This is a genomic window from Gemmatimonadales bacterium (assembly GCA_019637315.1).
Taxonomy (GTDB): Bacteria; Gemmatimonadota; Gemmatimonadetes; order Gemmatimonadales; family GWC2-71-9; genus SHZU01.
Genome location: JAHBVU010000004.1, coordinates 115,344 through 173,014, shown reverse-complemented (window position 1 = coordinate 173,014; position 57,671 = coordinate 115,344). Strand labels below are relative to the sequence as shown.

Below are 57,671 nucleotides of genomic sequence, written 5' to 3'. Positions count from 1 at the left end.
GGTCCGCCGCTGCTCCTGCTGCACGGATATCCGCAAACCCACGCCATGTGGCACAAGGTAGCGACCCAGCTCGCGGAGCATTTCACCGTGGTGGCGACCGACCTGCGCGGGTATGGCGCCAGCGGGAAGCCGGACGGTGGCGGGTCGCCGCCGCATTGGGCCTACTCCAAACGGGAAATGGCCGCCGACCAGATCCGGGTCATGGGGTCACTCGGTTACGAGAGGTTCGACGTGGTGGGGCATGATCGCGGCGCCCGGGTGGCCCACCGCATGCTGCTCGATCACGAGAGCCGGATCCGCCGCTGGGCGGTGCTCGATGTGGTGCCGACGCTGACGATGTACCGCAAGACGGATCGTCGCTTTGCCGAGGCCTATTACCACTGGTTTTTCCTGATTCAGCCGGCGCCTTTGCCGGAACGGCTGATCGGCGCCGATCCGGACTTCTTCCTGACCCGCCACCTCGGCAGCCGGCACGGCGGGCTGGCCGCATTCGATCCTGAAGCGCTCTCGCAGTATCTCCGCGCCTTCCGCAACCCCGCCACGATCCACGCCAGCTGCGAAGACTATCGTGCGGCGGCCACCATCGATCTCGAACACGATGAAGCCGACCTCGGTCGCCGGATTCGTGCGCCGCTGCTGGTGCTCTGGGGCAAACATGGTGTGGTGGAAACCTGCTTCGAGCCGCTGGATGACTGGCGGGAGCATGCCACGTCAGTGACGGGACGGGCACTTGAGTGCGGGCACTACCTTGCCGAGGAGCTGCCGGGGGCAACCGCAGCCGAACTGCTGGCGTTTCTCAAGTAGCCGCGATCCGGAGCTGCCGTTCTGCTCCGAATCGCGGTACCCGCGAGCTGCAACAGAACTACCGCTTCTGCGCAGCTGATGACCGTGCCTCGGCCACCAGATCCTTCACCTCGCGCATCAGCCGCGGGCCGTGGTACGGAATGCCGTCCTTGACGGTCCACTCGATTCCGCCGGAACGGACTTCCTTGCCGTCGACGACCGCGGTCGTTCCCGTCGGATAGAGCACCTTCATGTCTTCGAGCGGGTTGCCGTTGACGACGATCAGGTCGGCCAGGTAACCCACGCGGACCCGGCCGAGTTCCGACTCGCGGCCGAGTATCCTGGCGTTGTTCGCTGTGGCATGCTGAATCACCTTGAGCGGGTGGAACCCTGCCTCCTGGTGCAGCTCGAGCTCTCGAATCAGCCCGAATCCGTACATCTGGTAGATGAACCCGGCGTCCTCGCCGGCGCCGATCAGACCGCCGCGCCGGCTGAAATCGCGGAGCGCGTCCATCCAGATCCGGTAGTTCTCCCGCCAGTAGGTCTCATCGGTCGATGACCACCCGATGAAGTACGACCCATGGTTGGCCGGGTTGGGTCTGAAGAACTCCTCCAGAGTCGGATGCAGGTAGTCCTTGAACCAGGGTTGGGTCTGAGCCCGCTGCAGGTCTCGGCTGGCTTCGTAGATTACCAGGGTCGGATTCCAGGACACGTTGCTGTCGACCATGGCCTGAAGGATCTTGCCCAGCTTGACCTGATCTGCTTCGCGCCAGATTCTGCCTGCATAGCGGAACCGGTGGGTTTCGTCGTTGTAGTTGAAGTTTGAGGGAAACGACTGAACCCCTTCGGGGAAGGCGGCATCGGGCACGCCGTACCAGTGCTCGATGCTTCGGGTGCCCATATTGACGTCATCCCACGCCGTCGTCTCTTCGACGCCGACGTGATGGGCAACCGGAAGGCCAACCTTGCGCGCTTCGTCCTGCATTGCTGCCATCAGATCGCGTTCCATGCCGCCGATCTTGATGCCGTCGACGCCCAGCGCTTTGACCTCCCGAACCCGAGCCCGGGCCTGTTCCGCTGTGCGGATGGCGGGGCCGCGCGTGTAGCCGCTGTAGAGGAAGAGGCGAGGAGCCTCGAGCGTGCCGGCTGCGCTGCGCGTCTTGAGATCGATGAACTTGCGAGCATCGCCGCCGGAGCTGACATCACGCACGGTCGTGATACCGGAGGCAAGCCAGAGCTTGAACTGATACTCGAATGGTTGCGGCCGGCCGGCGCGCTCGTCCTGGAGGTGACCATGCAGATTGATCAGACCCGGCAGCACGTACTTGCCCGAGGCGTCGATCTCGTGGTCGGCACTCGGGCGCCTGGCGGTACCGTAGCTCAGCGCAACCGGGTCGAGCGCCACCATGTCGACGATCCGATTGCCCTCGACCACGATGTCGTAAGGGCCCTCTGCGGGGGTGCCATTGCCCTGAACCACCAGGGCATTCCGAATGGCCAGGCGTCCTGTTGGGCGCACGCCGTGTTCGGCGTCGCGGGCCTGGGCAACGGTCAGGGACGGGAGGAGCAGCATCAGCAGAACGCAGAGACGAGTCATGGATCGCAGGGTGAGGGTGGCGGGCTAGCGTGGGCGCCGGAGCGCAGCGATGAGCGGCCGGCCGTCGAGTGGCTCGGCAGGTGATACGCCGAGCACACGGGCCAAGGTCGGCGCGATGTCGACGGTGCGGACGGTCTGATCGTACCGGCCCGGGGCAAAGGGCGGTCCGTAGAAGACCATCGGAACGTGAGAGTCCTGCAGGTGCGGCGACCCATGGGTGGCGGCCACGCCATAGTCATACATGTTGCCATCGCCGAGCGTCACGACGGCAACCGGTTCCATGTCCGGGGGAAACATCTGCAGCCAGCGTCGAGCCACGTAGTCGCGAGCGAGGTTGAGGCGTCGAAGGTCGCGGAACCGATCGACTCGCTGGACGCCCGGGATACTGCGTGCCGCGGCCGCAAAGGCGGCGACGATCGAGTCTACCGTGATCGCGTTCGTTCCAAGCCGAGTCGAATCGACGAAAAAGGCGCCGCTTTCGATCTCGAGCGCCGTAGTATCGCCACCGGCCTGGCTCACGACTGCGCGGGCCGCAGTCATGGCGGGCCGTATCCTGACCCGCAGCCGACCATGCAGCTCGGGAATAGGACTTCCGCCGTGATCGGCGCTGAGCGCGACAATGATGCGACTCGAGTCCCGGAGCTGGTATAAGGTGTCGAGGAAGGCGCCCAGTACCCGATCGAGCCGGATGATCTGATCGCGCTGCTCCACCGATTCCGGTCCGAACCGATGCCCTACGTAGTCGGTTGCCGAGAAGGAGACGGCCAGGATGTCGGTTGCCGGCCCGCTGCCCAGCTCGATCCTGCGCATTCCTTCGAGCGCAAACGCCGCAGTGAGTTCGTCCATGAACGGCGAGTAACGGTATCGATTCATGGCCAGGATGGTATCGTGCGCAGGAATCCGATGGGGAAAGGCGGATTCTCTCGTGGCAGGGAACTCGAACAGGACCGTATCGGGTTCCGGATAGGCCGAACGGTCCAGCAGCGGCGTCCAGGCTTTGCCGAGATAACTCTGGGGAATCCGTCGAGCGTTGAAGGCCTGGACCCAGGTGGGCAGGGTGTCGCGATACCAGGTGCTGGTCGTGAAAGTGCCATTGTCGGCAAACCAGTAGACCTCCTGCCGTGCGCGCCCGACGGTAAGGATGGCGCCGCGGTCCTTGGCAGAGACCGACAGCACCCGTGAGGCGGGCTCGGCGGCTGCCAGCCAGTCGACCAGCGTGGTGCCCCGGAACCGGAAAGGCGATGCCGGCAGGTCACTGCTGCCGATCAGGCGAACACTGGTATCGCTGACCCCGCGCAGGTTGCGGGTAATGCCGGTGCTGCGCGGGAAGCGACCGGAAAGGAGGCTGGCATGTCCTGGCGCTGTTTCGGTGATGCCGTGGTCGTGATGGGCGTTGGTAAACACGGCGCCGCCGTCGAGCAGCCGGGCAAATCCGCCCTGCAGCTGGCCGGCATAACGGGTGAAGTACTCGGGCCGCATCTGATCGACGGTAATGAACACGACGAGGCTTGGTCGCAACGCCGGATCGGGGACCGACTTCGCGGGGGTACAGGCCTGCACCGTCGCGCCGGCAAGCGTCAACAGAGCCAGACGAGCGATCAGGCGCAGAGGGTCCATGACATCCGGGGACGGAGACCTTCCAATGATAGGCCACGGACCCCGGAATCGGAACCAAAAGCGGGCCGGTCACCTGACTGTGACCGGCCCGCCACGTTTCCGCAGTATTGCTTACTTGGCGGGGCTCAGGTACCGGGTTTTCAGAATCTCGAGGTGGTGTGCGAGATGGCCGTAGATGATATAGGCCAGCGCCCGGACCGAGACTTCGTGGCCGCTGGCGGTACCGCGACGGGTTGGCGCATCGTCGGGAAGCCCGGCGAGCAGCGCAATGGTCGCGTTTCGCACCAGCAGCCACTCGTCGACGAGAGTCACGAAGAGGCGTTCGTTGAACCGGGCCGGCGGTACCCAGGCGTTTTCGTCGAACGCTGGCAACGGGTTCTGGTCGAGCCGGGCAAACGTGAGAGCACGATAGCTGAAGACCCGTTCGGCGTCGATCAGGTGGCCGACCACTTCCTTGATGGTCCACTTGTCCGGCGCGTAGGCTGTGGCTGCCCGCTCGTCGGTGACCGTCTGCAGCAGCGCGTTGACCGCCGTCGTCTGGCTGGCCAGGAGAGACAACAGGTCTCCGCTGCCGACCTTGGCGACGTAGCGCTCGTAGTACGGCGCGTACTCGTCCGCCGCCGGGCGATCATACCGCGGAGCTGTCATGAGGTCCTCTTGATGAACTTGAGATTCTGTACCCGACCAGCCGACATCACGAAGCCATCGACTCGGCCGTTCCTGCCCTTGGTAAAGCGAAGCGAGCCCGTCCCACTGCGCGCAAACGAATCATCAGACGACCGGGTCAACCTCGCCTTCGGGCCACCCCGGACCTGCACAGCAAGTACCGAATCGTCCACGCTGACGACGTAGGTCACGTCGAGCTCATCGCTGTAGTATGAGCCGGCAAACGCGGCGAGCGGCGTGGTGAAACGTGCTTCGGACGTCGCGGCACCTCTGCCCTGACCAGGACCACCCCCCTGCTGCGCCTGGGCGGTTCCCTCGGGAAGCCGGAGCAACAATCCGGCCACCTGCCGACCGAGCCCGACAGGGTTGGCGTTGGCAACATTGCAGAGTACCGCGACCGACAGGCCTCGGTCGGGGTAGCGCGCCAGGAAGGTCCGATACCCGCCAGTTGCCCCGCTATGCTGGACTTCCCGCTGACCGCGATGGGTGCCGATCATGATGCCCGAGGCGTAGTCGATTTCCGCGCCGGTGGTCAGCCGCTGCTTCGCATGCATCGCTTCGATCCACCGTGGCCCGGCAAGGCTGCCGCGATCGAGTTCGCGATTCCAGATCAGCAGATCGCCGACCGTGGTCAGCAGACCGCCGGCTCCGTACACGTGCATGAACGGCGCGGCGATGGCGAACCCGTCACTGCTCGGTTCGTACGCTCCAGCCCGGCCGGCAACGACTCGATTCCAGTCGCTGCGCCAACGGGTGCGTGTCATGCCCAGGGGCTGGAAGATCTCCTTGGTCGAGTACTCATCCAAGCTTCGCCCGGTGACCCGCTCGACCAGCTCGGCCAGCAGGAGATAGCCGGAGTTGCTGTAGAGGAACTGGGAGTTCGGCGGGAAGTTGAGCTCACGCTGGCGGTAGACCATCGCCAGCGAACGATCCATCGTGAACAGGTTCTCACCAACTGTTTCGCCCGACAGGTTGAACAGAGTCCACATGTCGCGGATCCCGCTGGTGTGATGTATCAGCATGCGCACCGTGACCGGTGCGCCGTAATCCGGCAGTTCGGGAATGTACTTTCGGACCGGATCGTCGAGGTCGAGTTTGCCCTCGACGGCGAGCTTTACGATCACGGCGGCAGTAAACTGCTTCGCGACCGAGCCGGATTCGAGAACCGACAACGGCGTGAGGGGCGCCCCCAATTCGATACTCGCCATGCCGTAGCCCTTGCGGTAGAGCTCGCGCCCATCGCGATCGACACCGAGGACGCACCCGGGCGTGTCGGTCCGATTCATCGCGGTAAAGATGCGATCGACCTGTGTGACGGTGTCGGCTGGCAGCTGAGCCATGGAGGCTGTGGCAACCGTCAGCAGCAACAGTGCAGCAATTCCAAGCGATTTCGAGGCCACGGTGACTCCAGGACAACAGGCGAAGGTTGAGGTAAGACAGGATACGAGGGCTTGCCGCTGATGCAAGATATCATCCTGGGCGGCCAGCGTTAGGGTGGCGGCCCCGCTGCGGCGCACGTTTCAGTTGGTCAGTCGGATGTCCCGGTCCACCGTGGCCGACGCACCGCCAGCCTGGACCTCGAGGACGATGTGATAGCGGCCGGGAGCGAGTCGCTCGAGGTCGAGTTCGAAGGCACGTCCCGTGGCGGCAGCACGGGAGGTTGTGACGGTCCACTCGAGCGTGATGGGCGCATCCCTCCGGACCACGCTGAGCCCTCGGGCGAGCCGGCCGAGCAGGCCGCGTCGGGCCGGCGCCACGGAGACGGCCACGACGGTCGAGTCGCCGGCGCCGCCCGTCGTCTCCCAGTAGATCCCGACCGGCGTCCCGCGCGAGATACGATTACTGGGCAGCGCGAGGGCTGCCGCATCATGCAGGGTCGACGGCAGACCATCACCCGGCACAAAAAGCAGCAGATCAGACAGCACGATCGGCGCCTCGCGATCGATCGGGGCATAGTACTCGCGACCCCTGAGAAACTGGCGCCCGCCGACGGCGGAGAGTTCGACGCTGGCGGCGAGCACCTCACCCGCGACCGCAACCTGGAGACCGGCCAGCCGGGCCGTCGAGTCATGGCGCTCTACCGCGACGTTTTCGGGGCCGGCGCCGGCCGCCAGCGCAACGTCGTACCGACTGTCCCGGCCGAAACGGCTCCCGGGGTCGATGGCGCCGACGACGATGGATGAATCGCCTCGCGGAAACCGCGCCAGCTGAAAGGCGTCGGTTGATTCGAATCGGTCGATATACCCAGGGCTGAAGCGCGCCCGCGGTCGATCCGCCCCCAGGAGGTCGACCCAGGGAGCGCCATCGTCGGGGTGCGCCAGGTCCGGAAGGAACGGGTACGCCGGTGCCCGCTGGTGTCCCACCACCGACGGGCCCTCGAGCGACCAGGAGCGATGGTCGACCACCGAGAACCGGCGCGACCAGCCATAACGAAGGACCAGCTCCTCCATGTCGCGGCCCCAGGATATCGCGTACGGCGACCGGCTGACGTTGCCTAACGCGGCAACGACCCGCCGAGACAGGAGTTCCGAGCGGATCACATTGCCGGGACGGCTCAGCAGCGGTTTGGCCAGCCAGAGGACAGTGTCGCTGAGTTCGAGGCGGGCAGCACAGTCGAGCGCCCCGTAGCGGTTGGCCAGCCCGGGCTCGAGGATCCGGGTCCAGTCGGTCCAGGCGCAGCGGAGCGAGTCGGGCATGGCGCGGGTGGCCCGGCGGAAGGCGGTGTCGGCCTCCTCGTCGCGCTCGTCGGCATGAAGCGCGAAGCCGAGGACGGCTTCACACCACCAGATGCTGGCACCGCAACGCGATGCCGCCACCACGGCGGAATCACGCTCTCCGTGCTCGACGAGATACCGCACTAGTTGACCCGTCAGCCAGGCGCTCTCCGGCTCCTCGGCAGCGGCCTCACGCAGTGTGCCCAACAACCGCATGCGGAGGTCGAGCAAGGAGAGCGGTTCGGAAGGGAGGGTGGTGTCACGGTCGTCGTACCAGTAGCAGAATCGACCGATCCGCTCGTCGCAGCGTCCGCCGCCGCCACCCGTAGCCGGCAAACGAAACCGTCGCTCGCGCTCGAAGGACGCCTGAGCTGCTACCCCTCGTCGCTCGGCAGCCGTCGGGCCAGGCTCCACGACCCGGCGAAGGTCGATCGGCTCCTGCCACAGAAACAGTACGGCAACCCAGGTAAACCCCACCCGCGCTCCTCCTTCAGTTGCGTCGTTCCGGTCCGTCCGTCAGGACCGGAAGAGGTGGCCGAAGCGGCGCTTGAACTCCGCTTTGCGGCTGCCCGGCTGCCGTCCAGTGAGACCACGGCAGCGCGTCGCAGCGTGGCCGTCCCATCCTTCCGGCCATGACTTGAAGACGAGCTGGCGGCAGGCCGGACAGCGTACCTGCCGGCCAACGACCTGATCGGCGCGCAGCTCGTCGGCATTGAGGACGACTCCGCCCTCGTCGGCGCGCGGCAGCAGCGACCCCTGCGGTACCACTGGCTCGATCGGCACGGTGCCGACCAGGAGCTCGAGCCCAAGGGCGCAGGCGGCCGCCAGCAGGTCGAGCGGCAACTGGCGATAGCGTTCGTGGAACGCTTCCAGGGTTCCGCCCCGGTCGAGGTGGTCGATCAACTGCTGAATCGGGATCCTGGTGCCCGCAAACACGGGCGCGCCTCGGCGAACGTCAGGCGCGCGGCTCACCACCTGGTGGACGGCGCGCATGGCGGGCTGCCGTCAGTGGCTCCGCAGCGACCGGGCAATCAGCCCGAGGCCCGCTGCGAGTGCTCCGAGCATCAGGAGCGTGTTGAAGAGAGAGGTCGGCTGAAAGAAGATGCGCAGGTTGACGATGATGCCGAGCAGGATGATCAGCGCGCCGCCGGCCGTCAGCAGCCAGCCCCCGGGCGACCGGCCGTTGAAGAAGAGGATACCGATTCCGGCGAGGAGCGGAATCAGCGACAGGCCGAAGCCGCTGTAGCCCCAGATCTGCCAGACCCCCGTGTGCACAGTGACTTGATTGAGCACCAAGTAGCCGCCCCCGACGACGAGGGCCAGACCCAGGAAGAACTCACCCAATCCACCGGATGTACCGCCAGGCCCGGCGTGCTTCCCTGCGTCCTCAGTCATGCCGCCTCCAATGGCCGGAATCGGAACTGCGCACCAGCGCTCCCCGCATCACCACGCTCAAGACAATGCTAACGCGGTGTCGCGCAGTGGTCGAGATCATCGGCTCGAACCGATGATCGCCCGGCCATCGGTGGTATCTTAGTTCCTCACCCCTCCCGTGCCGGTATCCATGCTCTTTCGCGCCCTCGCTTTCGTGGCGTTGCCCTTCGTCATTGCGCTGCCGCTCGTGGCTCAGGCAGCAGCCCCCCGAGACTCGACGCCCAAAGTTCTCGTCGTGCCGGGGCTGCGTCACGGCCCGAGCATCTTTCCGCTGACCCACTATCCCGAGGTCAGGCCGCTGGTCGAGGGACAGATGGATTTCCAACACTACCACACCTCGGCTGAGGTGGAGTGGTGGATGCACCAATGGGCCAAACGGTATCCGGATCTCGTCGACCTCTACGAGGTGGGCAAGAGCTTCGGCGGCCGGACCCTCTGGCAACTCACCCTGACAAACAAGAAGACCGGCAAGCATACCGACAAGCCTGCCGCATTGTTCGATGCTGGCCGGCACTCGGGTGAGATCTCGAGCACCGAGTCGGCGCTCTACCTTGCCTGGTACCTGCTCGAGAACTACGGCAAGGATGCCGAGATTACGACCTTGCTCGATCAGAAGGCCATCTATGTTCGGCCACTCAACAACCCGGATGGATCGGATCTCTACCGGCTCACCGCGCAGACCAACCGCAGCAGTGTGCGGCCGCATGACACCGACGGAGACGGCCTGCTCGATGAAGATCCGGGTGAGGATCTCGACGGTGACGGCTACATCCGCCAGATGCGCCAGCAGGTCGGGACGGGGAAGGGCGACCACATCCAGGATCCGAAAGATCCCAGCGGTCGCAGCATGAAGCGAGTGCGCGACGGGACAGGCGACTGGAAGGTCTGGAGCGAGGGCATCGACAACGACGGCGACGGCCGTTACAACGAAGATGGCATCGGCGGGCTCGACCTCCATCGCAATTATCCGCAGAACTGGCGGCCGGAGCCGGGCGGCGACCTGACCGGCCGCGGCTGGACCCAGTTCGGTGCAGGCGAGCATCCGCTGTCCGAGCCCGAGACGCGCTCACTCGTGCTCTGGTTGCTGCGCCACCCGCACGTTGGTGTGGTCAACTCGATGGACACGGCGGTGCCGATGCACCTGCGCGGGCCGTCGGTCTGCGAAGAAACCGAATGCATCATGCCGGCCGATCTCGCCATCTATCACCATATGGACTCCGCCGGCCTCACCTTTACGGGCTACCCGTGGGCCGGTGACGTCTACCGGACCTACGCCACTCGTCGTGCCGTCAACCCAGTGACGGGCGACTCGACTCGTCCCACGCCGCTGTTCGGCCACGGCCCGGACTGGGGTTATGCCGGCTACGGAGCCGTCTGGTATGGCGACGAGATCTGGCATGGCGGCCGCGAGAAGGATTACGACGGCGACGGTGAGATCGACGAGTGGGAGGTGCTCCGCTGGTGCGACGAGCGCTTCAGCGGAAGCTGCTTCAAGCCCTGGACGCCGTTCGATCATCCCCAGCTGGGCAAGGTCGAGATCGGCGGCTTCAATCCCAAGTTCTTCTCGCAGAACGGTCCGCCGGAAGTGCTGGAGGAATGGGCCCGCAAGCAGGCGATGTTCAATCTTTACATGGCCAAGTCGCTACCGCAGCTCTCGATAGCTTCGGTCAAGGCCGCCCGCCTGACCCGTGCCGCCGCCGACTCGGCGACCCACGAACTGACCGTGACCGTTCGCAACTCCGGTCGATTGCCGACGGCTCTCGAGCAGGCCAAGAAGGTCAAGATCGTGCGGCCGGATCGGATCGTCGCCGAGTTTGCCAAGGGGAGCACGAGCCGAGCGGTGGGCACGGGGCCGGAGTTCTGGCTGGGCGGCAACGAGACCAGGACGATCAGGCTCCGGATCAAAGCCGGCGCCGAGTCCGCGGATCGGTCGCTGGTCGTGCGGTTGCTCAGCACGCGCGGCGGGGTGGTTGAGTCCAAGGTCGAACTGCCCTGATACGCGGAGTTCGGGGTCCGGGGAGGGACGAGGAGCCTCGGGCGGAGGCGCCTGGCGCTGCAGTCGCACTCGACCGGTAAGATCACAGACCGGGTACCGTGCGACTGACGCGCTGGCAGCGCCTCCGCCCGAGGCTCCTCGTCCCTCCCCCGACAGCAGCCCAACCTCTGCCGGTCAGTCCTCGATGGTAATCCCGGCCACGCGCAGGTAACGCTCGGTCAGGGTCTCGGCGCGGTCGTCGCGGCGTTCGATGGCTTCCAGGCGCAGCTGGCGGAACTCGTCGACCAGGCGCGGGTCGCCCCAGAGGTACCCGGTGGCGGCCTCTGCGCTGCCCGTATCGCCGGCGTTGGCGCCGGCCAGCAGCGCGCGGGCAGCCGCGATCGGGTAGGTCGGGTCGTCAGGGGCCGGCAGCGAGTAACGTGGGGCGGCCCCATCGTTGTCTTCTTTGACAAAGGCTCGTGACATCAGATCGCCGTTCCCGTTGCTGCGGAGCTACTGGCCCGGGCGGTAGCGCCGGACCGCCTGCTTCTCGACATCCGCCCGGGTGTACGCAATCGGCTTGAACTCGCCGCGTGCAAACATCGGAGCCTGATCGCCGTAGTAGGGAGACGACGGGTCGTTGCTCTGGCCGTACGCCAGCACCGAGTAGGCCCGCGGCGTGTTCCCGAACTCGACCGCGATGATCCAGCCGTCGCCGCCGGATACCCGGCGCTTGCCGTCAGGGTCGTCCTGGAAGGCCAGCGTCCGGAAACAGCCCATTGCGCCAAGACAACCGCCGACCGGGACGTCGTGACCGGCAATCCGGACCCGGTGGACCTCCCCCCACGGCACGTCGATTCGGCCCCAGCGCGCCGTGACGGAGTCGATGGCCAGCACCAGCGCCTCGACCGCGCCGGTCGGGTTGGCCAGGCCGCGCGGTGTCGTCGTCGGTTCGGTAATGGCCCACGGGGTGGCAAACGGCTGGCGATTGGCCCGCGAGTAGAGCCGCCACCACATCTCGAACAAGACGCCGCCTCGGGTTTCGGGTCCGGTGGTGTTGTCCCACTGCTCCAGTAGCGTCGTGGCTTCACGCACCTTGCCGTTCGAAGCCGACGCCGCGGCGCGCAGCAGATCGGGCTTGATCCGCTCGGCGAGCAGCATCCGGTAGCTGTTCTTGAGGTCGAGAACCCCTTCCAGCGTCAGCTTTCGGCCGGGTTTCCCGATCAGGTCGGCACCGAGCTGGCTCCGCAGGCTCAGGCTGGGCGCCTCGATGTTGGGCGGATAGTGGGCCGGATCGAGCGGCGCCAGCAGATTGGTGAAATGCGGCGACGAGTTCTCCTGATGCACGTATCCACCCGGCGGATTCTTGACCCGGGGCAGCGAATCGTACGGCACGATGCGGGACCAGATCTCTTTCGTCGATTGAACCCGAACCACCGTCGAGTCGCCGCCGGATGGATGGGGCAGGGCCGGGAGTGAGCCGTTCCAGACGTAGAGAATGTTGCCCGCTCGGTCCGCATACGTAAAGTTTGAGTTGGCGCGAGCCCGCATTGCGAGTGCCGCCTCCCATTCCGCCACGGTCCGGGCGTGCATCATCCGAAGGAACTGCTCACCGCCACGATGTTCGCCGGCGCCAGACGACTTGAGAATGAAGGCCTGACCGTCCGCCCGCTCCACCACCGGCCCGAACGGCGAGAGCCAGGTCTGTCGGGTTTCGGAGGAATAACTCGGCCCGTTACGGTACTCGACGGTGACCGCGACCGGCTCGAGTGGCATGGGGCGGCCGTCGATCAGAATGTGATCGACCAGATCCGGCGCGAGCGGGACGGCGTAGACTTCATCGGTGTCGACGTTGTTGTTGGTGGTCGACCAGCCCAGGTTGCGGTTGAAGCCGCCGACCACGCCGAACGGGCTGCCGATCCGAAAGTCGCCGTAGAAGTCGAATCGACCTGGCACCACGACGTGGGCCTCGTAGTAGCCCGCCGTCCAGGCCAGGTGCGGATTGCGCATCAGAATAGCCCGCCCGGATGCGGTCCGGCTTGGCGCCACGGCCCAGGCGTTTGAGCCGTCCGTCGGGCCCTCCCAGTCGCCCGGGGGGGCATCTGGCGCGGCACTCACGGCCGGTCTGCCAAGGGCTCGCTGCGCCAGGCGCCGGGCGGGGGCCAGGTTGACCGGGCTCATCTCCCGCGCCAGAACGTCCCAGCCGACGAAGTTCGGAGCAATGTCCGGATGAAACCGGCCCTGGTTTGCGCGGATGAAGTCGTTGATGGCGGCGGCAAAGCCGTCATATACGTCGCGGGTGTCGACTTCGAGGCTGGCCCAGCGCCGCTGTGCCTCCGCATAGACGGTTCGACGCGAGAAGTCCCCCTCCATGCTGTCGCGCCCGAAGACTCGGCCCATCTGACCCCGGCCGCTTACCAGACCGTGAATGACCCGGGCGCCGTAGTCTTCGGCCTGGACCCAGCCGAGTCCGTAGCCGGCGGCCCAGAGATTGTCGGCGTAGATGTGAGGGACGCCGTACCCGGTGCGAATAATCTCCGGCTTGGGCGCCGACGTCTGCGCGGCGATCGTGGCGGCATCTACTCCGCACCAGGCGGCAAGTGCGAGAGCAACGAACTTCAGACGGCGCATGCCGGCCTCCCCTGAGGGTGTGCGATCGGATCAGGCCGTCCCGTCACCCTTGGTATGGCGAGGACAGGCAGGACGAATCCCTTACGGTGATTGAAAATACGCCACAAGTGTGGCCGGGTTATGTCGAGTCCGAATCAATGCTAGCATTGGATCCGGTCGGCATCCATGCCGCGCGGCCTCCCCGAATCTCCGAGACGACCCGTTACGGACGAAAGGTGGACCTTCGATGACGAAACACCATCACTCCTTCGGCGGCGAGAGCCTGATCACCGGCCTCCTGGGCGCCGGTGCGGTTGCGCTCTGGTTTCTGGTGGTCGATACCCTGGCGGGTCGGCCTTTCGTGACGCCGAGCATTCTGGGTCAGGTCATTCTGTTCGGGCAGACCACGCCGGTGATCGAGACGGTCCAGTGGTCGGCCGTGGCTGCATATTCCGCGCTCCACGTTGCCGCCTTTCTGGTCATTGGTGCGGTTGCCACGCAACTCGTCTTCCTGGCGGACCGGCACGGCATCTTCCGGTTCGTGCTGCTGATGGGGTTCATTGCCTTCGAAGTCTTTTTCTACGGACTCCTCAACATGTTCTTCCGGGGCACCGAGGGGCTCTTCCCGATGTGGTCCGTGCTGGCGGCGAACACCCTCGCGGCGGCAGTGATGGCGTGGTATCTGGTGCGGAAGCACCCCGCGCTCAGCCGGGGCATGGCACGGGAGCCGCTTGGCGCGGCTCCCGATCCGACCTATCGCCCGCCGGCTGCGGACGACGGCGATCCTTCGGGTGTGGCGCCCGGCCGGACGCGCTGACGACCGGGTGCCTGGCGAGCGACGGGCCGATTCTCAGGGACGAATCGGCTTGTCGTCCTGCTTGAGCGCATCTGGAATGACCCACTGACCGGTGCCGTAGCGACGCTGCCGCGGCCAGACCTCGTCGAGGGTGTCGTCGTCGTACACCACGCCGCCCTTCACGACGTACTGGATGTCCGTGGTATTGCGGATGTTGGCAAGCGGGTCCGAGTTGAGAATCATGAAATCGGCCAGCTTGCCGACCTCGATCGAACCGAGATCCTGCTCCTTGCCGATGAACCGAGCCGCGTGCAGGCTCGCGATCTCGAGCGCGCCCATCGGACCCAGCGCCGAGGCGGCCATCCAGACCTCCCAGTGCGAACCGAGGCCGTTGTGCTGTCCGTGGGCGCCGATGGCACCGAAGCCACCCGCCTCGATGATGTCGGCCAGTCCCTGCGCAATCCACGGGAAGCTGAAGTCCGTCTCCGGCACCAGGACGCGGCGGCGGGTTTGAGGAATGAACTGCAGCCACGACATGAAGCGGCGCGTCTTGGAATCCTTCCAGGTGTCGGATTCCTGGAACCAGTAATCCTCGTTCCACGGCCCGGCTCCGCCCACCATGAAGGTCGGGGAATAGGTGCCCTGCGCCCGTCCCATGAACTCAGTAAAATCCCGGTAGAGCGGCAGATAGCTCAACGGATGCTCGAACCCGGTATGTCCGTCCATCAGCAGCGCGACGTTGAACTCGAGATCCGCATTCTCCGCCGTCAGTTGGATGCCCAGTTTTCGCGCAGCCTCGGCCACCCACTGCCGCTGGTCCCGGCGAGGCTGGAGATATTGCTTGAGTGACACGGCGCCCCAGTCCTTCAGCTTGGCAATACCAGCTTCGGCTGCTGCGTACGACGTGAAGTTCTCCTGGCGTGAGCCGTCCCCGGCGTAGAGCGGGTCGCCCGTCGAATACACCCGCGGTCCGACGATCACGCCGGCGTCCACCATCTCGCCTGTCGGGAAGATGTTCTGCGACCACATCGACGGGTCCATCGTCGTGGTGATCCCGTATGCCAGATAGATCGCCCCTTCGCTGTTGCGCTGCGGGATGATGCCCCGGTGCTCGCGGTAGTTGTGCGAGTGCACGTCGATGAAGCCCGGTACGATGGTCTTGCCCGCTGCATCGAAGACCCGGGCGCCGGCCGGAACGGCGCAGCTGCCGACACAGGCAATCCGGCTGCCGGTCACGACCAGGGTGCCTTCCACCACCTGGCGCCTGTTGAGCGTGACGATGCGGGCGTTCGTGAAGGCCACGCTCCCGTTCGGGATGTCACGCGGAACCCGGAGGCGAACGGTGACCGTGTCGGTGCGCTTGGTCGCAACGGAGTAGCGGAAGTAGCGGTTGCCGCTGCCCAGTTCGACCGTCTCGTTGTCGCGCCAGCGGGGAAAGAGCCCACCAGCCGTGGTGATCCGCGTCGTGGGGAGCTTGCCGCGCAGCTTGGTGACCTGCACCGGCGTCGAACCGTGGCCGGGGTAGGGGAAGGGGGCCACCCAGACGTTGTCCGATTCCTGGAACGCCACCCACTTGCCGTCGGGCGAGGTGACCACTTCATCCGCGAACGGGAAGGTCAGATGGGCCCGGCGATCCGACCCATCGGGTCGAATCGAGTAGAAGGTGGTTTCGAGGCCACTGGTGCCGATGGTCAGATGCGGATAGAAGATCCGCCCATCGGGACCCCAGCTGGCGCGCACGATCTGATTCCGGATACTGTTGAAGAGAGAGCCCGATGTGCCGTCGGGAGAGACGGTCACCCGAACGACCGGCGTCGTGCTGCCACCAGTGGCCGGGAGACGCACCAGATCCCAATATGGGTTCCAGACGATGCCCCGACCGTGCCGGCTCCCGCCTGAGCCACGCGACACCACCAGCTCGCCGCCATCGGGCCGCCAAACCGGATGAGTGAACTCACCCGCTTCCCGGGTCAGCTGTTCCGGTGCGCCACCAGTCGCGCGAACCCGATAGACGTGCCCCGCCACCGAGTCTGCCCAGCTGGTGAAGGCAATCCACTGTCCATCCGGCGACCAGGAGGGCGCGTACTCGAACGGCTCGAACGATGCCGGCGTCAGCCGACGCGGGGTGCCGTTCGGCAGATCCTGGATCCAGATTCTGCCCACCGACTGGAATACGAGCCGCTTGCCGTCCGGTGACGCGGTCTGCCAGCGAATGAAGCGGCTCTCGAACGGCTCATCCGTGATCCGGTCCTGGTGATTCACCAGCTCCGAAATCGTCCGCTTGACCTCGGCGCTGAAGGGAATCGGCGTGACCCGGCCGGACGCCACCTCGACCCGATGCAGTCGGCCGCCCTGGGTGACCACGATCGTCTTACCGTCGGCGCTCCAGGAGTAGCCGGGGAAGGGGCGGAGTACCTTGCCTGCTTCGACCATGTCCTGCTCGACCGGGTCCATCAGCAGCCGCTCGGCGCCGGTATGCAAATCGCGGAGCCAGAGGGCCGACCGGGGGCCGAAGGTGTGACCCCGCCAGGAGATCGTTCCGTCCGGGATCCGCCGCACAAAGGCGAGCCAGCGTCCGTCGGGTGACACCTCGGGCGCCGCCATACCGCCGCTCGAGGTCTGTACCTGCTGGCTCTGCTCACCGAACGAGATGGCCGCGATTTCCGAGGTCTGCAGGTCGAGCCGCCGAACTTGTGCGGAGCCACCGAGGAACTCGGTTCGCCCGCCGTACCCCGGCTGCCCGGCAGCGGCACGCACCTGGAAGTAGAGGTAGCGACCGTCGCGCGAGAGGCTGGGCCAGGCGGCGCCCGCCTGGCGGTTGCCGGGAACCAGTTCGATGCCGCTGCCGCCGTCCTTGTGATACATCCAGAGGCCGCTGCCGCCCTGGCCGCCGCCAGGTCCGCCCTGAACCGACTGGCGCTGCACCACGATATAGTTCCCGTCCGGGGTCCACGCCGGGGTGACTGCGCGGACGTACTGCTCGCTGAACACGGCGCGCGGGTTCGAGCCGTCGGCATCCATGACCCAGAGGTTCATCTGACCCTTGCGGTCCGAGATGAACGCGATCGACCTGCCGTCCGGCGAGATCCTGGGGTGGGTGTTGATGGCAATACCGCTCGACTGGGTCAGCGAGGTCGCGGTGCCGCCTGCGGCGTCGATCCGGTAGATGTGGCCGAGGAGGTCGAACGCCAGCCAGCGCCCATCGGGGCTCTGGTCGACTGACATCCAGGTGCCTTCCGTGGTCGTGAAGCTGATGTCGCGAGTCGTGCCGCGGGGCTTGGTGACGTCCCACTCTGACGGTGCCGGGGCATCCTGCCCGACGGCGGGTGAGATGCTGCCAAGCAGGAGGGTCAAGCCGAGAAATGATCCAAGACGCATGCAGGACTCCGAGGGGTGAAACGCGCGGGGGCCATTGGCGCGCCCCTGCGCGTCGTCAATCGTTGACGGGTATCCATCCGGACGGGGCGGGGTCCGGGGTGGTTTCTACTTCCAGGTATTGACCAGCAGTTCGGCAATCCGCCCCTGGGTGGCCTCGAGCTCGAAGAAATCGCCGGTGTTCTGATTGGTGAAGATCGAAATTACCAGCGGACCGCCCGGATAGGTAATGATGCCGACGTCGTTGCCCGCGAATGGCGGCCAGTCACCGGTTTTGTGGCCGACCGCAACCCCCGGCTTCCACATCAGCCGCTGTGGCAGTCGCGAGGCATAGAACTGACCGAACAGCATCGACATCATCATCCGGCTGTGCTCGGCCGAAGCGTACTTCCCGTCGCGGATGCCTTCCAGCATAGCAGACATTTCGCGCGCGGTGGTTCTGCCGAGCCAGCGGGTCGAGTCGCCTTCGATGGCGAAGGACCGTGCTGCCGACTGCGGGTCATTCGGAAAGCCGCGCTCGAACACCTCGCGGTCCGTCAGCGAGGCGAACTTCGGATCGGACCGGATCCAGACTTCGCGAAACAGGTCGCCGGTGGTGCGTTGGAGTCGGGTCTGGCTGAAGCCGAATGAGGCCAGCGTTGCGTTGACGCGGTCCAGGCCGACTTTGGCAATCAGGAGATCGGTGGCGGTGTTGTCGCTGGTGATGATCATCTGATCGATCAGATCGCGAATCGTCGGCGCCACGCCGACGTCGAAACGCTGGAGCAGCCCGCTGCCGCGACGCAGGTCCTCCGGACGGATCGTATGCCGGTCGGTCAGCTTGAGTCGACCGGCCTCGACGTCGCGGAACACCTGAATCATGATCGGGATTTTGATCACGCTCAGGGTATTCATCGGCACATCGGCGCGGATGGCAATGGTCCGACCCGACGGAATGTGCTTGGCATAGAGGGAGGATTTGGCCTTGAGCCCATTCATCATGGTCTCGATCTCGGCCTCGACGCCCTGGGCCAGGGCCGGGCGAGCGATCAGGGCGGTGGCGACCAGGCCACCGAGCGCGACAAACCGCATCAGAGTCTCTCCGGGAAACGGACGGCGGCGCAGGGAGATCTTCCCTGCGCCGCCATGATTGTATCCTGGATTGGATCCAGCGCCAGTCCGAGCGGGCCGAGCGACTACTCCCGCGGGGCTGCCGCCGCTGCGAGCTGTTCGAGCAACTCGCCGAGGCGGCGAAGTTCTTCGCCGTAGCGGCTCCAGTCGCCGGCTCGCTGCGCATCGAGGGCCGCCTGGTAGCGGCGGCGTGCTTCGGCTGAGAGCTGCTGGACCGCGCTCGACAGCCCGGCAGCGGCTGCAGCGGCAGGTTGTTGCTCGGTCGCCGCTGCGGTCGCTGCCGGCCGCGCCGGGCCGGATCCGGCCCCGAACAGCACGGCGAGACCCGCTTCGAGGGTCTCCTCCATGACGACCTGATTCCGGTACGCGACGACGACCCGCTTGAGCTCGGGAATCCGCCCGCCGTCTGCCTGGAGGTAGAGCGGCTGGACGTAGAGCAGAGCCTCCTCGATCGGGATGACCAGCAGGTCGCCGCGGATGACCCGGGTGCCCCGCTGATCCCAGAGGGACACCTGCCGGGCGATCTCGGTATCCTGGTTGATCCGGTTCTCGATCTGTTGCGGACCGAAGACCAGGCTCTGACGCGGCAGGCGATAGACTCGGAGCTTGCCGTAATCTTCGCCGTCGCTGCGGGCCACCATCCAAGCCGCCAGGTTGTCTTTGCCCCGAGGCGTGAACGGCACCATATAGATGAACTCTGCTGCCGGCTCATCGGGCAGCCGCATCACGATCCGCCGCATGAACGGCACCGAGCCGTCACTCTTCGCCACGATCGGGATCTGCCACTGGTCTTCGCGGTGGTAGAACTCCTCGGGCTCGGTCATGTGATAGGTCGTGTACAGTGCGGTCTGGGCCCGGTAGAGGTCGTCCGGATAGCGCAGGTGCGCGTCGAGACCGACCGGCAGCTCGTCGATCGGTCGGAAGATGCCAGGGAGAATCGCCGCCCAGGTATTGATGATGGGGTCGTTCGGGTCGCTCACGTAGGCGCCGATCGAACCGTCGTATGCGTCAATCACGACCTTGACGCTGTTGCGCATGTAGTTGATCCCGCTTTGACCATACCGGGCCGCGTACGGGTACCGATCAGAGGTGGTGTAGGCATCGAGGACCCATTTGAGGGTGCCATCGGTGCCGATCACCAGGTACGGATCGCGGTCGAAGGCGAGAAAGGGAAGGGCTTCGCGCGCTCGTTCGACGATGTTGCGGCGATAGAGGACCCGGCTCTCGTTGCTGATGTCGCCGGAGAGGAGAATCTTGGTCGAGCCGTAGTGGATCGAGAACAGCAGGCGCCGGAGCGCGCTGCCGATCGGTACGCCCCCCGTCCCGGTGTAGGAGCGGTAGATGTTGGTCTCGCCGGCGGGATGGTCGAACTCCCGCTGCAGCGTGTTGACGAAGACGTAGCGGTCCGCCATCTCGCCGTAGTAGATCTGCGGTCGAGTCACCTCGAGTGACACCGTCGACCTGGGTGGCAAGTCCTGAATGAACAGCACCGGCAGCCCTTGGGTCGTGACCTGGTTGACCGGGCTCATGGTGAGACCCATGCCGTGGGTGAAGGTCAGGTGCTCGTTGATGAAGGTCCGGGTCGGAAGCGCCGCGGGGTTGAGCTCACGCGGCGCGAGCAGGACCTGACGATACTTGCCGTCGATCCAGTAGCGATCGTCATCGACCGAGACGAAGTCGTAGTAGGTGCGAATTTCCTGAAGCTGTCCCAACGTGCGAAGCAAGGGCTCCCCGTCCCAGAGCCTGACGTTGTCGATGGTCGCGGCGTTGGCCCGAATCGTCTCGTGGGTCAGCTCGGCTTCGCCGTCCAGGTCGCGAATCTCGACGCTGTCGAGGCCCCAGGCATGGCGGGTGGCCGCGATGTGCGACACGAGTTGCGGCGACTCTTTGGTCAGCTCAGTCGGCGCGACGATGAACTTCTGCATGGCCCAAGGCGCCAGGCTTTGGCCCACGAACGAGACGACCAGGTAGCTGCCGACAGACCAGAGGCCATACCACGCCAGCTTGCCGCGCGCAGCGCCGGCAAGCACCCCGGCAGCGGCGATCAGCGCAACGACCGAGCTGATCCGAATGGCCGGCAGGGTGGCGTTGAGGTCGGTGTAGCTGGCCCCGGTCAGCGGTCCGGTGGTGGAGTAGAGCAGGTTGGACGCGTCGACGATCCAGTGGCGGGTTGCTGCGAGCAGCAGGTTGACGGCGACGAGGATGCCCAGGTGCAAGCCGGCCGACGGTTCGATCCGCAGCTGGCGCGGACGCAGGATGATGTCGCCACGAAGCCAGTAGATCGCCGTGATCAGCAGCAGCGTCAGGGTGGTCAGGCTGGTCAGCAGCCCGAGCGCGACGGACCACGCCGGCAGGGAGAAGACATAAAAACTGATGTCGCGCCCGAAGACCGGATCGGTGAGACCGAACGGGGTGCCATGGATGGCCTGCAGGATCAGGCTCCACGCTGGCGTGACGCCGAACCCGGTCAGCAGGCCAAGCGCGAGAGCCACCGGGAAACTCATCCGCCGCAGCGTTCCGGTCAGATCGACTCGCGCGCCCGCGGGCTGAAACTGGAACATGACCGGGTCGGGAACGATGCCCCGCTGGGCCATTCTGAGGTTGAGGTAGACCAGGCCGAAGGTCGCGGTGCCAACCGCAACGAACAGCGCAAGCTTGGTAACGAGCTGGCGGGTAAAGACGACTTCGAAGCCGACCTCGCGGAACCACCACCAGTCGACCAGAAAACTGCTCAACCCCGGAATCGACACTGCGAGGACGAGGACGAGAAGGACGAAGGAGAATACGAAGCGTCGGCGCACGGGTGGCCCTGGGTCGAGGTCATGACGTGGCGGGCGCCGCTGGATGGCCCACCGTCCGGATCTGAGCAGAATGGCCCGGTGGGCCGGGAAGTCAAGTCCCGACTCCGCCGCCGGGCTGGCGGCGGTCGCCCTGCGTGGAGAGATTCCCATGTTCGCCACACCACACCCATCTGCGTACGGGATCCAACCCATGACACTTCGAACGGTACGCGCCGTCCTGCTGGCGCTTCCGCTCTCGTTAGGCGCGGTCGCGCCCCTTCTGGCCCAGGTCGACTACGCTCGCGCTGAGCGGCTTCTCCCCTGGCACACCGCCCGGTTGGTCTCGGGCGACTCCGTCCGGGCCGAGTGGTATCCCGACGGCAATCGGTTCTGGTACCGCAACAAGACCGCGGCTGGAGCGGAATTCGTTCTGGTCGACCCGGTACGGAACACCCGGGGGCTGGTGTTCGAGAACGCGCGGCTGGCGGCTGCGATGAGCGTGGCGCGCGACTCCGCCTACGATCCCGACCGGCTGCCGTTTGCCCGGTTCCGCTTCACGAACGACGGCCAGAACGAGCGGGAAATCGAGTTCAACGCCAACCGGAAGCGGTTTGTCTGCGACATCGTAGCCTATCGTTGCGCCGTGTCGGATACCCTGCCCAGCGACGTGCCCTACATCCTCTCGCCGGACAAGCGCCAGGAGGCGTTCGTGTCCGGACACAACGTCTGGGTTCGCTCGCGAGGCGGCAGAGACTCGACCCAGTTGACCACCGATGGGGTCGAGCACTGGAGCTATGGGCTCACGGCGCCGCGCCCCAACCAGGTCATCCGGCCACAGCCGCGGGCGCCCATGATTCGCTGGTCGCCCGACTCGCGCAAACTGGCGGTCAGCCGTCAGGACGAGCGCCGAGTCGCGCATATGCATTACATCTCGATGACCCATCAGCGGCCGAGGCACTATAGCCAGCCGTATGCGCTCCCGGGTGACTCGCTCATTCCGGTGCCGACGCTGCACATCATCGATGTCGCCAGCAAGTCCAATCGCGAAGTCCGGCTCGATCCGCAGCCGGTGCAGATCACCCTCAGCGGCTCGGCCCGCGATTCGGTCTGGAGCGATGGCAGCGATAAGCTGTATGTCAGCGCGCTGGGTCGGGGGTCGCAGCGGGCTACCCTTCACGAGGTCGACGCCGCAACGGGCACGGTCCGCCTCCGCGCGGCCGACAGCTCCAAGACCTTCGTCGAACTGGCTCCGCCTAACGAGCAGCAGACCTGGTACGTCACGCGCGACGGACAGGACACCTTCTGGTGGTCCGAGCGCGACGGCTGGGCCCATTTCTATCGCCTGGCCCCGGACGGATCGGTCCGCAACCGGTTGACGTCGGGCGCCTGGTTTGCAAGCGCCATTCAGCACGTCGATGAAACGGCCCGGCAGATCTACTTCACTGCCCGCGGCCGTGAAGCAGGGCATTTCTGGTACTACGCCAAGCTCTATCGCGTCAACTTTGACGGGTCGGGTCTGACGCTGCTGACCCCGGAAGATGCCAATCACGACGTCCAGTTCGCACCAAGCGGGCGGTACTTCGTCGACAGCTACTCGCGGGTTGAAACCCCGACCGTGACGGTGCTGCGATCGACGGTGGACGGGCGGATCATCCGGACCCTCGAAACCGCCGATGTGTCGCGTCTCCGCGAGGTCGGATGGCGACCGGCGCAGGTCTTCACCACCAAGGCCCGCGACGGTATCACCGATCTCAACGGCTTGCTCTTCTTCCCGCCGGCATTCGACAGCACCCGGCGCTACCCGGTCATCGTCGAGATCTATCCCGGGCCCCAGATCGGCAGTGTTCGGGGCTGGAACTTCAGGTCGGGCGCGGAGGCGTTTGCCCTGGCCCAACTCGGCTTCGTGGTCATCCAGCTCGATGCGATGGGCACGCCGCTGCGTTCGAAAGCGTTCCACGACAATTACTACGGTAACTTCATCGACAACGGGATACCGGACCAGATCGAGGCGGTCAAGCAGCTGGCGGCCCGATACCCCGGCTTCGATCTTGACCGGGTTGGCATCTTCGGGCACTCGGGCGGGGGCTTTGCGTCGACGGACGCGATTCTGCGCTTTCCGGATTTCTTCAAGGTGGCCGTGTCGACGGCCGGCAATCACGACAATCGCAGCTATAACATCTACTGGGCGGAGAAGTATCAGGGGCAGCTGGTGCGGGACACCTTGCGCAGTACCGACAACTATGCATCCTCAGCAACCGGCACCTACGCGGCGAATCTGAAGGGCAAGCTGTTCCTGATGACGGGTGACATGGATGACAATGTCCATCCGGCCATGACGCTGCAGGTTGCCGACCTGCTCATCAAGGCGAACAAGATCTTTGACTTCCTGATCCTGCCCAATCGGGCGCATGGGCTCAACGAACCCTATGTGATTCGCCGTCGGTGGGACTACTTCGTGCAGCATTTGCTGGGCCTGACGCCGCCAGCGGACTATGAAATCACGCAGCCGACCGAGCCATGGGCCCGATCGGCGGCGCCATACGACCAGTAACAGGAACCGTAAAACCGAGGCCCGTCCCGCGAGTAGCGCTGCCGCTACTCGCGTCGGTCTTCGGGGGCCCGGTAGTCCGCCATGCGACGAAGCAGCTCTGCCGCACTGCTGCCGACCACCAGCTGACCCCGCTGCGACTCGATCACGAAACGATCGACCTCGGCGTCGGACCCTTCCTTGAGCAACGTACTGTAGTAGCCGCCGTGATCGAGCAGCCCCAGGGGGCGATCGACGCTGCCGCCGCCCCAACCCCACACCGCGAACGCATCACCCAGCGAGGCGAACCCCCCGGGAAGGCCGAGGAATGCGTCGGACAGGCGCCCGACTTCCTCGCGCCATGCCCCCACCGACGCGGTCACCCGATCTTCGGCCAGGTCGGCCCGACCGGCGGGCCGGCCGTCGAGCCGGATGCCCAGCAGGCGACCGCCGCTCTGCGCGGCAGTGTCGGCCACCGTCTCGATCATGCCGGTTGCTGCGCTGTCGAACACCAGCGTAACGGCGTTCTCTCCCAGCAGGCGTCCGACCTGCAACGCGGCGGAGACCTCCTCTGGACTGACCAGGTCGGCCTGACCGGCAAAGACCGCAATGCGACGCAGCATACTAGCGAGTGGCCAGAATGATCCACGACCGCATCGGGCCGCGGATGACACCGTCGATGGTCCACGGTGCGAAGGTCTGCCGAGCCGCGTCGGCAACGGCGGCGCGGTCGGCATCCGGAAGGGCATCGACGAGTGGCCCGATCGGCGTCGCTGCAAAAGCGGCCAGGGCCTGATTCAGGCCGCCGTCAAAGACAAGATCTCGAGACTCCTCACCGACTTGGATGGCCGAGAAGCCGCTGTCGGCGACGCGGGCCCGGATGTCATCGGCGGTCCACCGGGGAAAGGGCGCGCGCATCAGGTCCGCCAGCTCGGCTTGCCCCGCATTGCGCAGCGCCTGCTGATAGGCAAAGAAAAGGGTGCAGTCTTCCGGCGGACACCAGACACTCGCGGCCAGCCGTCCTCCCGGTACCAGTGTCCGATGCATCTCGGCCAGTGCGCTGACGCCGTCAGGGAAAAACTGCAGGCCCTGCTGGCAGGTGACCAAGTCGAACGCCGCGTGCGGATAGGGCAGTGGCGAGGCAGGGCACACGGTATAGGCGATCGGCGCGTACTCCGCGCGCTCGGGCTTGGACTGAGCCCGTGTAATCATCGCCGGCGACGCATCACATCCGGCGACGATTCCCTTCGGTCCGATAACCCGGGCCAGGACTCGAGCGACGGTACCGGGCCCGGTGGCGACATCGAGCGCCCGAGACCCGCGAGTCGGCCGCGCGAGCGCAACCAGCCCTTCACCCCATGGCCCGAACAGCACCGGGACCAGCCGCTCGTCGTACCGGGCCGGGATTCGTTGATCAGTAAAGTCAAAGCTGGACGATCGATACACGCGCGGCATCCCGGGCAGCATGAATGCCCTAAAGGTATGATCGAGTCATCGCGGGCGGCCAGTCCGGCCCCATAACGGCGGCCTCGGCCCCCGGAGTCGCTCCGAGGCCCGAGGCCAAAGGGATGGTGAGGTTACGCCTGGGCCTGATCGAGGAAGGCCTGGACCCGCTCCAACTCGCGATCGATATGAGTCAGGTATCGGTCGGTCTGCCCCAGTCGCTTGAGACGCGCGTCGGCCTCGACCAGCGCAGCCAGCTTGGCAAGGGGCTCTGCCCCGATCAGACCGCACATGCCCTTGAGGGTCTGCGCCAGTCGCTGGGCTGCGTCAGTGTTACCCTGCGCCACGGCATCGCGCAGCTCTGCTGCCCGGACGGGAGCCTCCGAGGCGAAGCTGCCTGCCAGGGTAACGGCCAGCATCCGTCCCGATCCTTGCTGGGCCGGCGACAACTGCTCGGCAAAGGCTGCGCCGACCGCTGGCAACTCGGCTGGCAGACCCTGCGGGCTGGCGAGATCGAGCGTTGCGCGGGCCTCGGCGAGCGCGGCGGCAATCCGGGCTGTCGGACCGGCTCGTCCTGTCCGTTCGAATCGTCCGGCTGCGTCGGCTACCAGGGCCGACAGCCGGGCGGCGCCAACCCACTCGGCGGCATGGGCCAGCCGTTCGAGGGCTTCACCAAACTGGGAACCCTCTGCGGTCGCGAGTCGCTCGACCTCAGCGGCTCCGTCGCGCAGGAAGGTGCTGACCACGTGCTGGGTAAAGAAGCCGCCGCCTGTGGACAGGCCATCCAGCAGCTGCGGACTGACCACCTCGAACGTTGCGACGTCGATCTCAGGTTCCGGGTCGAGATCGGGATCCGCTCCGACGGGCTCGGCTGCGGCCCCAACAAAGGCGCTGGCGTCGCTGCGGTCGAGGATCGACTCGATCGCCTCCACAGAGGCATCGACAACTATCTCCGTCGCTTCGATCGCTTCGCTGGCGCCGTGGTTGACAGCAAACGTGGCGTCAGTCAGGTCGTCGACCGATGCTGCCTCGACCGCTGGAGCCGGGTCGACCGTCGCTGTCGACTCAACCTTCTCCGCGACCTCGACAACCGCCGCCTGCTCACATACGGCTCCCCGTTCGGCGACTACCGACTCGTTCGCGGGTTCTACCTCGTTCGCCGCCCCAACGGCGTCTGCCGCCAGATAATCTCCCGGCGAGCTCAGCGCGACTGCTTCGATCACCGCGCTGGGAGCGTCGATCGTCTCCTCCGTATGCGATACCAGCCCCTCGAGCGCCGGGACAACCGCTTCGTCCGATTCCCAGAGGGCGTCCTGATGTCCATCGATCAGGGAGACTGGCAGCTGCGCTGCTGGCTCGTCGATAGCGTCATTCACTGCCGCCTCGACTGGCGCCTCGAGGGTAACGTCTGCCTCGAGAGAACTCCCGGCGATTGCCAGCGCTTCATCCGTTTCCGCGGTATCACTGATTTCGATCACTGCCTCGATCGACCGTTCCACGGCCAGATCCTCCGTCGCCGGGTTCGGATCGGGCAGGATGGTCGAGGACGGCGGCGCCAGGAGTGCTGCCGGCTCATCGCTCGCGGTGGACTCCGCGGCTGGCTCGACCGCCGCGGGTACGCTATCGAAGACTAGCTGAGCATCGAGTGCGCCGGCATCGGATGTTTCGGCTGGCGCTGCGGCGGCCTCTGGAGCGGCATCCGCGACGGGCGGGATTGCCGGGGGCGCCAGCATGTCGAGCGTGATGCGGAACAAACTCGGCTCGGACACGCTGGCTTCGATCGGTGGCACGGCCGGCCCGATCAGTGACTGCGGCTCGCCGGTCGCCGCTTGCAGCGCACTCTCGGTGCCTGGGGTCGGAACCGGGTCGGGTTGCCGGGCGGACTCGACAACCGGAGCGGCGGACTGGCTCACCGCAGCGCCGTTCGGGCTTTCGGGGAGCGGAAGCGCCAGCAGTGAATCGAGGGCCGCGGGCAGAGGCGCTGATGCTGCTTCTGGCGGCGCTGCTGTTGCCAGGGGCTCGAGTGTAGCGGCGGCCTGCTGCTCAGTTGCGTCAGCGACCTGAGTGTCGAACTGCTCGGCTTCGTCGCTCGGGGCGACCGACTCGATCGAATCGGGCTCGGCCAACGGCTCTGCCGGAGCGGTCAGGCTGGCCAGCATCTCGTCGATGCCTTCGACTTCGAATGACTGCGCGTTCCGAACCTCGGCCAGCGAGTGGCGGGTAATCAGCGAGTGGCCTTTGCCGGTCGGGCCCAGGCGTGAGAGGGCTTCCAGCGATTCGCGAATCTCCTCGGCGGGTACGGGCTTCCGCAAGTATGCGGCAAAGCCGGCGTTCCAGAGCTTCTGTCCATCACCGGGGCTACCGACTGCAGTGACCATGACCAGCGCCACCGGGGCGACCAGGCTGTCGGCCTTGAGGTCGCGAGCCAGCTCCATATGGATCGGTCGGACCGCGTAGTGGGAAATGATACAGGTGCGATAGGGGTCGCCGTCGGCCATCGCCTGCCGGAGCTGCGTAGCGACCGACTCGATCTCCGCCGTGAACTCGACCCGCCAGCCGGCATCCTGAAACTGCTGGGCGAATCGGGAGCGATTGGAGAAGTCGGCCTCGACGATCAGGGCCCGGCCGCCGCCGGTCACCATCGGTTCCGTGGTCGCGTTGGTCTCGTACTGGGTCGCCGTCGGCATTGGGATCGAGAACCAGAGCCGATTGCCCCGCCCCGGCTCGCTTTCCGCATGGATCACACCGTTCATCAGGCGAACGAGTTCGGCCGAGAGTCGGAGGCCGAGACCGGTCACGCCGAATGACCGATAGGGCGAGGCGTCGAGCGGAACGTACTCGTCGAAGATGCGCGCCAACCGGTCCGGGGCAATCCCAATGCCAGTATCCTCCACGGAGAATCGGATGGCGGGGATCCCGCTTCGCTCGCCGTCCGGCATGACGCGGATCACCACCTCGCCGTGTGTGGTCCCGTTGACGGCGTATCCGACCAGGTTGCCGATGATCTGGCGAGTCCGACCCGGATCGCCCACCAGATAGCGAGGCAGCTCCGGACGCCAGTCGACCCGCAGCGCCAGGCCACGTTCGTTGGCTTTCGGCGTCAGCGCGCTGGCGGTCTCTTCGATCATCGACTTGAGATCGAACGGAATCGGCTCGATTGCCAGCCGGTTGGCGGCGACGCTGGCGAGGTCCAGCACGTCATTCAGGATGACCGACAGGCTTTCGCCCGCGGCGTGTACGCTCTTGACGTACTGTGCCTGGCGCGGGGTGACCTCGTCGTCGAGCAGCAGCGCCGACATCCCGATGATGGCATTGAGCGGCGCTCGCAGTTCGTGTCGCATCGCCAGCAGGTATTCGCTCATCTCGGGAAGTGACACCGTGTCGTTCCGATGAACGTCCGATGGTTGCGTCTCGGGCTCGTAGATGCTCATTGACTCACTCCGTTAGGCTCCGGCTTGAGCGCCGGCCAATCCGTCCAGTAGCACTTCGACTCGTTCCCATTCCGTGCGAACCTCTCGGGCCGCGGCGCGAGCGGCCGCGCCGGTGGAGTCCGCCAGGGCAACGCAGCGCGCCGCAAGCGGGCTTGCTCCAATCAGACCGCACATACCCTTGAGGTCGTTCGCGCGCGCTCTCAGCGCGGCCCAGTCGCCGTCGCCGGCGGCTTGTTCGATGGCTTCGACCCGACTCGGTGCCTCGGTCCGGAACAGCGTGATCAGCTGGCTGCCCAGTCCTGAGCCGCTCGTGAGTGACGCCGTGATCTGTTCCAGGGTCGCCGGGTCGATGGCGGGTTCAGCGTTGGCGGCACGCGGGTCGGTCGTTGGCTCGTCGTCGAAGCTGATCGTGACGGTCGCATCGGCCACCAGCTCGACCGGGGTGCTTGCTGCGCCGGATTCGGCGGCACTGACCGGTTCGGGAAGGTCGAGACCGAAGGTGGCGTTGGCCGGCGCGGCGGTATGCCAATCCGGCTCGGCATGGGCGCCGACGAACGGGTTGGCTGCCGGGATCAATGGCAGGGCGAGCAGCCGTCGCGAATCCGGGCCGTCGTACTCGAAGGCCGCCGTACCGCCCATTGCCCGGGCAATGTGATGAGCCGCGCGCCACTCGAGGAACGGCTCCGGGAAGCCAGGCTCCCCGGTGCCGAGGGTGCTCCGTATCGCATTGGCGCGGGCCTCGGTGAATGGGGTTCCGCGGCATTCGATCGTGAACAGGATCCGGTCCGGGGTGCGGCGGTCCTCGAATTCGACTCGAAGCGAAAGACGTCCGCCGCTGGCGTCCGTGGCGAGGCAATCGAGGGCGGTCCGCAGCAGGCTGCGGTCGCCTTCGACCCAGTCCGAAACGCCGGGTGCAATTGCCAGCTCCGCATTGAGACTCTGCGCGGCTTCCTGCAGGAAGGTGTAGAAGTCGAACGGTGCGGGCGTGGCCATCAGGCTTCCGTTGAGACCGGCACCAACCAGCTCCAGTCGATGGCGGATGGCCAGCGTCGCGGTTCCGGAGGGCAGCTGGGCAGCGACGCCCTGCAAGAGGTGACCGAGGCTCTCTTTGCGCTGTTCGTCTCGTGCCTCCGCGTCGGCAACAGCCAGCTCCGCAGCTCGCTGTCCCGTCAGATCGACCAGACGGCCGGTGACCGCGTTGGCGCTGACGACCGCTTCGATTCGCACGGGGAACCAGTCCTGGGACCCGCGGCGGGCCCGGGCATCGCTGGCCCAGGTGGCGGGTGTCGGGCGGTCCGCCGCCAGCCAGGCCAGAATCGGACCCGCATCGTCCGGGTGGAGCCGGTTGGTCAGCGCCACCAGCGGCGACACAATGTCACCGTCCTGATAGCCGAGCAGCTCATGGAAGCGGGCGGTGGTGGTCCATTCGCCGGAGATCAGGTCGCGCTCCCAGAGACCATCGCGGCCGGCCCGGGTCAATCGGTCGAACCGCTCCAGCCCGGCGCGATGGTGTGAGATGACCCGGTTGACGGCGCCGGTGACGAGCCGCCACTCCGCTGCGTTGGACGGGGCGGTAATCAGTGAGCCTGGCGCGCCACCTGAGCTGCCGCCGAGGCTGCGGGCCAGTGTTGCGGCCGGCGCGACGAGCCAGCGCATCATGGCGGCCCAGGCGGCCGCCACGGCCAGAAGGATCAGGGCCAGGCCGAGCCCGGCGGCAAGGGCCACCTTACGCTCGGCTGCGAGATAATCGGCGCGGCTGGTCGTCACCGTGGCCAGTGATGTCTGCTGCGCAAAAATGTCGGTCAGGGCAAACTGGACTCGGGCACTGTCGCGCCCGTCGGTATCGACCCGAGGCTGAAACGCAGGCCGGGTGGGCGTCAGCGGCTGTACCGTCGGGGTACCGATCCGATCGGCGCCACCAGTCAGCGCGGCAGGATCGAACGGTCGGACGACCACGAGATAGCCCCGAATCGGTCGGCTGGCATCGGTGTAGGCCGTCGGGAGAATCGGTGCGCCGCCGATCCAGTAGAGTCGGTCGCCCTGGCGGATCAGGCCGATCTCCGGTGACCGGTTGTCCAGCATTCGGAAGAAGACGTTGCTACCGGCGACCTGAGCCAGGTCGGCGCTGCCCGACCGACCGGCGGCAAAGATGCGTTTTCCGTTCGGGTCGTAGATCCCGAGATACGGATCGCCGTGCTGGCTCAGGAAACGATCGGCAAACGTGGGTCGGATGAACGAGTCGGAAGGCGCCGGGCCCTTCTCCGCCAGAGTATAGAGGGCGTCAGAGAAGGCCGCCTCCATCAGGCGGGTACGATCCCGGCTCTCCAGCTGATCAAGGCGGCCGCGGGCGTCCGCCGCGAGGCCGATGTACCGGGTCCGCTCGAGAGACCGGATGGCGCCTGCGGCCCGAACCACCACCACGGCACCGGCCGCCATCAGGATCAGTGCGCCAAGGGCTGCTCCGAGCGTGACGCGGGCCCGCAGGCTGGTCAGTTTCGGGCGCCCCGTTCGCGCAGCGGATTGCCGCGGTGCCGCGCTGGGCCGCGAATCGCGCGTCGAGTTGGAGTTGTCTTGGGCCATGGCACAATCATCCCTGACGGACGTACGGCGACTAGCCCTGCCCTCCCGTGCATAAGTCGGGCTTGTTTTCCGATCGCGCCGGCGCCCCGACGAGCGACGTCGGTATTATGTCAAATAGAGTGTGCGATATTGACACAGTATGATGGGGTGCTACTCCCAGCGACATTGAGTCTGGCACTCGCTGGCTATGATGTTATTATGAAATAATTTACCACTTATGTCCCGGCTTGAGTTCGATCGCAAGATGTGCTGATGTCTGTACCGATAGCGCACGGTGAAGATCTGACATAATCGATCGGCGTCGGCGACAGGTTGCGCCTCTCCAATTGGTAGCTTGCTCGACGGTATTGGATTTTGCGGCCCCTTTTCAGGTCCGGCCGGGTCCCTACGGCGTAGTGTCAGCCCTGATCGGAAGGCGAACTTCGGTGCTTTCCCAGCGCAGGATCAGGGTTCCCGAGTTCGAGTCGTCGTTCATGCCCTCGAAGGCAAAGGTGAGGCGATCCGACGGCGGGTCCAGGGTTCCCGCCGGGACGATGGTTCGGCCGACTTCCTGGCGGGCGATCGACTCGGTGTAGTCCTGCTCCCGGCCCCACTGTTTGGTGGCCCGGTTGACGACGATTTCCCAGGTTTCCGGCCCGGGGACAGTGTAGAGCGAGACGTTGCCCTCGACCACCGGCATCCCGGCAATGGCGATCGGCCCGCTGCTGCGAATCGTGGTTGGTTCGTTGGCGCCGGTGCGCCAGAGATGTCCGTAAGGAACGTCCGGACTGCCCAGCCGTCGCTTGCCGCGGCTGGCGGGGGCGCCGTAACAGACTTTGACGCGAGTGGAGCCCAGCTCAAACGTGACGGAACGGAGCGGGCTCGCACGGAGCAGGTACGCGTCGGCGACCCGCCAGTTGTGGCGACAGGGAAGTCGGGTGCCCAGCGGACCGGACCAGTCGCCGCCGAGCACCGCAAAGCCGACCGCCAGGGCACCGACACCGAACGTCAGCCCGCCGACGCCGAGCCGGCGATAGAGCAAGCCGATCAGGGCGGTGACGGTAAGGATGGTAACGCCCAGCCACGCAATGCCCACCCGACGGAGGTGCTCAAGCTCGACCAACTGCGTCAGCAGGGGGCCCGCCAGGGTGGCCGCGATGCCTGCCAGAAGCAGGGGTCGGCCGAATGACGGCCGCGTCGTGCGCGGGGAGGGCGGCTCCGTCAGGGCGACCGAGCCGACGCGGTTGATGACGCCGGGTCGATGCCGAGCTCCACGGCGCCGGTGGCCAGTCGCACGACGCCGTCGCGGGGCACCTGGATGTAGAGGTCGCGCCCGGTCTTGGTCAGCGCCGGATACTGCCGACCAACCGATGCCATCATCTGTCCCAGAATAAACTCGGGCAGCGCCATCCCATTGACCGCAATGCTCCGGAGCCAGAAGCGGAGGATTTCGGGGCCGGTGCGCTGCATCAGCACGGTTGCCGCGATCATCGTGCTCGAGTCCACCATCGCTGCGATCGGGCCGAGCAGCGCCCGGGTCTCCAGCGGCAGGTCCTGCAGCCGGCCACGGATGTTGATATGGGTGGTGTCGACCCGTACGATGATGCCGAGACCATCGGGCATCGGTCCAGCGTCGAGACGGGCCAGCAGATAGGAGGCCCAATCGCCACCGTCGATCTGACCGGTTGGCAGGGTTCGGTCGACAAAGACCGAGTCGACCATGGCGGCGCCTCGGATAACCCCCGCCTTGGACAGCGTGCCCGGGTCGGGATTACGCTGGGCGGCCAGTGATGTAATCGGCCCAAGCAGTGCAGTGGCGATCAGGGCGACGAGCAGTTTCATCATGTTGGTTTGGATTCGGGAACGGAAGACAGATACCAGGCCAGCAGCACGCCCCCGACGCAGATCCCGATGTCAGCAACGTTGAAGGTCCAGAACCGAACGTCTCCGATTCCGATATCGATGAAGTCCACCACACCTCGGGGCGAGCGCAATCGATCGTAGAGATTGCCCAGCGCACCCCCGATCAGCAGACCGACCGAAAGGCCGACGATGGTGCTTCTCGCATCCGCTCGGCGATAGATCTGGGTCAGCACAATCACGATGATGGCCGCAGTCAGGCTGAAGAAGATCCGGGAGTGCTCTCCAACAGAGATGCCCAACGCGGCCCCAGGGTTGTAACCCAAGGTAAAGCGGAAGAAATCGCCGATGACGGATTCCGGGACCGACCACGCCAGGTGGGTTTCGGCCAGGCCCTTGGTCGTACAATCGGCCAGGAACAGCAGCAGGAAAACCGGCCAGAAAATCCTGGCCTTCCGCGCAATAGTCATGTCCCCAATTTGGCGCGGGGCAGAGAGGAGGGGAAGCCGCTGCCCGCTGCTGCCGGCTCGGACCGGTCGGACCCCCTGCTAGATGACCGGTTGAAAGGTCGGCGCCCGCCGAGCCTTGGTGGCCTGCTCGAACGCATAGGCCAGACCGATCAAACGAGCTTCGCTCCAGGCAGGGCCCATGAATGAGAGGCCGATTGGGAGGCCCTGGATCATTCCCATCGGGACTGTAATGGCCGGGTATCCGGCCACCGCGGCCCAGGTCGAGCTGCCGCCCCCGAAGCGGTCGCCGCTAACGTGATCGATCGGCCAGGACGGGCCGGTGGTGATGGCCACCAGCGCCTCCACCTGGTGCCGAGCAAGCAGTGCGTCGATGCCCTCGTCGCGGCTGAGGCGGCGGGAGGTGGCCAGCGCATCGAGATACTCCTGGCTGGACAGGTCGCCCAGGGCGGCCGCCCGCTCGAGGCTCTCCTGGCCGAAGGTGGACCCCTCCCGGGCCGCGTTGGCCTTGTTGAACGCGATGATGTCCGCCAGGGTCCGGTGCGGGACCCGCCCGCCCAACGTGGCGAGATAGGCCTCGACTCCCGCCTTGAACTCGTAGTGCAGCACGGTGCCCTCCGCGGCGCCGAGCGCGGCAGGGGCTTCGAAATCGGTCGGGTCGACCAGGTCGGCGCCGGCTCTCTTGAGCGCAGCTACCGCCTCCTCGAACACGGCGTTGCCCTTGGCCGCGACGTTGATATGACGGCGGACCACTCCGATCCGGGCGCCGCGGAGGGCGTTGGCGTCGAGCGCCTGACGGTAGTCGCTCAACGCCCTGCCACGGCTGGCCTCGGTGGCCGAGTCGCGTGGGTCCACGCCGGTCAGCGCGCCAAGCAGCACGGCGGCGTCGGCCACGGTGCGGCACATCGGCCCGGCGGTGTCCTGCGAGTGGGAAATCGGAATGATGCCAGACCGACTCCAGAGCCCGACCGTCGGCTTGATACCGACGAGGCCGTTGACCGAAGACGGGCAGAGAATCGACCCGTCTGTTTCGGTTCCGATCGTAACTGCCGCCAGGTTGGCAGCCCCGGCCGACCCCGATCCCGAACTCGATCCGCACGGCGACCGATTAAGCGCATAGGGGTTCCGGGTCTGGCCCCCTCGGCCGCTCCAGCCGCTGGAGGAGGGGCGCGATCGGAAGTTGGCCCATTCGCTCAGATTGGTTTTGCCGAGGAGCACCGCGCCTGCTGCGCGCAGCCGCTCGACAATGAAGGCATCGCGCGGGGCGATGGATCCGGCCAGGGCCAATGCGCCCGCGGTCGTCTGCATTCTGTCGGCGGTATCGATGTTGTCTTTGATCAAGACCGGAATTCCGTGCAGCGGACCGCGGACCTTACCGGCTCGCCGTTCGGCATCGAGTCCGTTGGCAATCGCCAGGGCGTCCGGGTTGAGTTCGACCACCGCGTTGATGGCCGGGCCCCGCTTGTCGATGGCGTCGATGCGCCCCCGGTACAGCTCGACCAGACGGCGCGCGGTCCAGCGGCCCGCCGTCATGCCCTCCTGGAGCGCCGCGACGGTCAGTTCATTCAGCTCGAAGTTGTCGAAGGCAGCGCGGTCGGCTGCCCGGACAGTTCCGGCGCCAGGGGCGATCGAGGCCGAGAGTCCGGTGGCAACGGTTGCTCCGATGAACTGGCGGCGTTTCATCTGGTCCTCCGCGAAGATTGGCGAGTGGGACCGCGGCGTTTGAAATGCGCGAGTCCCTTCATGGCTTCACGCCGTGAGAGCGGCGAGAGTTCGGGGCCGTGGCGGGCAAGGTAGTCAGCCACCTCGTCCGGCCGGGCTTTGGCATGCTCGCGCAAGGCCCAGCCGATGGCCTTGCGCAGGAAGAACTGGGACGAGCCGAGCGATGGGGCGATGGCATCCCAGAGCAGCTGGCTGTCGGTCGCGTCCCTGAACGAAACCTGCGCGATGATCGCGACCCGGCGAAGCCAGATGTTGTCGTTCCGGGCCCAGGCCCGCAAGGTGGGCTTGAGCCGGTCAGGATAGGTCGCGAGCAGCACAGCCACTCGGGCGGCCAGCCCGTCGACGAGATCCCACCAGGCTCCCTCCTGAATCATCCGCCGATAGAGCGGGAGCACGGCGAGTGAAATGAACCGTTGATAGGGTGGGTGCGCGGCGAGCTCGATTGCCGCGTACCGCTCTTCCCGATGGGTCGCCTGGTCCCAGAGGTCTCCGATGGCCTGGCGCCAGTCGGCGGCCATACCGATCGGGTGGGAGTCGAAGATGTCCCGCACCAGGCGGCGCATCTCGGGGACCGCCACACCATGGAACGGCATGGTCGACTTCATGTACGCCTGGGCGCCCTTGGCCCGGGTCGGGTTGCCCGCTCGTGCAAGGGCGGCCCGGATGGGTACGGTCAGCGATACGTCCGTACCGGGCTTCATGGCCGAGCGCTGTCGCGAGCCGCTGGCAACGGAGACGATGGCATGAGGTCGGCTGTGGTGGCTGAAGGCTAAACCGGAAAGGTAGCGCCGAGTTGCACGCGGGCGCGAGCGCCCCTCGGGGTACGCCTCGATGATCACTCGGACGCGGGCGGCGCTCCCGCCGGCTGCTCGCGATGTGGGGTTGCCGGCCCCGGCAATCGTCCTGACTTTGAGACGTGCTGATCGCATTTGAGTCGCTGCAACCAGGGTCAGTGCACCCGGGGGCAGTTCGACACCGACGCCGTTCGGCGGCAGTGTCGAGTCGCCGGTTTCGGGTTCTCGTCGGGTCGACCGCACGTTGGAATCCGGGACGCCCCCGTGTGGCCACCAGGACTCCAACACCGTTACCGCTGTTCGCCGAGACCATCACAAAGGGGGAACCATGTCAGTGGCCAAGGTCGTGGAGATAATGGCGACGTCCAAGAAGAGCTTCGAGGATGCCATCAACTCCGGCATTGCCCGCGCCAGCAAGACGCTGGATGACGTTCAGGGAGCGTGGGTCAAGTCGATGAAGGTCGAAGTCGAGAAGGGTAAAATCGTACAGTATCGCGTGATCATGAAGGTCACGTTCGTCCTGAACGCCTAGGGAGGAATCGATGGCGAACGAAAAGCCGGACTTTTCCGATGTGACGAGTCGAGTCGACTCGACGGCACCGATCCAGGAAACGCCCAAGCCCGCGCCGCGGACCTACACCGTGGTTGCCGGTGACAGTCTATCCAGGATCGCCAAGAAGTACTACGGCAACCCCAACCGGTGGAAGGTGATCTTCGATGCCAACCAGTCGGTGGTTGGCCCCGATCCGAACCTGATCAAGCCCGGGCAAGTGCTGACGATCCCGGAGCTGGAAGGAGCGTCGTGATGATGACATTCGCCCGTGTAGTACTGATTGCGGGACTGACCCTGACCTCGCTGGCCGCCTGCAACCGGGCCTCGCCGCCGCCTCCACCTGCCGAGGTTCCGCCGCCACCTCCGCCGCTGGCGTTTGCGGGGCTCGAGCTTGGCAAGGGTGTCGACCCGTCGATGCGCGTGGTGACCCCGACGGATGTCTTCGGCCTTCGCGATACGATCTATGCGTCGGTAGCTACGACCGGTGCAGATACGTCTGCTGCGTTGGGCGCGATCTGGACCTTTGGTGACGGACAGCTGGTCGACTCGACGACCGTCCGAATCCAACCATCGGGCCCGGCCAACACTCAGTTCAGCATCATGCGGGCGTCCGCGTGGCCGGTCGGCAAATACAAGGTGTCGATCAGCCTGAATGGCATCACTGTCAGCGAGAAGGAGTTCGAGGTGAGGCGCTGACGCTGGCCCTTCGGTTTGCAGCCGCTCCCGTCCCCGTGGTTGCCGGGGCGGGAGCGCTCGCATACTCCGTCAGCGAGGCGCTGGGGGCGTGACAGTCTCGCGAACGAACTGGATGTAGTCGGTAGAGATCGGGACGCCCCCGGCTTGTCGCACGGTCGTGGCGATCTGACCGCGGTGGTAGGCGCCATGCAGACAGAGGTGGGTCACGATGTCGATCGCCGGCGTCGTGAAGCGGGTGCCGGTGCTGTTGGCGTAGCTCACGCCGCGGTGCAGGTCGTCGAGACTCATCGAAGCAACCAGAGAGCGAAGGGCCTCGACCGTGGCGCGTCCGAGCCGGGTGGCCTGTTCGAGGCTCAGCGTGGGCCAGACCGGATGAGCTGGTGTTGTTCCCGTCAGCCGCGCATGCCAGATATGCTCCGCCGCAACCAGGTGGGCCATCAGCGTCAGCGTGGCGGGGGGCACCGAGTCGGCCGCGGCCAGCGCCCGGGCGACCCGCTCATCCGCCCAGGCAAGATGGTCGAGCATCCGACCGAGCAACGCCAGCTCGTCGCTCACGCCGACGGCTGGAAGGGGGTCAGCTCAGGTGGCCGCGGTGCGGGAAGACCCGCGCCGTAGCGGCAGGCGTCGACGTATGCCGCTGGTACCTGAGCACAGATGGGCTCGCGATCGGCGGGGTCTCGGCGCAGGACGCTGGTTTGCTCCCCGATGGCGTTGTAGCAGGCAACTGCGTAGCGTCGATCGGTCAACCTGGCGCAGAATGGGAAGCCGTCGGCCGGGATGGAGGAGACGTCGATGAAGTTCTTGACGGCCCCGACGTAGCACCACGTTTGCAGCGCATCATTCCCCTTGGCGCAGTTCTCGATCGACTTGTCCAGGTCGAGTACCGTGTAACCGGCGACATAGGTGCCGATGCCCTGATAGCACGAGGGCTGCATCGCCACAGGCGCCCCGTCGCAGGCGGCGGCAATCTTGCCCCAGTCGGCTCCCGTCGTCTCGATGATGATGCCGGCCTGCATGCCGAAACACGACGACTGGTACTTGGTATCGAGCACGCTGCAGGGATAGAGCGGATCGTTACGGTCTCGGATGGCAAAGGTGTCGGTCGCAGCGCCGTGATGGTCATGGCCTGCCATGTCGTGCGCGGCGTGATCGCTCGAACTCTGACTCGCGTCGGTGGTGTGGTCACCATGGTCGCCGGCCTGGCCCGCCTTGCGGTGCGGGTGGTGCGACTGGCCGCGACCGGCGACGATGAACTCCATGAACGCCCCGCCATAGCAGGACTGGGCGTCCCAGCTGTTGACCAGCCAATCGCAACCGGCCAGGGCCTTGGGCAGGTGCAGGCCGGTGTTCTGAATCAGTCCGTGGCCGATGCCGTGGACGCACTGGAACCGAAGCCAGAGGTTCGAGGCTGTTGCCGGCATGTCGTTGCAGAGACCGTAGACGGTGGCGCTGTCGGTTCCCTGCGCATCAAGAAAGGCCTGGACGACGCCGTGGTAGCACCCCGACTGATACAGACCGGTGCAGGACTCGTAGACTGCGCCGACGTCCTTGCCCGGGGTCCAGGCGTTGATGCCGACCACGTGTGTCAGGTCGTGGCCGTAGCGATTGGAGCCGGGATCGATTCGGCTCAAGACGGACAGCGCGTCCATGGCCAGACGCACCTGGCCTCGCTCGGTTATTTCCAGAAAGATCTCTTCGTAGCAGGCTTGCTTCCCACTGCCCGCCAGCCGACAGCGGTTCTTCGCGAAATTGGCAAGCTCGATCGAGTCTCCGGTGGCAGGCTGATCGATGACCTGCTCGAGTGACTTGGACCCGAGGCCCGGGACGATGGCACCTTGCGAGTAGCCGTACGCGGCCGCACCGAGGGTCACGATGAGCAGGATGATGACGCCGACGAGAATCTTCCGAATCATGGTTACCGCCCCACTGATGAATCAGAGGGAAAAGTAGCGTTGCCGCTCAGCCGTGCCAAAAGCCCGCCCGCCCGGGGGGCGGGCAGGGTCAGGGGAGCGGTGGAAGTGGCAGGATGAGAGTCGAGAAATCGTGCTCGATGGTCCAGAAAGGCGTCACGACCAGCCGCTGCAGAGGCGCCTGGCTGGCCGGAAGCTGGATCCCGGCCCGGCGGCCCGCGAGAGCGGCTGCTGTATCCGCAGGCAGGCGGAGGATTTCGGTCCATTGCTCGCCGGTGCGTGAGGCCCAGAGGCTGGTATAGCCCATGATGGGGGCGGATGCCCGGGTAAACCGGGAGCCCGGCTCGAATGTCGTCGTGACGATCAGGGTACCGTCCGCCAGGCGCGCCGAGGCATAGCTCGGGTTGCCGATGTCCTGAAGGCGGGTCAGTGCGCGGCTGGCGGGATCGAACCGAAAAATGGATGCGGCCGCCTCGTCGTTGTCGCTGCCCCAGTAGAGCGCACTGTCGGTCACGATCATCGACACGATGCGCGCGTCCTGCGTGCCACGGAGCAGGGTGTCGACCCGCTGCAGTCCGGCGTCGGCGGAAAGCAGCATGATCTCGTCACCCCGGTCGCCGGTGGCTATCCAATAGGTGTTGCGGTAGCGGTCCCAGGTCACGGAATGCACGTGAAAGGTGACGCCTGAGGCAAACTGCTCGATGACTTCCCACCGGCGGCCGTCGTCGGTACCGCGTACGAGGCGAACCGGATGGGGCCGCGGATCGGTTCGGTACTCGCCGTACAGCACCGTATCTCCGGCGCCCACGGCAACGCCGCCGGTGGGAAATCCGCCCGGGAAGGGTCCCAAGGCCTCGAAGGATCGGCCCTGATCGGCCGTCCGATAGATCCGGTCATAGAAGACGAGGAGCGTCCCGGTCGAAAGGCGGACCACGGTTCCCGGCCCGCGATTCAGCCGGATCCGGCGGACCAGCTGGAGTCGCGCAATGGCGTTTCGCAGTTGCGCACCGACGCTCCGCTCTGGTTTGGGCAACACGCCCAGCAAGCGAAAGGATGCGCCGCCATCTCGGCTTTCGTAGAGAGCGTGGTCTTCGATGGCGTAGAGGGCGTCGTCGGCAGCGGCAACGGTGCGCAGCCTCGGAATGGCGCGCGCCTCGATGGGCGGCTGCCCGTCCGGTGCCTCGAGTCTGACCGGGTGCCCGGCGGGCGAGCGCGCACGCCAGCGCATCTCCAGCGCGACCGCTGCGAGTGCACCCGCCGCCAGGGCGATCAGCGCCCCTCGCACCCACGCTCTCATGGGTGCTGGGGCGTGCCCGGCCAGGTCACTTCTTTTTCGGGGCTTTGCCGGTTCGCTCGACCGTCTTGAGCCAGAGCACGGCGCGGTCGAACGCCTTCTTTTTGCCGCCGCTGCTGGCGTCGCCGAAGAAGGCGGTGAATTTGGGCCGCGTGCCGGTCGGGGTTGGGCGATACCCTACGCGACAGAACCAACCGAAGGTCCGGGTACTCGCCTGGTCGATCCGCGAAATGCCGGGAATCTTGGCAGTTGCGCGGGATCGAGCTGCCGGGGCCTTGGGTTTGGTCGATAGTCGGCGTGTCGCCATGGGCGCGTGGGTCCGAAGTCCGTTGAGGGTGGGGAGGTCCGACGGACCTATTATGCGCCCGATTCGGGGAATGCGGAAGGGGGGGAGAAATTGCCCTAACGACTGACGCGTTCGACCCGCCGCAGGCTGGCCGATCCGGGCAGTCGTGACAGCGCTGATGCGGACCGAGTGCAGTGAGTCTGCCAGCTGCTCAGGAACGAATTCGACGCGAGAAGTCGGCGCTGTCGAGATACCGTGCCGCCGCGTCGTTGATGCGATAGCGCGACCGGATCTCTTCGATCGTGACGCCCTCTTCGAGAAGGCCGAGCGAGCGGGCAATCTCATCGGCATAGCCGGGCAGGAGGAGCCGAAGGCCACCCTGAATCCGGTCCGGCACAACCCGGTTGACGCTCGCCACGAGATTCGACATGCAGTTGTTGCGCACCGTGTGATAGAACTCTGGCCTCGTGCTCAGCCCGTCTGCCCGACGCAGCATGTCGACGAAGACGGCCCTGGCTCGCTCGGGCGTGGTGCGAATCGGATAGAGGTAGACGTCCACGTCGCCGAACGCTGCCCGCCGGCCGATCACGTCGCGCTCGTCGCCGATGACGTAGATCAGTTCGAAGTTGCGTCCCAGGCCGGCCAGCACCCCGTACTCCTCGCCCACTTCCCGGCGGGCCTCGACGGAGATCGTGACGTAGGTCGAATCGTCGAAGCCGAAGCTGACAAATCCGTGGGCCGGTCCGCGCCACGCCTTGGAGAATGGCGCCAGGACGAACCACGCGGAATCGAGGCGACTGAGATCGTAGGTGCGAGTCTCATAGGCCGGGATGGAGGAATCGCTCCCGACCAGTTGGAAGTTCCGCAGGTTGGCAATCCGGACCAGCGAGTCGGAAAGGACGATTTCCGGGGCCCGAGCGTGATCGGCAATCCAGGGCCGGTGGTTCGATGGCTGCCGGGTCAGAATCGTCACCCCGAAGCCGATCATGGCAGAGATGAAGCCGAAACTGAGGATGCGCCAGAAGGTCCGGCGACGAGGAGGAGTTCGCATGGCTCCAGAAAACTAGGCACCCGGCCCGAGGGCGCGCGAGGGTGGACCCTCGGCGCTGGTAGATTCAGGGCTCCGCCAGCTGGGAGCCCGATGTCGAGCCGAAACGAGGAGGCAATCCGGGTCGTGGTCACGACCGTTCTGTTCGCTTTTGGGCTCTGGATCATGCGAAGTCCGGACAGCTACACCTGGCTCGACGACGTCGACCTTGCGATCCACGAGACCGGCCATCTGGTCTTCGGATGGGGCGGCGAGCGTCTCGCGGCGTTCGGCGGGACGTTGCTGCAGATTCTGTTTCCCCTCGCCTTTGCGGCTCACTTTGCCTGGCGACGGGATTGGCATGCCGTGACCGTGCCGATCTGGTGGCTGGGTCAGAATGGCTGGAACATCGCGCGCTATGTCGCGGACGCCCGTGCGCAGGAACTGCCGCTGGTCGGCGGTGGCGAGCATGACTGGACCTATCTGCTGGCGGAGTTCGACCTGCTCGGCAGTGATCAGGCGATTGCGCGTACCATTCGCATGGTGGCTTTCATGCTGATGACGGTCTCCTGCCTGGTGGGCATTGCCGTGCTCTTCCGACGAGCCCGAATGGCCTCGCGCTCCGCGCCTGCCGAGGAGGGCTAGCTACGGAGCACGTCGCGAACGGCCGTCTTGGTCACCTTGCCCATGGCGTTGCGCGGCAGCTCATCTGCAAAGGCGATGACCCGGGGAACCTTGTAGGCCGCCAGTCGGGTCTTGAGCCAGGTGCGGAACTGGTCGGGGTCTGGCTCCGTCTCTCGGCAGACGATCAGTGCAGCCACCTTTTCTCCCAGGTCCGCGTCCGCCAGCCCGACCACCGCGCAGTCGGCCACGTCGGGGTGCTCGCGAATGGCCTCCTCGATCTCCAGCGCCGAGAGTTTGTAGCCGGCTGATTTGATGAGATCGACGCTGCGTCTGCCGAGCAGGCGGTAGTAGCCGTCTTCGCGGATCGCCACGTCACCGGTCAGGAACCAGCCATCGCGGAATGCCTTGGCCGTTTCCTCGGGCCGCTGCCAGTACTCCTGAAAGACCTGCGCGCTCTGCACTTCGAGTTCTCCGACCGCTCCGTCGGGAACGACCTGACCGACCTCGTCGACCAGGCGGAGTGCGACGTCCGGAAACGGGACGCCGACGGTGCCCGCCCGACGACGACCGTGGAGCGGATTGCCGAGTGCCATGCCGATTTCCGTCATGCCGTAGCGTTCGAGGAGCCGATGGCCCGTCATGGTCTCCCATTGCTCCAGCGTCGACACCGGCAGCGCCGCCGAGCCGGAACACATGACCCGGACTCCGTCGAGTCCGCGCCGCCAGCGTCGTCGGAGGGCCGGATCGCTCGCCTCCCAGGCGCCGATCAACCGGGCGTAGACCGTCGGAACCGCCGTGAAGAAGGTGATCTCGCCTGAACCGAGGCGTTCCCAGGCTCGGAGTGCATCGAACGGACTGAGGAACTCGACGGCTGCTCCGCACCAGAGCGCACAGGACAGTGCATTGATGAGGCCGTGGATGTGATGAAGCGGCAGCACGTGCAGGCTGCGGTCGGTCTCCCGCCATTCCCACGCGTCGACCAGCGTGGTGGTTTGGGCTCTGAGGTTGGTGTGTGTGGTGACTACGCCTTTCGGTCGTCCGGTCGTTCCGCTCGTGTAGATCACCAGCGCAGGCTGTTCGGCGCGGACCTCGGGAAGGGCAGGTATGCTGTCAGGTTGCAGCTCGCCCGGGGAGGCAACCGGGATGCCGCGGTCGCGGGCCAGCCCTGCGAGCCGTGCCAGGTATTCACCGGGATCGGCAACCATGAGCGACGGGGTCGCGTCATCGATGACATGGGCCAGCTCCCGTTCGGGATGCGAGACCGCGAGGGGAACCGCAATACCACCGGCCCGCCAGATTCCCCACTGGACGGCGACGTGCTCGAAGCCAGGGTCGAGCAGGTAGGCAACCCGGTCGCCAGGCTGCACGCCTCGGTCGACCAGGCCCGCCGCCACGGCGTTGGTTCGGGCCGCCAGCATAGCGTAGCTGAACCTGCCGGTCGGATCGACGATGGCGGTCTGGGCTCCGAACCGCGCCGCCCGCTCGAACAACAGGTCTGTAGCCATTGGCGTGAAGGGTCGGCAGGCCAGGCGATGGTGACAAGCCCCATTGTGCTTCCGATGAGTCGGCTGTGATAGATTGAACGCCACCTACCCCGACCGAGTCACCCATGAACCCGACGCCCGTGGTGCTCTACGGCGAGCATGCCCGCCTCGAGCCGCTCGACCACGATCACGCCGACCAGCTGCTCGAGGCCGGCGCCGACGATTCCATCTGGCGTTACCTGCCGACGCCTCGACCGCGGGATCGCGAGGCGATGCTTGCGATCATCGATCGGGCCTGGCGCGCTGCTGCGGACCGGAGTGAAGTGCCTTTTGCCATCGTCGATGCCCTGACCGACCGCGCGGTCGGGTCGACTCGGTTCCTGGAAATCCGCCACGGCGATCGGGCGCTCGAGATTGGCTGGACCTGGTTGGGTCTTGCCGCGCAGCGGACCGCGATCAATACGGAGTGCAAGTACCTCTTGCTTCGGCATGCCTTCGAGGAACTCGGGGCGCTCAGGATCCAGTTCAAGACCGACGGCCGCAACCTGCAGTCCCAGCAGGCCATCGAGCGGATCGGTGGGGTTCGCGAAGGGGTGCTGCGTCACCACGGTTTGCGGTGGGACGGCGTCTATCGGGATACCGTCTACTACAGCATCCTGGCCACCGAGTGGCCCGATGCCAAGGCAAAGTTGGAGGCGAGGCTTGGTCGTTGAAGCGCTCCGGCGGGCGCAGCGCGTTGCGGTGTTGACGGGTGCCGGTATCTCCGCCGAGAGTGGGATCCCGACATTTCGTGATGCGCTGACGGGGCTGTGGGCCGATTACTCGCCCGAAGAGCTGGCAACGCCCGAGGGATTCCGGCGTAACCCGGACCTGGTGTGGAGCTGGTACCGGTCGCGTCGCCTGGCTGTGGCCAAGGCCTTGCCGAATCCCGGTCACCTTGCTCTTGCTGCGCTCGAGCATCTGGTGCCTCAGCTGACCCTGATCACCCAGAACGTCGACGGGTTGCACCTCAGGGCCGGCAGCCGTGATCCGATCGAACTCCACGGCAACATTGCCCGGGTCAAGTGCTGCGACTGCGGGCGGATTGCCGCCGAGTTTGCGGATACTGACCGGGTTCCGTCCTGCGCCGACTGTGGCGGCCTGCTCCGACCCGATGTTGTCTGGTTCGGCGAGATGCTTCCCGCAGCGGCGCTCCGACGTGCGCAGGCAGCCTCAGCGTCGGCGGACCTGTTCCTGTCCGTGGGAACCTCGAACGTCGTCGAGCCGGCGGCATCACTTCCCTGGCAGGCGGCCGCGTCCGGTGCGGTCGTGGTCGTTGTGAACACGGATGCTGGCGGTCAGCATAGCGGCGCCGGCATCCATCACCTGATCGGCCCGGCGGGGACCGTGCTGCCGGATCTGATCCGGCAGGTGTGGCCCGACGCCAGGTCGGAGAGCACGGCATGACGACGCAGATACCCCCGGTGGCTCGGCGCGAGCCGACCGCCTTCTCGATGCATGGCGAAACGTTTCACGACGACTATGCCTGGATGTGCCGGCGAGACGACCCCGAGGTGCGCGCCTACCTCGAGGCCGAGAATGCCTACGGCCACGCGGTGCTGGCGCCGCTCGCTCCGCTCGAGGCGACACTCTACGATGAGATGCTGGCCCGGATCAGGCAGACTGACCTGAGTGTGCCGTATCGCGATGGAGAGTACTGGTACTACTCGCGCACCGTGGAGGGTCAGCAGTACGCTATCTATGCCCGACGTCACGGCAGTATGGAGGCGCCCGAGGAAGTCCTGCTCGATCTGAACACGCTTGCCGAAGGGCACACCTTCATGGGGCTTGGTGTGTATGCAATCAGCCCGGATGCCGGGTTGCTCGCCTACGCGATCGACACCACAGGCTTTCGAGAGTACACACTCCACGTCAAGGATCTGGCCACCGGCGAGGCGCGGATCGTTCCCGTGCCGCGAGTCGGTTCGTTCGCATGGGCGGCGGACAGTCGGGCGTTCTTCTACACCGTGGATGACCCCGTCACCAAACGTGAGTTCCGGATGTACGCCGCGGTCGTCGACGGGGGAGCTGCGCGGCTCGTCTACGAAGAGACGGATGAGCGTTTCCGGGTCATCGTCACCCGAACCCGGAGCAGGCGCTATCTCGTGATGTACGCCGCCAGCCACATCACGAGTGAGGCACACGTTCTCGAGACCGATGCGCCAGACGGCGCCTGGCGTGTTGTCTCGCCGCGGCGGCAAGACCGTGAGTACGATATCGAGCACCACGGCGACCATTTCTATATCCGGGTCAACGACACGGCGGCCACGTTTCGGGTGGTGTCGGCTCCGGTTGCTGCGCCTGACGAGGCGAACTGGGTCGAGTTCCTGCCGGCCCATCTCGGGGTGATGCTGGAGGGGTTCGAATGCTTTGCCGGTCACTGGGTGTCCTGGGAGCGGAGCGAGGGTCTGCCTCGGATTCGGGTTGGTCCAGTCGGTTCCCCAGCGGGTCGGCTGGTGGAGTTCGGCGAGGAAGTTTACGACGTTAGTCCGTCGATCAACCTGACGTGGGAAACGACCCGGCTGCGCTACCGATACGAGTCGTTCGTGACGTCGTCGTCCGTCTATGAGTACGACATGCAGACGCACGTGTCGGTGCTGCTCAAGCGCAAAGAAGTGCTGGGCGACTATGACCCGTCCCGCTACGTCAGCGAGCGCCTTTTCGCGGTTGCCCCGGACGGCGTCAGGGTACCGATCTCCCTGGTGCGCCTGGCCGGGCCGACAGTCGCCGTGCCGACCTACCTGACCGGGTATGGCGCGTATGGCATCTCCTATCCGGTCTCCTTCACGTCTAACCGCTTGAGCCTGCTCGACCGCGGGGTTGCGTTTGCGGTGGCGCACGTCCGGGGCGGTGGCGAGCTGGGCCGACCCTGGCACGACGCCGGCAAGCTGGGACAGAAGTCTAATTCGTTCACTGACTTCATTGCCGTCGCCGATCATCTCGCGGCCGTCGGGCGAACCACGCCGTCGCAACTCGTGATCGAAGGAGGCAGCGCCGGCGGGCTGCTGATGGGCGCGGTCATCAACGCCCGACCGGATCTGGCGAGCGCCGCCATTCTGCAGGTCCCGTTCGTCGATGTTCTGAATACCATGCGCGACCCGACGCTTCCACTGACGGTGGGCGAGTACGAGGAATGGGGCAATCCGGACATCGAGGAGCAGTTCCGCTGGATCCGGAGCTACTGTCCGTACACCAATCTGCGTTCAGGTTCGTATCCCGCTCTGCTGATACGGAGTTCCCTGAATGACAGTCAGGTGATGTACTGGGAGCCGGCCAAGTATGTGGCCAAGCTGCGCACAATCGATACCGACCCGCGGCCGGTGATCTTGCTCACCAATCTCGACGCCGGTCATTCCGGGGCATCCGGTCGATACGATCGACTGCGGGAGATTGCCACGGACTATGCCTACGTGCTGTGGCGGGTCGGTCTCGCAGGGTGAGTCGCCGTTTTGCGGAAGGCGAATAGATTGGAAGGAGAACGCTGCAATGCCACCACAGGAGAATCGACGATGCGTGCTGCTACGGGAGCCCTGATCCTACTGTTGACCTGGACCGCGGCGGCGGGCGGACAGCAGCGGCGGTTCGAACTCAACGATCTTGGTCTCGAGGTCACGGTCTCCGGCGTGCGGGTCTCTCCGGACGGACAGCAGGTCGCAGCCGTGCTGAGTCGGACCAACTACGCCGACAACCGCTTCGAGCGCTCGCTGGTGCTGATCGATGCCGCTACTGGTCGCTCACGCGAGCTGGCCCCGGGCCGCCGCAACATCGGCTCGCCGGAATGGTCGCCGAGCGGTGATCGGCTGGCCTTTCTCGATCGCGAGGAGGGGAAGGAAACGCAGCTCTATGTTCTGCCGCTCGGCGGCGGGGAGGCTCGCCGGATTACCTCATTCAAGCATGGCGTTAGCAGCTACTCCTGGCGTCCCGATGGTGAGTCCTTTGCCATCCTGACCCGTGACGAGGCGCCGGAGCGGACTGGCGAGGAGCGCCACAACAAGTCATTCGAAGTCGGCAACAGCAGCTTCCTCGACCAGGCGGCCACCTTGCCGACCCATCTGTGGACTGTGCCGGCGGATGGCGGCGCAGCGACCCGGATCACGTCCGGGGTGCGCCACGTTGCGTCGGTGTCGTGGACGCCGGACGGACGGCGGGTGGTGCTCGGTGTCTGGCCCAAGCCGCATTCGGGCGAGGCGATCAACGGTACGCTAGTGCTGCGTGACCTCGCGACCGGAGCCGAGCGCACGATCTCGGGTCGGAAGGGGTTCGGCGTCGCGGGCATTGTGTCGCCCGACGGGCGTTCGGTGGCGTGGACCGCGAGCCGGGGGCCGGAAATCGGCTTTAGAGTCAGTGGTGTGCTGGTGGCTCCGCTCGAGGGCGGAGATGCTCGTGACGTCACCGCATCGCTCGATCGTAACTTCGGTGGAATTCAGTGGACTCCCGACAGCCGTGCCATCGTGGGTACTGGTCCCGATCTGACCCGCTTCCGGATCTGGGTGCAGCCGCTCGAGGGCAGGATTCGCCAGCTCGATCTCGGCAACGTCGACCCGTCGGATCTGAACCTGAGCCGTTCAGGCGCATACGCCTTCGTCGGGCGCGAACCCAACCGGCCGAGTGAGATCTATTACGCCGCCTCGCTGACGGTGGCCCCCCGCCGGATTACCGAGCTGAACCGTGCCTTCGCAGCAATCGAGACCGGCAGGATCGAAACCATCACCTGGCAGGGGCCGGACGGGTTCACCCAGAACGGCGTCATTACGTATCCACCCGGGTATACTGCCGGTCGCAAGTATCCGATGGTGCTCAGTATCCATGGCGGCCCGATGGGCACCTCGGCCGAGGGTTGGTCGGCGCCGAATCAGCTGCTCGCTGCGCAGGGGTGGATCGTCTTCAGTCCGAACTACCGCGGCAGCAACAATCAGGGCGACAAGTTCCAGAGTGCCGTCATCAACGACGCGGGCGATGGGCCTGGCCGGGATGTGATGTCCGGGGTCGAAGCGCTCAAGCAACGAGGCTTGATCGACGAGTCCAAGATGGCCGTCTCCGGCTGGTCGTACGGCGGCTACATGACCGCCTGGCTGACCGCGCACTATCAGGTCTGGAAGGCGGCGGTTGCGGGCGCGGCGGTCACGGACTGGTTCGACTGGTACACCTTGGCCGACATGAATACCTGGTCGGGCTTCGGGCTGGGCGGGTCGCCCTGGCTCAACGACAACGCTGCGAACTACTGGCGACAATCCCCGATGGCGTATGCCCACAAGATCAAGACGCCGACCCTGATCCTCTCGACCACCGGTGATCCTCGGGTAACGGTAACGCAGTCGTACAAGCTCTACTACGCCCTCAAAGACAACGGTACACCGGTCCAGTTCATCGCGTATCCGACCGGCGGACATTTTCCGCCCGATCCGGTTCATCAGCGGGATGTCCGCCGCCGCTGGATGGAGTGGATTGCTCAGCAGTTCGACCCCACGACCTGAGGCCGGCGGCTACCGTGTCGTACGCACCGTCGATTGGTGTCCCGGAGCTGGCCGGGCTTGGCAGCTACCGGGACGCGGCGCGGATCGGCTACTCGGTCGAGGATACGGTCCGGCGCTTGCTCCGATTCCAGTGGCTCGAACGCGCGGTCATGCGGACGGCGATTGCGCACCTTGCTGGAACGCCGGAGTGGGAGGTCAAATGTGCCCTGGCTCTGGCGCCCTGGTACACTGCCCAGCACGTGGAGGCGATCCGGCAGCGAATCGGGGAGATGCGTCACCCCGTGCCCGCCCTCGACGCCACGCCGGACCCGCTGCTCGACCGATATACCAGTGAGTTGCTGCGGTCGGCTGGGTCCATCGAGGTCGTGACCGGGATATACGATGTTACGATTCGGGCGCTGGTCGAGGAGTACCGCGCCTATCTTCGCCAGGCCAATCTCCTGGTGGACCATCCATCTCGCCGAGTGGTCCGCCACGCCTTGATCGAGCTCGAGGACCTGTTGCATTGGGGTGAGGAGGCCATCGCTCTGATGACGGCCCGGTCGGCGGAGGACGCGGCGTGCGCAGCTGAATGGGGCCGCCACCTGCGCGAGTACCTCGCCGCCGCCGGCTGGGTCTCGGGCAGCGATCCGGTGCCTGAGCGTACCCTGCCTACGGCTCGGGCCACGGCGCCGTTCATGCCGGACCAGACACCGGTGCGCGATGGGCGGTTTGCCGGTCAGTACAACTTCGAGTTTCCGCCGCATGCGGTGTACAACGACCCTGCGGCGCCGGCCGACGAGCGGAACCTGGCATTGCTTGCCAAGCGCACGCTCGAGATGGACGTGCCGGAGATGATGGCGTCCGTGCTGGTCGAGCGGACCGACTTGCCCTGGGAGTTCCACCTCGAGTATGCCCGCCAACTCTGGGACGAGGCGCGCCACGCGATGATGGGAACCGTGGCGTTCGAGGCCAAGGGCGTCGATTGGACCAGGATTCCGCTCAACGTCGGCTTTGGTCTGCGGCTCAATCGGCACGCCACCCCGCTCGAGCGGCAGATTCTCCTGTTTGCCATCGAGCAGTCGCTGATGCCGGGTGACACCGGGAAACGCTTCGAGTACCGGACCGCTATCGACGCTGGCGACGACCTGTCGGCCCACTTCCACGATTTTGACTGGGCCGACGAAGTGCTGCACACACAGATCGGTCGGCGCTGGCTCAAGCACGAGGGCGTCGACGGCGCGGAGGCGGCCAAGCGAGCCGCGGTGATTCATCTCCGCACCTGGGAAGCCCTGGCGCAGTACCGGGATCGTGAGCCGCAGGTCGACTGGTGGGATGACTTTGTGCGTCAGGTGCTCGGCAAGCCCAGTGCGGTACCGCCCGAGCGCCGGATCAGCCACGACATTCTGGCTGAATGAGGCTGACCTTCCATCTGATCCCGCACGTCCACTGGGATCGGGAGTGGTACCTTACTCGGCACGGCTTTCTGGCCCGGCTGTTGCCGATGCTGGACCGTACCCTCGATCTGCTCGATGCCCATCCAGCCCTCCGTTTCCATCTCGACGGGCAGACGATCATCGCCGAGGACTACCTGTCGGTTGCTCCGGATCGGCGAGCCCGTCTCCGGGCCGCCGTGCTGCGAGGACAGCTCGCGCTCGGCCCCTGGTATGTCCTGGCTGACGAACTGATTCCGCGTGGAGCATCGCTGCAGCGGAATCTCGAGCTTGGGATTGCGGCCGCAGCGGAGTTGGGCGGTCACGCCCGGGTTCTCTACAGCCCGGATGCCTTTGGTCATCCTGCGGGCTTGCCTGATCTTGCCGCGCAGTTCGGGCTGCCGTGGGCCGTACTGTGGCGCGGGCTCGGCCGGGTCGGCGGACGCTTGCAGGACCTGTACCGCTGGACCGGCCCCCGAGGCGGGTCGGTGCTCGTATACCACCTGCCGCCCGAGGGGTACGAAATGGGCATCGGCCTCGTGACGGCCGGTGCGGACCTGCCGGCACAGTGGCGGGATCTGCGGCGACGGATGACAGCGGGCGCCGTGTCCCAGCATGTTGCCATCCTGGTTGGCGCGGATCACCATACTCCATCGCGCGAGCTGCCGGCTCTCGCCGATCGGATTGGCGCCCTGGAACCGGATGCAACCGTTCGGTTCAGCGGGTTCGACGAGTTCTTCCGGGCCGTCGAGAGTGCCAAGCCCCAGGTCGCGTCGCTGCAAGGGGAGCTGCGAAACTCAACCGGTTACGTCTGGTCGCTGCAGGGCGTGCACTCGACACGACTGCGCATGAAGCGCCGCCATGCGGAGGTCGAATCGAAGCTGCTCGACGTGGTCGAGCCCCTGGTCGCTCCAGCCGGTCAGCCCCGGCCGGCCCTGCTGGATCAGGCCTGGCGACTGCTGGTACAGTCTCAGTTCCACGACACGATCGCAGGGTGCGCGGCTGACGGCGTTGCACGAGAACAGCAGGTCCGGCTCGATGCGGCAGCCACGATTGCGCGGGAACTCGCAACTGCAGCCATCGATCGGCTGATCGGCTACGATCCCGACGTTGCGCGACGGCACCCTGAATCAACTCGCCCGGCGCTGGTGCTGTGGCACGGAGGTGCGGAGCCGTTCAGAGGGGTTGTGCTGGCCAGAACGTCCTGGTTCAGGCGCGACGTGCTGGTCGGTCCGCCCGGAGGCCGCGTCCCGCGAATCGGATCCGGATACCAGCCGTTTCACCTGCGCACCCAGGCTGGGGAGGATGTTCCAGTCCAGGTCATGCGGATTGCCGAGTCGACCGAACGGGTCGATGCTCTCGAGCACTACCCGGATCTCGATCTGGTGGATGAGGTGTGGATCGCATTTCGCGTCCGCGACCTGCCTCCCGGTCGGCCGATGGTTCTGGCGGCCTGCCTCGGCCTGGCGCCAGGGCCGCCGTCCGCTCCGGACTCGGTGCGCACCAGGCCCCGCTCGCTTCGGAACGACCGGATCGAAGCGGTCGTCGATCGCCGCGGTCGCATCATGATTCGCGACCTTCGATCTGGCCGCATCGTTCGCGGCATAGGCGTGATCGAGTCGGAGCCGGACGGCGGCGACCTCTACACGCCCGATATCGACCGGGCCGGGTTGCGTACGGCGCGGGTCGTCGCGGTCCGAGAGATCGCCACCGGGCCCCTGGTCGGTGCGCTGGAGCTGACCTGGACCGTCGAGCCGGCAAGCGGCGGTGTGATTCGCGGCAGGACTCTGCTCTCGCTCCATGCCGGCGAGCCGACGCTGCGGATCCTGGTCGAGTTCGACAACTGGGCAGAGAACGCTCGCTTGCGGTTTCGACTTCCCCTGGGCCTGAGAGATGGCGTTGCGGTCGGATCGCCGTTTGGTGCGGAACGACGGCAGGCCGGGAGGCTCGACACCTCATGGCCGGACGAGGCTGGGTTGCCGACGGCTCCCGCCCACGACTGGCTGGCGTCAGCGGAACCCGGAGCGGGGTTCCGGCTCGACTTGCCCGGATTCTTCGAGTATGAGCTGACCGATCAGGGCGACGTGCTCGTCACCCTGCTTCGAGCCATTGGTGCGCTCTCGAAGGACACCCTGAGGACCCGTCGGGGCCACGCCGGGTGGACCGTCCCGACGCCGGACGGAACGGAGTCGGGGCGTCACCTGGTGTCGATGGCAGTCGGTGTGGAGCCGGTGTCTCGGGCGCCGGTGCGGCGCTGGTATCGAATGGCGAGCAGTTCGCTCAACGCCGACAGGCCAGGAAGTTCCGCAGCAGATCGTGGCCATGTTCCGTCAGGACGGACTCGGGGTGAAACTGAACGCCGTAGGTCGGATGCTCTCGGTGCTCGATCGCCATGATCTCGCCGATGTCGGACCTGGCAGTCACATCGAGGGGCGAGGCCTCCGGAAGTTCGACGATCAGCGAGTGGTAACGCCCACCCTGGAAGCGATCCGGTAAGCCGCGCAGAATGCCCCGGCCGGTGTGACGCACTGGTGATGCTTCACCATGAAGCGGCTCTCGCGCACGCGTGACCCGCCCGCCGAACGCCTGCCCAATACACTGATGGCCAAGACAGATGCCCAGAATCGGCAGGTGGCCGGACATTCGCCGGACGAGTTCGAGCGAGATCCCGGCGAGGTCGGGCGTGCAGGGGCCCGGCGACAGCACGATTGCCGTTGTACCCTCCGGCACGCCGACCAGCGCATCGTTGCGCACCGTGATGGTCTCTTCACCCAGCTCGTGGAGGTAGCGGCTAACGTTGTGGACGAAGCTGTCGTAGTTGTCGACGACGAGGATCATGGCTCCTCGAAGGCCTGAAGGATCGGCGCAATCTTGTCCAGCGATTCGTCATACTCGGTTGCGGGATCCGAACGTCGCGTGATGCCTCCGCCAGTTTCGACAGTGGCAATTCCCTGGTGGAACAGCGCGGTCCGAATGCAGATGTTGAGATCCATTCGCCCCGAGAAGCCGAGGTAGCCGAGTGAGCCACAGTACAGATTGCGCGGGGCTCGCTCGAGCTCGGCGATGATCTCCATTGCCCGGAGCTTGGGCGCGCCGGTGATCGACCCTCCCGGGAACACGGCGTCGACCAGATCGATGGCCGAGTAGGCGGCTGCCAGCCGGCCGGTGATCACGGACGTGAGATGGTGCACCGAGGCATAGGACTCGAGGCCGCATAGCACGGGCACTTCGATCGAACCGGGGTCGCAGACGCGGGACAGATCGTTGCGCAGCAGGTCGACGATCATCACGTTCTCCGCGCGATCCTTGCGACTGCCCAGCAGCGCTTCTTTGTGTTCCGCATCCTTGCCAGGATCCTGGTCCCGTCGGCGGGTGCCTTTGATGGGTCGGGCCTCCGCGGTCAGCCCGTCGAAACGAACCAGGCGCTCCGGCGAGCTCGAGGCCACGACGACGTCGCCAAAGTCGAGGTACGCGGCAAACGGCGCCGGATTGCGTCGCCGAAGGGTCTCGTAGAAGCGCAGGGGATCAAACCCGTCTGGCACTGGCGCCGAGAAGCGTTGGGTGATGTTGGCCTGGAAGATGTCGCCGTCGAGGATGTACTCGACGGTTCGGCGAACCGCGGCCTCGTACTCGCTCCGGGAAAAGCTGGACCGCCAGTTGCGGATGATCCCGTGGCCCGACCTTGGCGCGGCAACGACGCCCAGCTGGCGGAGCAGCTCCTCGAGGCGATGCGCAGCCCGTGCCACGCGGGCCGTCTCATTCTGCTCGGGATAGCCGGTCGAGACAACAAAGGCTCGCTCCTCCAGATGGTCGAAGGCGACGACGCGGTCGTAGATCCGGAAGTCGACTGCCGGAATCTGTGGCGGCGGCATGCGCTCGGCCAGCCGCGGCTCGAGCGACCGCGCCGCCTCATAGCTCAGATAGCCTGCGGCGCCACCTTGAAAGGGAGGAATGCCCTCGACATGCTGCAGGGGGAACCGGGCCATCGCGTCCCGCAGCCCGTCGAGGCTCGATATCGTGGCAACCGGATCGGCGGCGACGAAGCTGTATCGGCCGACCTCCTGATGGCTCATCGCGCTGTCGAGGAAGACGAGCCCGGATTGATCAGCCAGGCGGCGTACCGCGTTCCAGGCACTCCCGTAGGGAATTTCCTGATGGATTGGCCGGCCGACCAGCGGACTGCCCTGGGGAGTGGTTCGAACAGCGTCTGCTTGGTGCTTGGGCTCAGGCGGCGCCATGCCTTCTCGGATCGTTGGCGACTCTAAACTAGGAGTTTCGCCCTGATTTGGTACCCGCCCCTTGTCGCCCTACCGACGGGCTCGTACCGTTCGTCATCCCTCCCGAGGTCAATCCATGTCCCGTCTGCGTGTCACAATTCTGGTGCTGAGCGTTCTGTTCTCCGCTGCCTGCAGCACCGGGAGCCGTTCCGATATGCCGATGATCTCGGTTGACGGGATCAGACAGCATGTCTCGGTGCTCGCCCACGACTCGCTCGAGGGACGCGGCACCGGGCACCGCGGCTATGACAAGGCGGCAGCCTACGTGGCGGAGCAGTTCAAGCGGTATGGGCTGGCTCCAGGCATGTCGGATGGCAGCTATCTCCAGCCCGTTCGGTTCCGGGAAACGGGTCTCGTGCCCGGCAGCGCGTCGGTGCGGGTCACCGGTCCGCGGGCAACAAATCTGACACCTGGTGTCGACTTCGTAGCGTCGAGTGATCCACGCGACACTCTGACAACCTTCGGAGGAGCGATGGTCTTTGCCGGCTATGGGGTCAGCGCGCCCGAATTCCAGTACGACGACTACGCCAGCATCGATGTAAAGGACAAGGTGGTCGTGGTTCTGTTCGGCGCGCCGTCGTCACTGCCTCCCAATCCGCGGGCTCACTTTTCCGGTGCGGAGAAGACCAAGACAGCAGTGGCGCGCGGGGCTCGCGGCGTAATTACCCTCTGGACCGAGGACGCCGAGCGGACAGCGCCGTGGTCGTTCATGGAGCGACTCTCGCACCGGACCGGCATGGTCTGGCTGGCGCCGGACGGATCGCTTCCTGCGGAGGTGTCCTCGCTGCTGGCGGGTGTGGTGCTGAGCCCGGCTGCTTCGGCCCGACTCTTCGGATCCTCGGCAGCATGGAACACGGTGCTGGAGACCGCGCGGCAGGGCAAACCGCAGGCGTTCGCGCTCCCCGGTGAGATTCATGTACGCAAGGCAAACCTTCATCGCGATTTGACCGCGCCCAACGTGGTTGCCAAGCTGGCCGGTTCGGATCCGGTCCTTGCCGAGGAGTATGTGGTCTATACTGCGCACCTCGACCATGACGGTATTGGTGCCGCCTTCAACGGTGATTCGATCTACAACGGCGCGATCGACAATGCGTCGGGGGTTGCTGCGCTGCTGGAGGTTGCCCGGGCGTTTTCGGAGCGGAAGCAACGGCCCAAGCGGTCAATCCTGTTCATCGCCACCGCAGCAGAGGAGAAGGGCCTGCTCGGTGCGGAGTTCTACGCCGAGTACCCGACCGTACCGATTGGTTCCGTGGTTGCCAACCTCAATATGGATGGCAACCACATGCTGTTCCCGACCCGAAGTATCGTTGCTCTCGGAGCGGAGCATTCAACCCTGGCTGATGATGCCGCCGTGGCCGCCAATGCGTCCGGCGTCGAGCTCGAGACCGAGTTGATGCCCGAACAGGCATTCTTTATCCGGAGCGATCAGTATCCCTTCATCAAGAAGGGGGTTCCCGCCTTGTTCTTCGTCAACGGAACTCGCAGCAGCGACTCGACCGTCGATGGCGGCGCCATCCTGATGAACTGGCTGGGCACCGTGTACCACACCCCGAAGGACGATCTGGATCAGCCGATGCACTACGAATCGGGCGCCAAGTATGCCGAAGTCGCCTTTCGAGTGGGTGAACGCGTCGCCAACGCGTCCAGTCGCCCCACCTGGCGCCCAGGCGACTTCTTCGGCGACCGCTTCGGCACCCCGGCAACGCGGGTGCCGGCGCCCTAGACAGGCTGCCGTCGGATGCGCGCTGCGCAGGTTGGGGCAGCCACGCGCGCTGGCAGCGGATGGGCGTCAGGATGCAGTGCGTTGGCGAGGATCTCGAGGCTGCAGTCGCAGGCTACTTGATCTTCTTGGCTGGTGTGACGGCGCCACCCTGCGTCAGTCGAAGGCCGGTGACGGTGCCGCTACCGTCTTTGATGAACAGGATGGTCAGATCCGCCTCATTCAGGAAGAACTCGTTCTCAGCCGATGCCGCAACCTTGAATTTTGACTGCCCGGTCGGCTCGAGCCAGAGTGCGCCCTGTTCGACCGTGACGACGATAGTGAAATCTGCCGTCAAGGCGTAGGTCCCGGCGTACTGCGGCAGCGTGGCCGGATCCACGGCAACAGCGGTCCGAACGACTGGCGGCTTGGAGAGCAGAAACTTCGGGTCGATCAGATGGAAGCCAACGTCGTCGGCGGTAATGGCCGAGTTGGTGAGCAGGACCACGCCGACTCGTTTGGCCGGGTCGAATCCCAGGAACGCCCGGTAGCCACCCGTGCCGCCATTGTGCCAGACGATGGGCCCGATCGGCCGGTTGAGGAGGTGCCAGCCCAGTCCAACCGACATGGCGGGCG

Annotated in this window: 45 protein-coding genes (2 of these 45 cut by a window edge); 15 read left to right on the top strand and 30 right to left on the bottom strand. The window is 65.9% G+C overall.

Annotated features, from left to right (window positions below):
- Positions 1–804, top strand: the 3' portion of a protein-coding gene (locus KF785_05645; protein MBX3146234.1) for an alpha/beta hydrolase. Its footprint begins 78 nt before the window's first position; 804 of the gene's 882 nt are visible here — the last part of the coding sequence; the start codon falls outside the window, past its left edge; the stop codon is at positions 802–804.
- A 58-nt stretch (positions 805–862) separates the two neighbouring features.
- Here KF785_05645 and KF785_05640 read toward each other — a convergent pair whose 3' ends face one another.
- The 7 genes from KF785_05640 to KF785_05610 all read right to left on the bottom strand — a co-directional run bounded on the left by KF785_05640 (position 863) and on the right by KF785_05610 (position 8,772).
- Positions 863–2,380 (bottom strand): amidohydrolase family protein, encoded by a 1,518-nt coding sequence (locus KF785_05640; GenBank protein ID MBX3146233.1) that lies wholly within the window; start codon positions 2,378–2,380, stop codon positions 863–865.
- Between the two features lie 24 nt (positions 2,381–2,404).
- Positions 2,405–3,997, bottom strand: coding sequence for an alkaline phosphatase family protein (locus KF785_05635; GenBank protein MBX3146232.1), 1,593 nt, complete (start codon positions 3,995–3,997; stop codon positions 2,405–2,407).
- A 111-nt stretch (positions 3,998–4,108) separates the two neighbouring features.
- Positions 4,109–4,645, bottom strand: coding sequence for a DinB family protein (locus KF785_05630; protein ID MBX3146231.1), 537 nt, complete (start codon positions 4,643–4,645; stop codon positions 4,109–4,111).
- Positions 4,642–6,063, bottom strand: coding sequence for a beta-lactamase family protein (locus KF785_05625; protein ID MBX3146230.1), 1,422 nt, complete (start codon positions 6,061–6,063; stop codon positions 4,642–4,644). Before KF785_05625 ends, KF785_05630 begins: the two co-directional genes overlap by 4 nt.
- A gap of 120 nt (positions 6,064–6,183) precedes the next feature.
- On the bottom strand, positions 6,184–7,854 hold the full coding sequence (locus KF785_05620) for a hypothetical protein (protein MBX3146229.1): 1,671 nt from the start codon (positions 7,852–7,854) through the stop codon (positions 6,184–6,186).
- A gap of 39 nt (positions 7,855–7,893) precedes the next feature.
- Positions 7,894–8,370: a DUF433 domain-containing protein gene (locus tag KF785_05615; GenBank protein MBX3146228.1), complete on the bottom strand. Its 477-nt coding sequence runs from the start codon at positions 8,368–8,370 to the stop codon at positions 7,894–7,896.
- 12 nt (positions 8,371–8,382) lie between these two features.
- Positions 8,383–8,772 (bottom strand): hypothetical protein, encoded by a 390-nt coding sequence (locus tag KF785_05610; GenBank protein MBX3146227.1) that lies wholly within the window; start codon positions 8,770–8,772, stop codon positions 8,383–8,385.
- 169 nt (positions 8,773–8,941) lie between these two features.
- Between KF785_05610 and KF785_05605 the strand changes: the two genes are divergently transcribed.
- Positions 8,942–10,807, top strand: coding sequence for a peptidase (locus KF785_05605; protein MBX3146226.1), 1,866 nt, complete (start codon positions 8,942–8,944; stop codon positions 10,805–10,807).
- Between the two features lie 174 nt (positions 10,808–10,981).
- On the opposite strand, the gene KF785_05600 is transcribed toward KF785_05605, so the two are convergent.
- Positions 10,982–11,272 (bottom strand): hypothetical protein, encoded by a 291-nt coding sequence (locus tag KF785_05600; protein ID MBX3146225.1) that lies wholly within the window; start codon positions 11,270–11,272, stop codon positions 10,982–10,984.
- Positions 11,273–11,299: 27 nt separating this feature from the next.
- A complete protein-coding gene (locus KF785_05595; GenBank protein MBX3146224.1) occupies positions 11,300–13,417 on the bottom strand; it encodes a penicillin acylase family protein in 2,118 nt (705 codons plus the stop codon).
- A gap of 226 nt (positions 13,418–13,643) precedes the next feature.
- On the opposite strand from KF785_05595, the gene KF785_05590 reads away from it, so the two are divergent.
- Positions 13,644–14,213, top strand: coding sequence for a hypothetical protein (locus tag KF785_05590; GenBank protein MBX3146223.1), 570 nt, complete (start codon positions 13,644–13,646; stop codon positions 14,211–14,213).
- Positions 14,214–14,246: 33 nt separating this feature from the next.
- Here the strand turns inward: KF785_05590 and KF785_05585 are convergent, their stop codons facing one another.
- From KF785_05585 to KF785_05575, 3 genes are all read right to left on the bottom strand, one after another.
- Positions 14,247–17,570 (bottom strand): PD40 domain-containing protein, encoded by a 3,324-nt coding sequence (locus KF785_05585; GenBank protein MBX3146222.1) that lies wholly within the window; start codon positions 17,568–17,570, stop codon positions 14,247–14,249.
- A gap of 105 nt (positions 17,571–17,675) precedes the next feature.
- Positions 17,676–18,638: a serine hydrolase gene (locus KF785_05580; protein ID MBX3146221.1), complete on the bottom strand. Its 963-nt coding sequence runs from the start codon at positions 18,636–18,638 to the stop codon at positions 17,676–17,678.
- Positions 18,639–18,742: 104 nt separating this feature from the next.
- The gene (locus KF785_05575; GenBank protein ID MBX3146220.1) at positions 18,743–21,478 is read right to left on the bottom strand and encodes a UPF0182 family protein; all 2,736 of its coding nucleotides are present in this window, start codon (positions 21,476–21,478) and stop codon (positions 18,743–18,745) included.
- Between the two features lie 190 nt (positions 21,479–21,668).
- Here KF785_05575 and KF785_05570 point away from each other — a divergent pair, with 190 nt between their 5' ends.
- Positions 21,669–24,008, top strand: coding sequence for a DPP IV N-terminal domain-containing protein (locus KF785_05570; GenBank protein MBX3146219.1), 2,340 nt, complete (start codon positions 21,669–21,671; stop codon positions 24,006–24,008).
- A 44-nt stretch (positions 24,009–24,052) separates the two neighbouring features.
- On the opposite strand, the gene KF785_05565 is transcribed toward KF785_05570, so the two are convergent.
- From KF785_05565 to KF785_05525, 9 genes are all read right to left on the bottom strand, one after another.
- The gene (locus tag KF785_05565; GenBank protein MBX3146218.1) at positions 24,053–24,607 is read right to left on the bottom strand and encodes an LOG family protein; all 555 of its coding nucleotides are present in this window, start codon (positions 24,605–24,607) and stop codon (positions 24,053–24,055) included.
- A gap of 1 nt (position 24,608) precedes the next feature.
- Positions 24,609–25,430, bottom strand: a complete 822-nt coding sequence (locus KF785_05560) for a class I SAM-dependent methyltransferase (GenBank protein ID MBX3146217.1) — start codon at positions 25,428–25,430, stop codon at positions 24,609–24,611.
- A 131-nt stretch (positions 25,431–25,561) separates the two neighbouring features.
- Positions 25,562–28,858, bottom strand: a complete 3,297-nt coding sequence (locus KF785_05555) for an Hpt domain-containing protein (protein ID MBX3146216.1) — start codon at positions 28,856–28,858, stop codon at positions 25,562–25,564.
- A gap of 12 nt (positions 28,859–28,870) precedes the next feature.
- On the bottom strand, positions 28,871–31,438 hold the full coding sequence (locus KF785_05550) for an Hpt domain-containing protein (protein ID MBX3146215.1): 2,568 nt from the start codon (positions 31,436–31,438) through the stop codon (positions 28,871–28,873).
- A 385-nt stretch (positions 31,439–31,823) separates the two neighbouring features.
- Complete coding sequence (locus KF785_05545; protein MBX3146214.1) at positions 31,824–32,513, bottom strand: DUF2911 domain-containing protein; 690 nt, start codon at positions 32,511–32,513, stop codon at positions 31,824–31,826.
- Positions 32,514–32,638: 125 nt separating this feature from the next.
- A complete protein-coding gene (locus KF785_05540) occupies positions 32,639–33,262 on the bottom strand; it encodes a hypothetical protein (protein MBX3146213.1) in 624 nt (207 codons plus the stop codon).
- Positions 33,259–33,747 (bottom strand): signal peptidase II, encoded by a 489-nt coding sequence (lspA, locus tag KF785_05535; GenBank protein MBX3146212.1) that lies wholly within the window; start codon positions 33,745–33,747, stop codon positions 33,259–33,261. Before lspA ends, KF785_05540 begins: the two co-directional genes overlap by 4 nt.
- Before the next feature lie 78 nt (positions 33,748–33,825).
- Complete coding sequence (locus KF785_05530; GenBank protein MBX3146211.1) at positions 33,826–35,427, bottom strand: amidase; 1,602 nt, start codon at positions 35,425–35,427, stop codon at positions 33,826–33,828.
- Complete coding sequence (locus tag KF785_05525) at positions 35,424–36,395, bottom strand: DNA alkylation repair protein (protein MBX3146210.1); 972 nt, start codon at positions 36,393–36,395, stop codon at positions 35,424–35,426. Before KF785_05525 ends, KF785_05530 begins: the two co-directional genes overlap by 4 nt.
- A 220-nt stretch (positions 36,396–36,615) precedes the next feature.
- Between KF785_05525 and KF785_05520 the strand changes: the two genes are divergently transcribed.
- From KF785_05520 to KF785_05510, 3 genes are read left to right on the top strand one after another with little or no spacing between them, the layout of a single operon-like run.
- The gene (locus KF785_05520) at positions 36,616–36,792 is read left to right on the top strand and encodes a dodecin domain-containing protein (protein ID MBX3146209.1); all 177 of its coding nucleotides are present in this window, start codon (positions 36,616–36,618) and stop codon (positions 36,790–36,792) included.
- 10 nt (positions 36,793–36,802) lie between these two features.
- Positions 36,803–37,066, top strand: coding sequence for a LysM peptidoglycan-binding domain-containing protein (locus KF785_05515; GenBank protein MBX3146208.1), 264 nt, complete (start codon positions 36,803–36,805; stop codon positions 37,064–37,066).
- A complete protein-coding gene (locus tag KF785_05510) occupies positions 37,066–37,509 on the top strand; it encodes a hypothetical protein (protein MBX3146207.1) in 444 nt (147 codons plus the stop codon). Before KF785_05515 ends, KF785_05510 begins: the two co-directional genes overlap by 1 nt.
- A 69-nt stretch (positions 37,510–37,578) precedes the next feature.
- Here KF785_05510 and KF785_05505 read toward each other — a convergent pair whose 3' ends face one another.
- From KF785_05505 to KF785_05485, 5 genes are all read right to left on the bottom strand, one after another.
- Positions 37,579–38,064, bottom strand: coding sequence for a DinB family protein (locus KF785_05505; GenBank protein MBX3146206.1), 486 nt, complete (start codon positions 38,062–38,064; stop codon positions 37,579–37,581).
- The gene (locus tag KF785_05500) at positions 38,061–39,422 is read right to left on the bottom strand and encodes a hypothetical protein (GenBank protein ID MBX3146205.1); all 1,362 of its coding nucleotides are present in this window, start codon (positions 39,420–39,422) and stop codon (positions 38,061–38,063) included. The genes KF785_05505 and KF785_05500 overlap by 4 nt, the downstream gene beginning before the upstream one ends.
- A gap of 88 nt (positions 39,423–39,510) precedes the next feature.
- Positions 39,511–40,716 (bottom strand): hypothetical protein, encoded by a 1,206-nt coding sequence (locus tag KF785_05495; GenBank protein ID MBX3146204.1) that lies wholly within the window; start codon positions 40,714–40,716, stop codon positions 39,511–39,513.
- Between the two features lie 25 nt (positions 40,717–40,741).
- Positions 40,742–41,020 (bottom strand): hypothetical protein, encoded by a 279-nt coding sequence (locus tag KF785_05490; protein ID MBX3146203.1) that lies wholly within the window; start codon positions 41,018–41,020, stop codon positions 40,742–40,744.
- Between the two features lie 190 nt (positions 41,021–41,210).
- Positions 41,211–42,050 carry a DUF4105 domain-containing protein gene (locus KF785_05485; protein ID MBX3146202.1) on the bottom strand — a complete coding sequence of 280 codons (840 nt, stop codon included), beginning with the start codon at positions 42,048–42,050 and terminating at the stop codon, positions 41,211–41,213.
- A 90-nt stretch (positions 42,051–42,140) separates the two neighbouring features.
- On the opposite strand from KF785_05485, the gene KF785_05480 reads away from it, so the two are divergent.
- On the top strand, positions 42,141–42,671 hold the full coding sequence (locus tag KF785_05480) for a hypothetical protein (GenBank protein ID MBX3146201.1): 531 nt from the start codon (positions 42,141–42,143) through the stop codon (positions 42,669–42,671).
- Here KF785_05480 and KF785_05475 read toward each other — a convergent pair.
- The gene (locus tag KF785_05475) at positions 42,668–44,155 is read right to left on the bottom strand and encodes an acyl-CoA synthetase (GenBank protein ID MBX3146200.1); all 1,488 of its coding nucleotides are present in this window, start codon (positions 44,153–44,155) and stop codon (positions 42,668–42,670) included. The two genes, KF785_05480 and KF785_05475, sit on opposite strands and share 4 nt — an antisense overlap.
- A gap of 104 nt (positions 44,156–44,259) precedes the next feature.
- Between KF785_05475 and KF785_05470 the strand changes: the two genes are divergently transcribed.
- The 6 genes from KF785_05470 to KF785_05445 all read left to right on the top strand — a co-directional run bounded on the left by KF785_05470 (position 44,260) and on the right by KF785_05445 (position 53,455).
- On the top strand, positions 44,260–44,847 hold the full coding sequence (locus tag KF785_05470; GenBank protein ID MBX3146199.1) for a GNAT family N-acetyltransferase: 588 nt from the start codon (positions 44,260–44,262) through the stop codon (positions 44,845–44,847).
- Positions 44,837–45,580, top strand: coding sequence for an NAD-dependent protein deacylase (locus tag KF785_05465; GenBank protein MBX3146198.1), 744 nt, complete (start codon positions 44,837–44,839; stop codon positions 45,578–45,580). Before KF785_05470 ends, KF785_05465 begins: the two co-directional genes overlap by 11 nt.
- A complete protein-coding gene (locus KF785_05460) occupies positions 45,577–47,613 on the top strand; it encodes a S9 family peptidase (GenBank protein MBX3146197.1) in 2,037 nt (678 codons plus the stop codon). The genes KF785_05465 and KF785_05460 overlap by 4 nt, the downstream gene beginning before the upstream one ends.
- Before the next feature lie 69 nt (positions 47,614–47,682).
- Positions 47,683–49,647 (top strand): S9 family peptidase, encoded by a 1,965-nt coding sequence (locus KF785_05455; GenBank protein MBX3146196.1) that lies wholly within the window; start codon positions 47,683–47,685, stop codon positions 49,645–49,647.
- Positions 49,648–49,661: 14 nt separating this feature from the next.
- A complete protein-coding gene (locus KF785_05450; GenBank protein ID MBX3146195.1) occupies positions 49,662–51,044 on the top strand; it encodes a hypothetical protein in 1,383 nt (460 codons plus the stop codon).
- Complete coding sequence (locus KF785_05445) at positions 51,041–53,455, top strand: hypothetical protein (GenBank protein MBX3146194.1); 2,415 nt, start codon at positions 51,041–51,043, stop codon at positions 53,453–53,455. The genes KF785_05450 and KF785_05445 overlap by 4 nt, the downstream gene beginning before the upstream one ends.
- Here the strand turns inward: KF785_05445 and KF785_05440 are convergent.
- Together KF785_05440 and pabB are read right to left on the bottom strand one after the other, a co-directional pair.
- Positions 53,340–53,897, bottom strand: coding sequence for an aminodeoxychorismate/anthranilate synthase component II (locus tag KF785_05440; GenBank protein ID MBX3146193.1), 558 nt, complete (start codon positions 53,895–53,897; stop codon positions 53,340–53,342). The two genes, KF785_05445 and KF785_05440, sit on opposite strands and share 116 nt — an antisense overlap.
- Positions 53,894–55,297, bottom strand: a complete 1,404-nt coding sequence (gene pabB / locus KF785_05435) for an aminodeoxychorismate synthase component I (GenBank protein ID MBX3146192.1) — start codon at positions 55,295–55,297, stop codon at positions 53,894–53,896. The genes KF785_05440 and pabB overlap by 4 nt, the downstream gene beginning before the upstream one ends.
- A gap of 115 nt (positions 55,298–55,412) precedes the next feature.
- Here pabB and KF785_05430 point away from each other — a divergent pair, with 115 nt between their 5' ends.
- The gene (locus tag KF785_05430) at positions 55,413–57,059 is read left to right on the top strand and encodes a M20/M25/M40 family metallo-hydrolase (GenBank protein MBX3146191.1); all 1,647 of its coding nucleotides are present in this window, start codon (positions 55,413–55,415) and stop codon (positions 57,057–57,059) included.
- Positions 57,060–57,171: 112 nt separating this feature from the next.
- On the opposite strand, the gene KF785_05425 is transcribed toward KF785_05430, so the two are convergent.
- Positions 57,172–57,671: the 3' end of a serine hydrolase gene (locus KF785_05425; protein MBX3146190.1), read on the bottom strand. It continues 892 nt past the right edge of the window; the window shows 500 of its 1,392 coding nt (coding positions 893–1,392); its start codon lies off the right edge, out of view; it ends in the stop codon at positions 57,172–57,174.

Bases quoted from the DNA above. Each gene is read 5' to 3' on its own strand.
- KF785_05640 (MBX3146233.1), bottom strand. From the start codon at position 2,380: ATGACTCGTCTCTGCGTTCTGCTGATGCTGCTCCTCCCGTCCCTGACC.
- KF785_05635 (MBX3146232.1), bottom strand. From the start codon at position 3,997: ATGGACCCTCTGCGCCTGATCGCTCGTCTGGCTCTGTTGACGCTTGCC.
- KF785_05630 (MBX3146231.1), bottom strand. From the start codon at position 4,645: ATGACAGCTCCGCGGTATGATCGCCCGGCGGCGGACGAGTACGCGCCG.
- KF785_05615 (MBX3146228.1), bottom strand. From the start codon at position 8,370: ATGCGCGCCGTCCACCAGGTGGTGAGCCGCGCGCCTGACGTTCGCCGA.
- KF785_05610 (MBX3146227.1), bottom strand. From the start codon at position 8,772: ATGACTGAGGACGCAGGGAAGCACGCCGGGCCTGGCGGTACATCCGGT.
- KF785_05605 (MBX3146226.1), top strand. From the start codon at position 8,942: ATGCTCTTTCGCGCCCTCGCTTTCGTGGCGTTGCCCTTCGTCATTGCG.
- KF785_05600 (MBX3146225.1), bottom strand. From the start codon at position 11,272: ATGTCACGAGCCTTTGTCAAAGAAGACAACGATGGGGCCGCCCCACGT.
- KF785_05595 (MBX3146224.1), bottom strand. From the start codon at position 13,417: ATGCGCCGTCTGAAGTTCGTTGCTCTCGCACTTGCCGCCTGGTGCGGA.
- KF785_05590 (MBX3146223.1), top strand. From the start codon at position 13,644: ATGACGAAACACCATCACTCCTTCGGCGGCGAGAGCCTGATCACCGGC.
- KF785_05585 (MBX3146222.1), bottom strand. From the start codon at position 17,570: ATGCGTCTTGGATCATTTCTCGGCTTGACCCTCCTGCTTGGCAGCATC.
- KF785_05580 (MBX3146221.1), bottom strand. From the start codon at position 18,638: ATGCGGTTTGTCGCGCTCGGTGGCCTGGTCGCCACCGCCCTGATCGCT.
- KF785_05570 (MBX3146219.1), top strand. From the start codon at position 21,669: ATGACACTTCGAACGGTACGCGCCGTCCTGCTGGCGCTTCCGCTCTCG.
- KF785_05565 (MBX3146218.1), bottom strand. From the start codon at position 24,607: ATGCTGCGTCGCATTGCGGTCTTTGCCGGTCAGGCCGACCTGGTCAGT.
- KF785_05555 (MBX3146216.1), bottom strand. From the start codon at position 28,858: ATGAGCATCTACGAGCCCGAGACGCAACCATCGGACGTTCATCGGAAC.
- KF785_05550 (MBX3146215.1), bottom strand. From the start codon at position 31,438: ATGGCCCAAGACAACTCCAACTCGACGCGCGATTCGCGGCCCAGCGCG.
- KF785_05540 (MBX3146213.1), bottom strand. From the start codon at position 33,262: ATGATGAAACTGCTCGTCGCCCTGATCGCCACTGCACTGCTTGGGCCG.
- lspA (MBX3146212.1), bottom strand. From the start codon at position 33,747: ATGACTATTGCGCGGAAGGCCAGGATTTTCTGGCCGGTTTTCCTGCTG.
- KF785_05530 (MBX3146211.1), bottom strand. From the start codon at position 35,427: ATGAAACGCCGCCAGTTCATCGGAGCAACCGTTGCCACCGGACTCTCG.
- KF785_05525 (MBX3146210.1), bottom strand. From the start codon at position 36,395: ATGCGATCAGCACGTCTCAAAGTCAGGACGATTGCCGGGGCCGGCAAC.
- KF785_05520 (MBX3146209.1), top strand. From the start codon at position 36,616: ATGGCGACGTCCAAGAAGAGCTTCGAGGATGCCATCAACTCCGGCATT.
- KF785_05515 (MBX3146208.1), top strand. From the start codon at position 36,803: ATGGCGAACGAAAAGCCGGACTTTTCCGATGTGACGAGTCGAGTCGAC.
- KF785_05510 (MBX3146207.1), top strand. From the start codon at position 37,066: ATGATGACATTCGCCCGTGTAGTACTGATTGCGGGACTGACCCTGACC.
- KF785_05500 (MBX3146205.1), bottom strand. From the start codon at position 39,422: ATGATTCGGAAGATTCTCGTCGGCGTCATCATCCTGCTCATCGTGACC.
- KF785_05495 (MBX3146204.1), bottom strand. From the start codon at position 40,716: ATGAGAGCGTGGGTGCGAGGGGCGCTGATCGCCCTGGCGGCGGGTGCA.
- KF785_05490 (MBX3146203.1), bottom strand. From the start codon at position 41,020: ATGGCGACACGCCGACTATCGACCAAACCCAAGGCCCCGGCAGCTCGA.
- KF785_05485 (MBX3146202.1), bottom strand. From the start codon at position 42,050: ATGCGAACTCCTCCTCGTCGCCGGACCTTCTGGCGCATCCTCAGTTTC.
- KF785_05480 (MBX3146201.1), top strand. From the start codon at position 42,141: ATGTCGAGCCGAAACGAGGAGGCAATCCGGGTCGTGGTCACGACCGTT.
- KF785_05475 (MBX3146200.1), bottom strand. From the start codon at position 44,155: ATGGCTACAGACCTGTTGTTCGAGCGGGCGGCGCGGTTCGGAGCCCAG.
- KF785_05470 (MBX3146199.1), top strand. From the start codon at position 44,260: ATGAACCCGACGCCCGTGGTGCTCTACGGCGAGCATGCCCGCCTCGAG.
- KF785_05460 (MBX3146197.1), top strand. From the start codon at position 45,577: ATGACGACGCAGATACCCCCGGTGGCTCGGCGCGAGCCGACCGCCTTC.
- KF785_05455 (MBX3146196.1), top strand. From the start codon at position 47,683: ATGCGTGCTGCTACGGGAGCCCTGATCCTACTGTTGACCTGGACCGCG.
- KF785_05445 (MBX3146194.1), top strand. From the start codon at position 51,041: ATGAGGCTGACCTTCCATCTGATCCCGCACGTCCACTGGGATCGGGAG.
- KF785_05440 (MBX3146193.1), bottom strand. From the start codon at position 53,897: ATGATCCTCGTCGTCGACAACTACGACAGCTTCGTCCACAACGTTAGC.
- pabB (MBX3146192.1), bottom strand. From the start codon at position 55,297: ATGGCGCCGCCTGAGCCCAAGCACCAAGCAGACGCTGTTCGAACCACT.
- KF785_05430 (MBX3146191.1), top strand. From the start codon at position 55,413: ATGTCCCGTCTGCGTGTCACAATTCTGGTGCTGAGCGTTCTGTTCTCC.